Here is a 54,517-nt window from a genome sequence, read left to right on the forward strand (position 1 = left end):
GCTTTTTATTGGGGCTGACCAGAATCAAAAGCTCGCAGCCTTCGGCAGCGACTACGGGCAGTGTCGGGTTTAGCGCCTCGTTGCCTGCAGCCCTGCCAGCAGCAAGCGCTGATAAAGCTCCTCGCGCAGTCCGTCCGGTTCGGCCAGGTGCATACGCTCCAGGTGTTCGGGATATGCCTGCGGCGAGGGCGCGTCCAGTGTGGCTTTGCCCAGATGGTACATCTGCGTGAGCTTGAATTTGCTCTTGAGCCAGTTCAGCGCTCGCAGCAGGTCTTGCTCCTGCGCGCTGAAATCACTGCCCAGCGGGTACTCGGGGAACAAGTGCGAGTGCCTGGCGGCAATGGCCTGCAAGCGTTCCGGGCTGTTATCGGCAAACCGTGGGTCCAGGCAAAAGTCCTTGGGCAGTTTGCCGATTTGCTGCGCCTGCGCTATCAGCTCGGTCTGGAAGCGCGAGTCGGTGATGTTGAGCAGGGCTTCGATGACGTTGCGATCGGTTTTGCCGCGTAAATCGGCGATCCCGTATTCGGTGACCACGATGTCGCGCAAGTGTCGCGGGATGGTGCAGTGGCCGTACTCCCAGACGATATTGGAACTCACCTCGCCTCCCGATTCGCGCCAGCTGCGCAGCATGATGACCGAGCGTGCGTCATGCAGCGCATGGCCCTGGGCGACGAAGTTGTATTGCCCGCCGACCCCGCTGAGCACCCGGCCGTCTTCCAGTTGATCGGCCACGGCGGCACCGAGCAAGGTGGCGGTAAAGGCACTGTTTACGAACCTCGCATCGCGCCGTTGCAGGCGCTTCAAGTCTTCCTGGCCATACAGCTCGTTGATGTAGCTGATGGCAGTCATGTTGAATTCGCTGAGCTTGCTGTGGGGCAGGTCTCGCAGTCGCTGGTAAAACTCTCGCGGGCCAAGGATGAAGCCCCCGTGGATGCTCACGCCGTCGCTTTGCAGGCTTTCGTCCAGGGTCCCTGCGTTGGCCTGTGCTTGCCGTTCGGCATCGGGGTAGACCTTACGCCGCACAATCCCGGCATCGGCCAGCACCATCAGTCCGTGGACAAACATTTCGCTGCAACCATACAAGCCCCGGGCGAACGGCTCGATACCGCCCTGCTGTTCAATCAGCGTGTGCCAGGGCGTGATGTCGATCTCGTTGAGCAGGGCGCGATAGTCGTCATTGTTGCCCTGGCGCGCCAGCAAGGCGGCACTCAGGGCGTCGCCCATCGAGCCAATGCCAATCTGCAGGGTGCCGCCATCCCGTATCAGGGTACTGGCGTGTAAACCGATAAGGTGATCTTGCAGGCTGACCGGCATATTGGGGGTAGAAAACAGCGTAGTGCGCTCATCTTCGTCGATCAGGAGGTCAAAATCATCAACGTCAAGTTCCGAGTCGCCGGGCATGTAGGGCAGGTCGCTGTGGACCTGGCCGAGCATCAAAATGGTTTCGCCCTTGGCTCGCCGCTTGGCAATCATGGGCAATAAATCGAGGGTGATGTCGGGGTTGCAGCTCAAGCTCAGGCGCCGTGCGTCCTGAGGGTTGCGGGCAACCAGCTGCGCCACCAGGTTCAGGCCGCCAGCATTGATATCTCGTGCCGCGTGGCTGTAGTTGCTGCTGACATAATCCTGCTGGGCTGGGGGGCTGTTGAGCAGACTCCCCGGCTGCATGAAGAATTGCTCGACGACTATATTGCCGGGCAGGCTGTTTCGATGCAGATCGGCCAGGTAGTCCAGCTCGATGTAGTTGCCAAATACCCGCTCGACAAAAGGCTCCAGAAACAGCCGCTGCAAACCATCCCCAAGCGGCGGGCGACCAAGGCTCAGGGCGGTGTAGATCGTGAGCCGGCGCTCGGGTAACAGTTTGATCCGCTGATACAGCGCGTTGACGAACCGGTTGGCCTTGCCCAGCCCCAGCGGCAGGCCCAGGTGAATATGCATGGGTAGTCGCGCCAGGACATCATCGACTGCGCGCTCGATCGAACAGGACTGCACCATCTGACCTCCTCCTTATCAATCCTTGAATATAGACGCGATAGACATCAGGGGAGGCGGACTGACTCAAATCCCGGGCACAAAAAAGCCGCCCATCAGCGGCTTTTTCAGAGAGGTGCGGTTTACTTCAAACCGGACATCTTCTCGATGGCGCCTTTAAGGTCTTCATCGGAGCACGTCATGCAGGTGCCTTTAGGCGGCATGGCGTTGATACCGGTGATGGCCTTGGCCAGGATGCCATCAAGGCCGCCCTGGTGATCAGCGCGCTCTTTCCAGGCTGCGGTGTCACCGATTTTCGGTGCGCCCAACAGGCCGGTGCCGTGGCATGCGCTGCAATGCTTGGCAATGATGTCGTCGGGGGTCATGCCGCCGCCACCGCCCACAGAGGCAGTCACTTCCATGCCTTTGCATTCTTGCCCTTGAAAACAGACTTTACCGACTGGCTCAAGACGTTTTGCGATGTCATCGTTCGTTGTTGCCTGAGCGCTGACTGCCCAAAGGGCCATTACTGTTGCTGGTACGGCCAGCATTTTCATAATTAGGTTCACGCGTACACCCTCAATGGTGGCTAGTCACGCCCACAACCACGGTTTCGCGGGCGGGCGAAAGTATAACGGTTAGCCCGCCACTCTGAAACAACCCTAAAGACAAAGGGGGAATAGAGCTGGCGAAATGCATCTTCGGGTGCCTCTGCAAGCAGGCAGGGCGCCTCTGTTCTTAGAAGTTCGCCGGGGTGGCTGCGCTGATTAGTCGCGCCGCAACGTCGAACGGATTACGGAAACGGTGTGGCTTTGAGCTTTCGAAATAGTAGCTGTCACCGGCTTCGAGCACGAAGGTTTCAAGCCCCACGATTAACTCTAGGCGACCTTCCACTAAAATCCCGGTTTCTTCGCCTTCATGGGTCAGCATTTCGTCCCCGGTATCGGCACCCGGTGGATAAATCTCGTTGAGAAAGGCGATGGCACGGCTTGGATGTGCCTTGCCGACCAGTTTCATGGTCACGGCGCCATCGGAAATGTCGATCAGCTCGTTGGCTTTGTACACAATCTGAGTCGGGTTTTCTTGAAGGATCTCTTCGGAAAAAAACTCGACCATGGACATGGGGATGCCACTCAGCACTTTTCTCAGGGAGCTTATGGACGGGCTCACGCTGTTCTTTTCGATCATCGAAATGGTGCTGTTGGTGACGCCCGCGCGCTTGGCGAGTTCACGTTGTGACAGGCCTTTCAGTTTGCGGATGGATTGCAGTCGTTCACCGACGTCCAATGCGGGAGCCTCCTAGGGGTCAGATTCAGGTCGAGAAGTCGCCATCATGGCGATAGCGTTCAGTATTTACAACACTTCGACTTCAAACCTGGGTGCCCATCAGCCCCCGCACTTTGGATACAACCGATCAGCTCCCGGAATAGAGGCGTGGCGCTCGTTTCAGGTTGCAGAAAATCTGGTAAGGAATGGTGTCTGCCTTGGCTGCCACTTCACTGGCGAGGATGTTTTTGCCCCACAGCTCCACTGTCGAACCCAGGCCTGCCGGCGGCACATCGGTGAGATCGATGCACAGCATGTCCATCGACACCCGGCCCAGCAATTGACTGCGTACACCGGCCACCAACACGGGCGTACCGGTGGGGGCCTGACGCGGATAGCCGTCGGCATACCCCATGGCGACCACGCCAATGCGCATCGGCTTCGGGGTAATGAATTTGGCGCCGTAGCCCACGGGCTCACCGGCGGGCAGTTCGCGGACGTTAATCACCTTGGATTCCAGTGTCATCACCGGCTGCAGGCGTGATGCAGTGGCCTGGGGTTCGTCAAACGGCGAGGTGCCATACAGCATCAGGCCCGGGCGTACCCAGTCGCTTGGCACGCGTGGCCAGCCGAGTACAGCCGGCGAGTTACGCAAGCTGATTTCTGCCGTCAAGTCGGCGCGAGCGCCCAGGAACACCGCGACTTGCTCCACGCTTCGGGTGCAATCGAGTTCATCGGCGCGGGCAAAGTGGCTCATCAGCACGATTTTCGCCACATTGGCACTGGCCTGCAGACGCTGGTATGCAGCCTTGTAATCATTGGGGTGCAGACCGACGCGGTGCATGCCGCTGTCCAGTTTCAGCCACACGTGGATCGGTTTGGCGAGTCTGGCCTGCTCGATGGCATCGAGCTGCCACAGCGAATGCACCACGCACCAAAAGTCGTGTTCGACGATCAGTGGCAGTTCATCGGCTTCAAAAAAACCTTCGAGCAGCAGGATGGGCGCGCCAATACCGGCGGCGCGCAGTTCCAGTGCTTCTTCAATACAAGCGACGGCAAAACCGTCGGCTTCAGCCTCAAGGGCCTGGGCGCAGCGCACGGCTCCGTGGCCGTAGGCGTCGGCCTTGATCACAGCGAGGGCTTTGGCCCCCGTGACTTCACGGGCCAGTTGGTAATTGTGACGCAGGGCTTGGAGGTCGATCAGGGCACGGGCTGGGCGCATGGCGGCGGGCTTCTAACGGCTGTTGAATAAAAAAACCGGCGCTGACCCGCGGCGTTAACCGCGTGCCGCGCCGGAAGAGGGACTGTTACTTGATCGAAAAACCTAGGGCAGTGCTGCCACAACAGACAATTCGACCAGGATTTCTGGTTCGCACAACTTGGCTTCGACGGTAGCGCGGGCCGGTGCAACGCCTTTAGGCAGCCACTGATCCCAGACGCTGTTCATGCCGGTAAAGTCGGCATCAATGTCTTTGAGGTAGATAGTTACCGACAGGATGCGGCTTTTGTCGGTTCCCGCCAGGTCCAGCAAGTGCTCGATGTTGGCCAGTGTTTCACGGGTTTGCTGCTCAATCCCGGCGTTCATGTCGTCACCGACTTGACCAGACAGGTAAACAGTACCGTTATGGGCAACGATCTGGCTCATGCGTTCATTGGTGAGCTGGCGCTGGATTGCCATGTTTTGCAGTCTCCTGGTGGTTGCCGTAGCGGGAAATATCAAGGCCTTCGGCGCTGATTTGTGGTGTCTTTCTGGCCATCACATCCGCAAGGAAGCGACCGGAGCCGCAGGCCATGGTCCAACCGAGCGTGCCATGACCGGTGTTCAGGAACAGGTTTTTGAACGGGGTCGCACCCACAATCGGCGTGCCGTCCGGCGTAGTAGGACGCAAGCCGGTCCAGAAGCTGGCCTGGCTCAAGTCACCGCCCTGAGGATAAAGGTCGTTGACGATCATCTCCAGGGTTTCGCGTCGGCGCGGGTTCAGCGACAGATCGAAGCCGGCGATTTCAGCCATGCCGCCAACGCGGATACGGTTGTCGAAACGGGTGATCGCGACCTTGTAGGTCTCGTCGAGAATAGTCGACGTCGGGGCCATGTCCGGATTGGTGATCGGGATGGTCAGCGAGTAACCCTTGAGCGGGTAAACCGGGGCCTTGATGCCCAGCGGCTTGAGCATCTGCGGCGAGTAGCTGCCCAGTGCCAGCACGTAGCGATCAGCGGTTTCGAGCTTGCCGTCGATCATTACGCCATTGATGCGGTCGCCTGCGTAGTCCAGACGCTGGATGTCTTGACCGAAGCGGAATTCAACACCCAGGTTCTTGGCCATTTCGGCCAGGCGGGTGGTAAACATCTGACAGTCGCCGGTCTGGTCATTAGGCAGACGCAGGGCGCCGGCCAGAATGTCGGTCACGTTGGCCAGTGCGGGTTCAACCCGGGCGATGCCTGCGCGGTCGAGCAGTTCGAACGGCACACCGGATTCCTTGAGAACCGCGATGTCCTTGGCCGCACCATCCAGTTGGGCCTGGGTGCGGAACAACTGAGTGGTGCCCAGGTTGCGAGCCTCGTAGGCGATACCAGTTTCGGCGCGCAGCTCGTCGAGGCAGTCACGGCTGTACTCGGACAGGCGAACCATGCGCTCCTTGTTCACGGCATAGCGGCTGGCGGTGCAGTTGCGCAGCATTTGCGCCATCCACAGGTATTGGTCGATGTTGGCAGTGGCCTTGATTGCCAGGGGCGCGTGGCGCTCCAGCAGCCATTTGATTGCCTTCAGCGGCACACCCGGCGCTGCCCACGGGGAAGCGTAGCCTGGTGAAACCTGGCCGGCGTTGGCAAAGCTGGTTTCCATTGCAACGGCTGGCTGACGGTCAACGACGACCACATCGAAACCGGCTCGGGCCAGATAATAGGCGCTGGCAGTACCAATAACGCCGCCACCCAATACCATAACTCGCATATTCATATCCCTCATCGCGGCCAGCCGCAGACGTTTATTGTTCAGAGCGAAGATGAGCGCAGTATATGAAGCATTGAGTAGTGGAATTCACTGTATAAGCAGCTATATTTGGCGACAATTCTCGGGCACAACCCTTTTCACGGAGGAGAATCTCCTATGCGTACAAATCACCAAACAAAACGTGAATTGGACAAGATTGACCGCAATATTTTGCGCATCCTTCAGGTCGATGGCCGCATCTCGTTTACCGAGCTGGGAGAGAAGGTCGGGCTGTCCACTACGCCCTGCACAGAACGGGTACGAAGGCTGGAGCGTGAAGGCATCATCATGGGCTATAACGCCCGGCTCAACCCGCAGCACTTGCAGGGCAGCCTGCTGGTTTTTGTTGAGATCAGCCTGGACTACAAGTCTGGCGACACCTTTGATGAGTTTCGCCGCGCGGTGCTGAAGTTACCTCACGTGCTGGAGTGCCATCTGGTGTCGGGGGATTTCGACTATCTGGTCAAGGCGCGGATCAGCGAGATGGCTTCATACCGCAAGTTGCTGGGCGACATCCTGCTCAAATTGCCCCACGTGCGTGAGTCCAAGAGCTATATCGTGATGGAAGAAGTGAAAGAGAGCCTGAACCTGCCGATTGCCGATTGAACCCTGCGGGCTTAAACCAGCACCTGGCGCGTACTGGCGATGTATTCATGCACCAGCTTCTCAGCGCTGGGATGAATCATTTCCACCGGGCGTCTGCCATTTGGGCACGGCAGTGTGGGCGTGGTGCCGAACAGGCGACAGATCAATGGTCGCTCTTCATACACCGTGCAGCCATTGGGCCCCAGGTGCACGCAGTCAAGCTCATCCATCGCGGCTTCCTGCTCGGCGGCAGTCTTGCGCGGCAAGCGGGCCATTTCTTCGGAGGAGGTGGTCACCGGTCCGCAGCAGTCATGGCAACCCGGCACGCAGTCAAACGAGGGGATTTGCTGCCTGAGAAAGCGGATCTTGTGACTGTTGCAGCTCATCCAGAACGTACCGATTTTGAAAAGGCCGCAAAGTCTGCCTGAAAACCCCGGCTCTAGACAGGGCCGTCCAGCTGTTCTTGCCCCGTGGGAATGGCCCGGCTTATGCTCCGTCAAATTTTCCAAACATCAATAATCAGGATTCGCCCATGAGCGCCCCGGTTCAGCGCAGCCAGCACACCGCCTCTTATTACGCCGCCAGCAGCCTGCCGCAGCCCGATCATCCGGTGCTGCAGGGTGATGTGGTGGCGGATGTGTGCGTGGTGGGTGGCGGCTTTTCCGGGCTCAACACCGCGTTGGAGCTTGCCGAGCGCGGCATGAGCGTCGTTTTGCTCGAGGCTCACAAGATCGGTTGGGGCGCCAGCGGGCGCAATGGCGGCCAATTGATTCGCGGTGTCGGCCATGGCCTTGAGCAGTTTGAAGGGGTTATCGGCAAAGACGGCGTACGGCAGATGAAGTTGATGGGGCTGGAGGCGGTGGAAATCGTTCGCCGTCGCGTAGAGCGCTTCAATATCGCCTGCGACCTGACATGGGGCTACTGCGATCTGGCCAACAAGCCGCGTGACCTTGAAGGTTTTGCCGAAGAAGCCCAGGAACTGCGGGGTTTGGGCTATCGCCATGAAACCCGTCTGCTGCAAGCCAGCGAGGTGCATAGCGTGGTGGGCTCGGATCGTTATGTCGGCGGCCTGATCGATATGGGCTCGGGGCATTTGCATCCACTCAACCTGGCGCTGGGCGAAGCGGCGGCAGCTGCGCAGCTGGGCGTGAAGCTATTTGAAAACTCCGCCGTGACCCGTATCGATTATGGCCCTGAAGTAAGGGTACACACGGCGCAGGGCTCGGTACGGGCCAAAAGCCTGGTGCTGGGCTGCAACGCCTATTTAAAAGACCTGAATCCGCAACTCAGTGGCAAGGTACTGCCTGCGGGCAGCTATATCATCGCCACCGAGCCGCTGAGCGAAGCCCAGGCCCACGCCTTGCTGCCGCAGAACATGGCGGTGTGTGATCAGCGGGTGGCGCTGGATTACTACAGGTTATCGGCGGACCGACGTTTGCTGTTTGGGGGGGCTTGTCACTATTCGGGTCGCGATCCTCAAGACATTGCGGCGTATATGCGGCCCAAAATGCTTGAGGTGTTCCCGCACCTCAACAACGTGAAAATCGATTACCAGTGGGGCGGCATGATCGGCATTGGCGCCAACCGCTTGCCACAGATCGGCCGCCTGCAAGAGCAGCCCAATGTGTATTACGCCCAGGCGTATTCAGGGCATGGGGTCAACGCGACTCACCTGGCGGGCAGGTTGCTGGCCGAAGCCATCAGTGGTCAGCACAGCGACGGTTTTGACCTGTTCGCCAAAGTCCCGCACATCACCTTCCCTGGCGGCAAATACCTGCGCTCGCCGTTGCTGGCACTGGGGATGCTGTGGCATCGGCTCAAAGAGCTGCGTTAAAAAACGGTGGGAGCGGGCTTGCTCGCGATTCAGGCGCCGCAGTGCGCCTGATACAACGCGGCGCTTGAATCGCGAGCAAGCTCCCTTGCATACAGCGCAGTATTCACGAACGCCAAAAAGGTTTGCAGCCTTCGCGTCGGGCCATTTCGCGGCTCAGGCCCACGTCACGCAGTTGATTCTCGTCCAGGTTGAGCAGCACGCGGCGGCTGCGTGCGCGGTGCCAGAACAGGCTCCAGCGCCCCAGCGCTGCAGGGGCGTTAATGATTTCCCTGGCCTCGTGTTCGGCCAGTAATTGTTGGCTGTGCAGCGTCAGGCGGACATCGCTCAAACCATTCATCAGACAGCTCCTTTTGACTCGATTACCATGAGTCAGCATGATGGCCTTACGCTCAAAACCATGACAGATTCAGCAAAGTCATTTTATATCCATACAGATACGGCCTTTTAGACGCTGAATCCTCGGTTTTCAGCTCATCTGTACTGGTCAGCACTCCTGGAGTCCGGCAATGTCCCTTTACGTCAATCTCGCTGACCTGCTCGGTACGCGCATCGAACAGGGCTTTTATCGTCCTGGCGACCGCTTGCCATCAGTGCGGGCGCTAAGCGCCGAGCATGGCGTGAGCCTGAGCACGGTGCAGCAGGCGTATCGGTTGCTGGAAGACAATGGGCTGGCTTCACCACGCCCCAAGTCCGGGTACTTCGTGCCAATGGAGCGTGAGCTGCCTGCCTTGCCGGGCATGGGTAAACCGGCTCAGCGGCCGGTGGAAATTTCCCAGTGGGAACAAGTGCTGGAACTGGTGCGTTCCGTGCCGCAGAAGGACGTGATCCAGTTGGGACGGGGCATGCCTGACGTTACTACGCCAACCATCAAGCCGCTGTTGCGCAGCCTGGCGCAAATCAGTCGTCGTCTGGATTTGCCCGGCCTGTATTACGACAACGTGTACGGGGTGCTGGGCCTGCGTGAGCAGTTGGCGCGTCTGTTACTCGATTCGGGCTGCCAACTGGGTGCTGAAGACCTGGTGATCACTACCGGCTGCCATGAGGCGCTGTCGTGCAGTATTCGCGCGGTGTGTGAGCCGGGTGACATCGTGGCGGTCGATTCGCCGAGTTTTCATGGCGCCATGCAAACCCTCAAGGGGTTGGGCATGAAGGCGCTCGAGATCCCTACCGATCCGCTGACCGGCATCAGTCTCGAGGCGCTGGAGCTGGCGCTGGAGCAGTGGCCGATCAAGGCGATCCAGATTACGCCCAGCTGTAACAACCCGCTGGGCTACATCATGCCCGAGGCTCGCAAGCGGGCGCTGGTGACACTGGCTCAGCGTTTCGATGTGGCGATTATCGAAGACGATGTGTACGGCGAACTGGCTTATACCTATCCGCGTCCGCGTACGATCAAATCCTTCGACGATGATGGGCGGGTCTTGCTGTGCAGCTCATTTTCCAAAACTCTGGCCCCCGGCTTGCGCGTTGGCTGGGTTGCGCCGGGTCGTTATCTGGAGCGGGTGCTGCACATGAAATACATCAGCACCGGTTCCACAGCGCCACAGCCGCAACTGGCCATTGCCGACTTTTTAAAGAACGGCCATTTCGAGCCGCACCTGCGCAAAATGCGCAGCCAATATCAGCGCAATCGAGACCTGATGCTGGGCTGGATCAGTCGCTACTTTCCACCCGGCACTCGCGCCAGTCGGCCCCAAGGCAGTTTTATGCTCTGGCTGGAGCTGCCGGAAGGGTTTGACAGCTTGCGCCTCAACCGCGCGCTGCTGGATCAAGGGGTGCAGATTGCGGTGGGCAGTATTTTCTCTGCCTCGGGCAAATACCGTAACTGCTTGCGCATGAACTACGCTGCAAAGCCTACGCCTCAGGTTGAAGAGGCGGTGCGCAAGGTCGGGATGGCGGCCAGTAAACTGTTGGCAGAAGCTGTTTAATCACCCTGTGACGTCCGGCCCGAGGCTCTACACGTTGAAATCACTCTGTGCATTGTTTTTGGCTGTATTGCTGGGAGGTTGTGTCACTTTGGACGTGCCCCGTGAGCCAACCCAGGCGTTGCCAGCGGCAGACTCGGCCTTTGGCCGCTCCATCCAGGCCCAGGCCGAGCCCTATCAGGGCCGCTCCGGATTTCGCCTGCTGCCCAACAGCGGCGAAGCGTTCAGGGCCCGTGCAGAGCTGATCCGCAATGCGCAAAGCAGCCTCGACTTGCAGTACTACATCGTCCACGACGGGTTGAGTACGCGCATGCTGATTGATGAACTGCTCAAGGCGGCAGATCGCGGCGTGCGCGTGCGGATCCTGCTCGATGACACCGCCAGTGATGGCCTGGACGATATCCTGGCGACACTTGCGGCCCATCCCAATATCCAGATCCGGCTGTTCAATCCTCTGCAGTTGGGACGCAGCACGGGCGTGACCCGAGCCATGGGGCGGCTGTTCAACCTCTCGCGCCAGCACCGGCGCATGCACAACAAACTCTGGCTGGCCGATAACAGCGTGGCGATTGTGGGTGGGCGCAATCTGGGCGATGAGTATTTCGATGCCAAGCCCGAGCTGAACTTCACCGATATCGACTTGCTCAGCGTTGGCCCGGTGGCAGAACAATTGGGGCACGGTTTCGATCAATACTGGAACAGCGCCCTCAGCCAGCCGATTGGTGATTTTGTCTCGTCGAAACTGTCTGTGCATGAGTTGGGCAAGGCGCGTAAAAAACTCGAGGCCTCGCTCACGCGGGCGCAGCAACGCAACCCGGCGCTTTATCAAGAGCTGGCATCCTATGAGACCAACCCGCAGCTGGATGTTTGGCGCAAAGAGCTGATCTGGGCCTGGAATCAGGCGCTGTGGGATGCGCCGAGCAAGGTGCTGGCCAGGGGGGAGCCAGATTCCCACTTGTTGCTGACCACGCAGTTGGCGCCGGAGCTGGCGGGAGTGAACCAGGAGCTGATCCTGATCTCGGCCTATTTTGTGCCGGGTGAAACCGGGTTGGTGTACCTGACGGGTCGAGCGGATGCGGGGGTCGATGTACGTTTATTGACCAACTCACTGGAAGCGACGGACGTACCCGCTGTTCACGGCGGCTACGCGCCTTACCGCAAAGCGTTGCTGGAGCACGGGGTCAAACTGTTTGAACTGCGTCGCCAGCCGGGTAGCAAGGGAGGCAGTGGACTGCACCTGTTCAAGCACGGGATGAGTTCGGATTCGAGCCTGCACAGCAAGGCGATGATTTTTGACCAGCAGAAATCATTTATAGGTTCTTTCAATTTCGACCCGCGTTCGGGGTTGTGGAACACCGAGGTCGGTGTGTTGGTGGACAGCCCGGAACTGGCCGCCGAAGCCCGCAAACTGGCCCTGCAAGGCATGGATCCGGCCTTGAGCTATGAGCCAAGGCTTGAGCAGGGCAAGCTTGTCTGGGTGACTGAAGACAACGGCCAGTTGCACACCTTGCATCGCGAGCCGGGCAACTGGTGGCGCCGGCTCAATGCCTGGTTCAGCAAGCGTGTGGGGCTGGAAAAGATGCTATGAAGCCGTTGCTTGCTCCGCGCCGAATGCTCCCTGGCGCAACACCAGAATCACCAGTACCAGCGCGCCTGCGGCCATGAACAGCGGCAAGGCGTGCCCGCTGATCCACTGGCTGCCCGCACCGGCGGCCAATGGCCCGATCAGGCAGCCGATACCCCACAGTTGCGCGACGTGGGCGTTGGCGCGCACCAGGGCATCATCACGATAGCGCTCGCCGATCAGGATCAGTGACAAGGTAAACAAGCCGCCGGCACTGGCACCGAAGATCACCCACAGCGGCCAGATCAGCAGGGTATTGAGCAAGAACGGCACCGCCAGGCTCGACAGCATCAGCAGGACTGCGCAGCCGGTAAACAGCGAACGGCGGGACAGACGGTCGGCCAGCGCCCCTATCGGCAATTGCAGCAGGGCATCGCCCACCACAACGGTGCTGACCATCGCCAGCGCAATGTCAGCGGTAAAGCCCTGGCGCAGGCAGTAGATGGGCAGAAGCGTAAGAATCATCGCCTCGAAAGCAGCAAACAGCGCTACGGCCCACGCAATAGCCGGTAAGCCTCGACAGAATCCCAGTAAATCCTTGAAGGTCACGCTGCAGGATTCGGTGGTGGGTGCCCCATCGCGACCCATGAGCAGTAAAGGCGCAAGGGTCAGCAATGCAACGCCGATCCAGAATCCGTAGTCATCTTCAGAGCCGACCAGGCCCAGCAGCAGTGGCCCGGACAATTGGCTCAAGGCATAGGCCGAGCCATACAGCGCGACCAGGCGGCCGCGCCATTGCTCGACCACTAGCTGGTTGATCCAGCTTTCGCCGAGAATAAAAATAATCGTGAGTACCACGCCGATCAGCAGACGCAGCACCAGCCACACCGGATAGCTGGGCAGTAACGCCAGCAGCCCGATGGACAGCGCCCCACACCACAGACACAGGCGCATCAGGCCGGGTGTGCCAAAGCGTGCAGCCAGCTTGCTTGCCAGGCTGGCGCCGACCAGTACACCTATCGCCGGCATGGCGGCCATGACGCCAATTGCGAACCCGCCATAACCCCAGCTTTCAAGCCGAAACGATACCAGCGGCATGCTCACGCCCAGTGCCAGGCCGACACTGAGAACCGAGGCCAGAACGGCGAAATACGTCGCCCAACGCATGTCTGTGCTCCAAATGTGTGGTGTAAAAACCAGTGTGGGAGCGGGCTTGGCCGCGATGAAGGCACCGGGGTCTGTCAGTCAGACCTCGATGCTGCCATCGCGGGCAAGCCCGCTCCCACAGGGTGTTGCGTTAAGGCTGTTACAGCTTGATCCAGGTGGATTTCAGCTCTGTGTATTTGTCGAACGCGTGCAACGACTTGTCACGCCCGTTGCCCGACTGTTTGAAGCCGCCAAACGGTGCGGTCATGTCGCCGCCATCGTACTGGTTGACCCACACGCTACCGGCGCGCAGGGCTTTGGCGGTCAGGTGAGCCTTGGAGATGTCAGCTGTCCACACTGCTGCGGCCAGGCCGTAGGGCGTGTCGTTGGCGATCTGAATGGCTTCTTCGGCACTGTCGAAGGTGATCACCGACAGCACGGGACCGAAGATTTCTTCCTGGGCGATTTTCATCGCATTGCTCACACCATCGAAAATCGTCGGTTCAACGTAGGTGCCGCCGGTTTCCTGCAGGATTTGTTTGCCGCCTGCTACCAGTTTTGCGCCTTCGCTGTGGCCGGACTCGATGTACGACAGCACGGTGTTCATTTGCTGGGTATCAACCAGAGCGCCCACGGTGGTTTCCGGGTCCAGCGGGTTGCCGGGCTTCCAGCCTTTGAGGGCCTGGATCACCAGCGGCAGGAATTTGTCCTTGATCGAGCGCTCCACCAGCAGGCGCGAACCGGCTGTGCACACTTCACCCTGGTTGAAGGCAATGGCGCTGGCAGCGGATTCGGCCGCAGCCTGCAGGTCCGGTGCATCGGCGAAGACGATGTTCGGGCTCTTGCCACCCGCTTCAAGCCAGACGCGCTTCATGTTGGATTCGCCGGAATAGATCATCAGTTGCTTGGCGATCTTGGTCGAGCCGGTGAATACCAGGGTGTCGACATCCATGTGCAGGGCCAGGGCCTTGCCGACGGTATGGCCATAGCCTGGCAGCACGTTGAGTACGCCCGCAGGAATACCGGCTTCAACGGCCAGAGCTGCGATACGGATGGCAGTCAGTGGGGATTTTTCAGACGGCTTGAGGATCACCGAGTTACCGGTCGACAGAGCCGGACCGAGTTTCCAGCAGGCCATCATCAACGGGAAGTTCCACGGCACGATCGCGGCGACAACACCAACGGCTTCGCGGGTCACCAGGCCCAGTTGGTTGTGGGGGGTGGCAGCGACTTCGTCGTAGATTTTGTCGATGGCTTCACCGCTCCAGCTCAGCGCGCCGGCGGCACCTGGCACGTCGATGCCCAAGGAGTCACTGATCGGCTTGCCCATATCCAGGGTTTCAAGCAGGGCCAGTTCTTCGGCGTTTTGTTTCAGCAGGCCGGCAAAGCGGATCATCGTGGCCTTGCGCTTGGCCGGGGCCAGGCGGGACCAGACACCGGACTCAAACGTCTGGCGTGCATTGTCTACGGCTCTCTGGGCGTCAGCGCTATCGCAGCTGGCAATTTTGCCCAGCAAACGGCCATCGACCGGGCTCAGACACTCGAACGTTTCATTGGAGACCGCATCGGTGTACTCACCATTGATGTAGGCGCGACCTTCGATTTTCAGCTCTTGGGCCCGTTGTTCCCAATCAGCACGCGTCAGGGTGGTCATTCGAGTGTCCTCCTCTTATTGAAATGGAAGCGTCACCCTAAACCAGTGGCCCAGGAACTTTCAATATATTTGACACATGAGTCGCAAACGGCATGGCTTGTTCGTTTTAATAAACATAGACTTTGGTTTTTCTGGCCACATACACCGCAATTTCGGGGGGACAAGAACCATGAGCATCGCAACCATCGTCGATTTCAGCACTGCCAACACCCAGGCTGACCGCTTCAGCCCGGCACCGGAAAAGGTGCTCAAGGGCGCTCCCGAACAAGTTATCCACAACCATTACAACAGTCCGTGCGGACAAATGAATGCGGGCGTGTGGGAAGGTGCTGTGGGTCAGTGGACGGTCAATTACACCGAGCATGAATACTGCGAGATTGTGCAGGGCGTTTCTGTCTTGCGTGACCATGAGGGTAACGCCAAGACCCTCCGGGCCGGTGATCGTTTTGTCATCCCGGCAGGGTTTCGCGGGACATGGGAAGTGCTTGAGCCATGTCGGAAGATTTACGTGGTGTTTGAACAGAAGGTTTGAAACCACTGATCCAGAGCGCTTTAAGAGCCCTGCCTGATATTGAAGGCGGGGCTTTTTTATGGGCATTTACCGCACCTTGAAAGACAAACCAGTAAACACGTCGCCGCGGATGCGGGCGTCAAAGTGAGCCAGTCTTTGGAGGGCAGGGAATTGCGGTGCCAAACACTCATGGACGAGCAGGCACTGTCAGTTTCGTTGTTAACTTTCGATTATTGACAAGGACGACTTATGAAAATTACGACTGGTTTTAAAAGTGTAACGTTGGCGGCATGTGTTGTACTCGGAGCATTTTCACTGCCCGCGATGGCTGATGCGGATGGCCAATGTGACCGCAATTTGGCGATCAACTACCTTGTGGCGCCAGAGGCAACGCCAAAGCTTGTAGAGTTTCTGCGCAATGCTTACGGCGCTAAAGTAGTGCGCGTTGAATTGCCGGGCAAAGGGTACAGCAAGGAACTGGATAGCTACCGCCTGAAAATCCAGGTCAATGAAAACAACATGCTTGTTCGCCAGTACTGCGGCTAAGCGTGTGCCTGAGCAGCAGATGACGGTTTAAAAACCGCAGGCAACAAAAAAGGCCCGTATCGTGAGATATGGGCCTTTTTTGTAAGAAGAAAAACCAATTACTTGATTTTGGCTTCTTTGTAGATCACGTGCTTGCGAACCCGCGGATCGAATTTTTTGATTTCGATTTTGTCCGGAGTGGTGCGCTTGTTCTTATCAGTGGTGTAGAAATGGCCTGTACCAGCGCTCGACACCAAACGGATCAATTCACGCATGATTAGCTCCCTTAGATCTTACCAGCACGGCGGATTTCGGCCAGCACGACAGTAATGCCACGCTTGTCGATGATACGCATGCCTTTAGCAGATACGCGCAGACGAACAAAACGTTTCTCTTCTTCAACCCAGAAGCGGTGATGCTGCAGGTTCGGCAGGAAACGACGACGGGTTTTGTTATTTGCGTGGGAAATGTTATTCCCAGTCACCGGACCCTTACCGGTAACTTGACAGACTCTCGACATGCCTCAGCCCTCTAAAACCACATGCCCAACCCGGCATGGGTTGGCCGCTTAATCTCTCAGTCATGGCGCCAGGCGCCGCGTTTCTTTAAGGGTCTTACCGGCTACACCTACAAACGCAGGAACCGGGCCCCTAGAAAAGAGCGCTGCTTTATACCAGAAAGACTAAAGAGCAACAACAGGCAGTGTGATTTGCTGTAATTAATGAAGCCGCCATTTTAACGCCAATCCACGCGGCGTCTATGCCTTAAAGCGTTTTACCGCTCGTCGCGGGGAGAAGATTTTCAGGCGAAGTGTGTACCTGTAATCGCTGCCGAAGGCTGCGCAAAGGTCCGTACAGACCCGGGAAAACGGGTTGCTTCGCAACCCTTCGCAGCCTTCGGCAGCGACTACGGGGCTTCAAACGCTATTAAAAAGTAGTCATTTGAGTAGCGGAACACTAGGGTAGGACTTTTCCAGACTGCACTTGCAGATGGGCCTCATCGACTTGTAAAGGAAACAGATCATGCGCCTCGCTGCCGTCCCCTTTTTGCTCACCTTTTGCCTGACCCCCTTGGTACAGGCGGCCACTTTGAGCGTTTGCACCGAGGCCAGCCCCGAAGGGTTCGATGTGGTGCAGTACAACTCGCTCAGTACCACCAATGCCTCGGCAGACGTGCTGATGAACCGCCTGGTGGACTTTGACGCCCAAGCCGCCAAGCTGGTGCCGGGTTTGGCGCAAAGCTGGTCAGTGTCCCCTGATGGCCTTGTGTACGACTTTAAGCTGCGTCCTGGCGTCAAGTTTCACAGCACGCCCTATTTCACCCCGAGCCGGGCGCTGAATGCCGATGACGTGCGTTTCAGCTTCGAGCGCATGCTCGACCCTGCGAATCCGTGGCACAAGGTGGCTCAAAGCGGTTTCCCCCATGCCCAGTCCTTGCAGTTGCCTGAGCTGATAAAAAAGATCGAGACGCCGGACCCGCTGACAGTTCGTTTCACTCTTAGCCGTCCTGACTCCACCTTTCTGCCAGCACTGAGCATGGGTTTTGCGTCGATCTATTCGGCCGAATACGCCGACAAACTGATGAAAGCCGGCACTCCGGAGCTGATGAACAGTCAGCCGATCGGCACCGGGCCTTTTATATTCAGCCGTTTTCAGAAAGATGCGGTAGTGCGTTACAAGGCCAATCCTGACTACTTCGCAGGCAAGCCCGCTGTGGATGGGCTGATTTTTGCCATCACGCCGGACGCCAACGTGCGGCTACAAAAATTGCGCCGCAATGAGTGCCAGATTGCGCTATCGCCCAAGCCACTGGACGTGGCGGCAGCGATCAAAGACCCCGCGTTGTCGGTCACGCAAACCCCTGCCTTCATGACCGCGTTTGTGGCCATCAACAGCCAGCATCCGCCTCTGGACAAGCCTGAGGTGCGCCAGGCCATAAACCTGGCTTTCGACAAGGACACTTATCTCAAGGCTGTGTTTGAAAACAGCGCTCAGGCGGCCAACGGTATTTACCCGGCCACAACCTGGAGCTTCGCCAAGGATTTGCCGGGGTATGCCCACGACCCTCAAAAAGCCCGCGAACTCCTGGCCAAGGCTGGCTTCAAGGACGGTTTTAAAACTACCATCTGGACGCGTCCGACGGGCAGCGTGCTCAATCCGAACCCAAGTCTGGGGGCGCAGTTGTTGCAGGCCGATCTGGCCAAGATCGGTATCCAGGCCGACATTCGAGTGATCGAGTGGGGTGAGCTGATTCGCCGCGCCAAGGCGGGAGAGCACGACCTGCTGTTTATGGGCTGGGCCGGTGATAACGGCGACCCTGACAATTTCCTGACGCCACAGTTTTCATGTGCGGCGGTGAAGTCCGGGACCAACTTTGCCCGTTATTGCGACAAGGCTCTGGACAGTTTGATCAGCGAAGGCAAAACCCTGACCGATCAGGACAAACGCAGTGCCTTGTATCAAAAGGCCCAGGCGCAGATCCAGCAGCAGGCGCTGTGGCTGCCGCTGGCGCATCCGACAGCCTACGCACTCACCCGTAAAGACGTTCAGGGCTATCAGGTGAGTCCTTTTGGGCGTCAGGACTTTTCGACGGTCAGCGTTAAGCCTTGAACGCTACATCCAGCCGTGTTCAACCATTGAAAGGGGTTGGCCGTCGCCGATAATGAAATGATCCAGCACCCGCACTTCGATCAGATCCAGCGCCTGGATCAAGCGTTTGGTCAACGTGCGGTCGGCCTGGCTGGGCTCGCTGATGCCTGAAGGGTGGTTGTGGCAAAAAATTACCGCTGCCGCGTTGTGTGTGAGGGCCCGCTTGACCACTTGGCGCGGGTAAACACTGGCGCTGTCGATTGAGCCTCTGAAGAGCACTTCGAAGGCGAGCATGCGGTGTTTGGAGTCCAGAAACAGGCAGCCAAAGACCTCATGAGGCTCATGGCGCAGCAGCGATTTCAGATAATCCCGTACCGCTTGCGGGCTCTCCAGGGCGCTGTCTCGGCGCAGGCGTTCTGCCAGGTGGCGACGGCTCATTTCGAGTACCGCCTGCAACTGGCTGAACTTGGCGGGCCCCAGTCCGAGATGGCGGCAGAATCCGCGAAGGTCGGCTTCCAGCAAGGCCCGCAAACTGCCGAATTCAGTGAGTAAATGACGGGCCAGGTCGACTGCGCTTTTGCCTGAAACCCCCGTGCGCAAGAAAATGGCCAGCAACTCGGCGTCGGAAAGACTGGATGAGCCGTGCTCCAAAAGTTTCTCTCGCGGGCGCTCCGCCGCAGGCCAATTACGAATGCTCATAACACCTCCTTGTGAGTGGGCGCCGCTGTTCCCTGGCAGGCGCTGTGTTATCTTAGCCCATCATTTTTGCGTGGCATTTGGCCATTTTCCACGCAGTCATCATCGAACTAAAAGGCAGGCCTATGCAGCGGCTGTATCGAAAACGCATTGTTTTGGGCGTCGGCGGCGGCATCGCGGCTTACAAGAGTGCAGAGCTGGTTCGTCGTCTGCTGGACCAAGGCGCAGAAGTACGGGTTGTCATGACCCGCGGCGGCAGCGAATTCATTACGCCTCTGACCATGCAGGCGTTATCCGGGCACCCCGTTCATCTGGATTTGCTCGACCCTGCGGCTGAAGCAGCCATGGGCCACATCGAGCTGGCCAAGTGGGCCGATCTGGTGCTGATTGCACCTGCGACCGCTGACCTGATCGCCCGCCTTGCCCAAGGCCTGGCGAATGACCTGTTGACCACGCTGGTGCTCGCCACTGATGCAACGGTGGCCATTGCGCCTGCGATGAACCAGGCCATGTGGCGTGATCCGGCCACCCAGGCCAATACACGGCTGCTTGAAAGCCGTGGTCTGCGTGTGTTTGGCCCGGCCTCCGGGAGCCAGGCCTGTGGCGATGTGGGCTTTGGCCGCATGCTCGAAGCCGATGATCTGGTGCACTGCGCCGCCGAGTGTTTCCAGCGTCAGCTGCTGACCGGCAGGCACGTACTGATTACCGCAGGCCCGACCCAGGAAAACATCGACCCGGTGCGTTACATCACCAACCACAGCTCCGGGAAAATGGGCTTTGCCCTGGCCGAAGCGGCGGTTGAAGCGGGTGCCCGCGTGACCCTGATTACCGGCCCGGTTCATTTGCCGACCCCTGATCGGGTCAGCCGCATCGACGTGGTCAGTGCCCGTGACATGCTCGCTGCCTGTGAGGCGGCGATTCCTTGTGACGTGTTTATCGCTTCTGCTGCTGTTGCGGACTACCGACCGGAAGTAGTCGCCCCGCAAAAACTCAAGAAAGACCCTACCAAGGGCGACGGCCTGTTGCTGCAGATGGTGCGCAATCCAGACATTCTGGCCACCATCGCTTCGCGTCCTGATCGCCCTTTTAGTGTTGGCTTCGCCGCAGAAACCGAGCATCTGCTCGATTACGCTGCCCGCAAGCTCAAAGACAAAAACCTCGACCTGATTGTTGCCAACGATGTGGCTAACCCCAGCATTGGCTTCAATAGTGAGGAGAACGCGTGCAGCGTGATTGACCGCGAACTGCACGCCACTGTGTTTGCCCAGACCAGCAAGGGCAAGATTGCCCGCCAGCTGATCACTTTTATCGCCGAACGTCTGAACCAGGTTTAACTCGTATGCACGCTTTGCAAGCCAAGATCCTCGATCCACGCATTGGTAACGAATTCCCGCTGCCGCAGTACGCCACTCCCGGCTCCGCAGGCCTGGACCTGCGCGCCATGCTTAAACAAGACACCGTTCTGGAACCAGGCCAGACCCTGCTGATCCCGACGGGCCTGTCGGTCTATATCGGCGATCCCGGCCTTGCCGCCCTGATCCTGCCGCGCTCGGGCCTGGGCCACAAGCATGGCATCGTGCTGGGCAACCTGGTCGGCCTGATCGACTCCGATTACCAGGGCGAACTGATGGTGTCGTGCTGGAACCGTGGCCAGACCGCCTTCAACATCACTATCGGCGAGCGCATTGCTCAATTGGTACTGGTGCCGGTGGTGCAGGCGCACTTTAAGCTGGTCGAAGAGTTCGACGAAAGCCAGCGCGGTGCTGGCGGCTTTGGTCACTCAGGCAAGCTCTGACCGTGCAATATCAGGTCAGGCGCTCTGCCTGGCCTGATCCGTTCGGCGTGGTAATTCAGGATGAAATTCACGCAGATGTATTTACCCTCTTTGTTGTCCACATTGATGTCGCTCCCTCCCGAATCCTCAGAACATGGAGTCCCCACTGCAATGATTAGCCAAGCTTCGGTCGCCCCCCAATTTCCTGACAGCATTTTTCGCGCGTACGACATTCGTGGCGTGGTCCCCCAAACCTTGACCGCCGAAACTGCGTATTGGATTGGCCGAGCCATTGGAGCCGAGAGTCTGGCCAAGGACGAGCCCAATGTGTCAGTGGGTCGGGACGGTCGTTTGTCCGGCCCTGAGCTGGTCGAGCGTTTGATCCAGGGTGTGGCGGACAGTGGCTGCAAGGTCAGCGATGTGGGGTTGGTACCAACGCCTGCGCTGTATTACGCGGCTAACGTGTTGGCTGGTAAGTCGGGGGTGATGCTCACGGGCAGCCACAACCCGTCGAACTACAACGGATTTAAAATCGTGATCGCGGGCGATACTCTGGCCAACGAACAAATTCAGGCACTGCACACGCGTTTGAAAACCAACGATCTGAGCTGGGGCGAGGGTAGTATAGAGCGTGTAGATATTCTTTCGCCCTACGCTGATGTAATTACACAGGACATCAAGCTGGCCAAGCGTTTGAAAGTGGTGGTGGATTGCGGCAACGGTGCTGCGGGAGTGATTGCCCCGCAACTGATCGAGGCTCTGGGCTGTGAAATGATTCCTTTGTTCTGTGAGGTGGATGGGAACTTTCCTAATCACCATCCGGACCCGGGAAAACCGGAAAATCTGGTGGACTTGATCGCCAAGGTCAAAGAAACCAACGCTGATGTAGGGCTTGCCTTTGATGGTGATGGCGACCGCGTGGGTGTGGTGACTAACACAGGCACCATGGTGTTCCCGGATCGTTTGCTGATGCTGTTTGCCCAAGATGTACTTGAACGCAATCCTGCGGCCGAGATCATTTTCGATGTGAAATGCACACGCCGCTTGGCGCCTTGGATCGAAGAAAATGGTGGCCGTCCACTGATGTGGAAAACCGGCCACTCGTTGATCAAAAAGAAGATGAAGGAAACCGGTGCCCTGCTGGCTGGCGAGATGAGCGGGCATATCTTTTTCAAGGAGCGCTGGTTCGGTTTCGACGACGGCATTTACAGCGCTGCGCGCCTGCTGGAGATCCTCAGCAAGCGCCAGGAGACGGCTGAAGAGCTGTTTGAGGCCTTCCCGAACGATATTTCTACGCCAGAGATCAATATCGATGTGACGGATGAGAGCAAATTCAGCATCATTGACGCTCTGCACGACGCCCAATGGGGTGACGCCGCCGAGCTGACATCCATTGATGGTGTGCGGGTTGATTACCCTCATGGCTGGGGCCTGGTTCGCGCATCCAACACCACTCCGGTGCTGGTGCTGCGATTCGAGGCCCAAACCGAGGCCGAACTGCAACGCATCAAGGACGTCTTTCACGCTCAACTGAAGCGTGTGGCCCCTGATCTTCCACTACCGTTTTGATCGACTTGTTCTACCGGAGCCCTGAATGACCCTCGAACGTGATGCCGCCTCCAACGTCGCCAAGGTTTTGTCCGAAGCGCTGCCCTACATTCGCCGTTACGTCGGCAAGACGCTGGTGATCAAGTACGGCGGCAACGCTATGGAAAACGACGAACTGAAAACCGGTTTTGCCCGTGACATCGTGTTGATGAAGGCCGTGGGTATCAACCCGGTCGTGGTACACGGTGGCGGCCCGCAAATCGGTGATTTGCTCAAGCGTTTGTCCATCGAAAGTCATTTCATCGACGGGATGCGCGTGACTGACTCGCAAACCATGGATGTGGTGGAGATGGTGCTTGGCGGTCATGTGAACAAGGAAATCGTTAACCTGATCAACCGTCATGGCGGCAGCGCCATCGGTCTGACCGGCAAAGACGCGACCCTGATTCGCGCCAAGAAGATGGTCGTGACCCGTCAAACGCCAGAAATGACCAAGCCTGAAATCATCGACTTCGGTCATGTGGGCGAGGTCATCGACATCAATACCGACCTGTTGCACATGCTGACCAAGGGCGATTTCATCCCGGTCATCGCGCCAATCGGCGTGGGCGCCAATGGCGAGTCCTACAACATCAACGCTGATCTGGTGGCGGGCAAGGTTGCCGAAGCCCTCAAGGCCGAGAAGCTGATGCTGCTGACCAACATTGCTGGCTTGATGGACAAGGAAGGCAAGGTGCTGACCGGTCTGACGACTGCTCAGGTGGATGACCTGATTGCCGACGGCACCATTTACGGCGGCATGCTGCCAAAAATCCGCTGCGCGCTGGAAGCCGTGCAAGGTGGCGTGACGACTGCGCATATTGTTGACGGTCGTGTACCGAATGCCGTGTTGCTGGAAATCTTCACCGACACCGGTGTGGGCACGCTGATCACCAACAGCAAACCGCTGTAGGCAGAACTGAAAAAGCCCCGTCCGGCGATTGCCGGGCGGGGCTTTTTTATGGCCGGGGGGTTAAATCCCGTACTGCGCCCGGTACGATTCAACCGCTGGCAGGTACTGCTTGAGCGTTTCGTCTTCGGCCAGGAACTGCAGAACCTGGTTCAACGAAACGATGCTGATCACCGGAATGCCGAAGTCGCGCTCGACTTCCTGGATGGCCGACAGCTCGCCATTGCCGCGCTCCTGGCGGTTCAAGGCAATCATCACGCCTGCTGCCTTGGCGCCTTGGGCCTGAATGATCTGCATGACTTCACGGATGGCGGTGCCGGCCGTGATCACGTCGTCGATGATCAGGATATCGCCTTCGAGCGGCGAGCCAACCAGGCTGCCACCTTCGCCGTGGGCCTTGGCTTCCTTGCGGTTGAAGCACCACGGCATGTCGCGGTCGTGGTGCTCGGCCAGTGCTACGGCCGTGGTCGCGGCCAAGGGAATACCCTTGTAGGCCGGGCCAAAGAGCACATCGAAGGAAATGCCGCTGTCAACGATGGCAGCCGCATAGAAGCGCCCCAGTTGAGCCAGCGCAGAACCTGTATTGAACAGGCCGGCATTGAAGAAGTAAGGACTGGTGCGCCCCGACTTCAGAGTGAACTCACCGAAGCGCAGGACGCCGCGATCGATGGCAAAACGGATGAAGTCGCGCTGATACGCTTGCATGAAAAAAGCCCCAGATACCACGGATTTAGCTAATTAGTAAGACCGCGTGTATCATACACGCACGTGATTTTTGGGGCCATTTATGCGGATCATCAGTGTGAACGTCAATGGTATTCAGACGGCAGTCGAGCGCGGTTTGCTCAGTTGGCTGCAAGCTCAGAATGCCGACGTTATCTGCCTGCAGGACACCCGCGCCTCCGCCTTTGAACTGGACGATCCAGCTTACCAGCTCGATGGCTACTTTCTTTATGCCTGCGAAGCTGAAGTCCCTGCCCAAGGCGGTGTGGCTTTGTATTCGCGGTTGCAACCGAAAGCAGTCATCACTGGGCTTGGCTTCGAGACGGCCGATCGCTACGGGCGCTACCTGCAAGCCGATTTCGATAAGGTCAGCATCGCGACCTTGTTGCTCCCTTCGGGGCAGAATGGCGATGAAGACTTGAACCAGAAGTTCAAGCTAATGGACGACTTTGCGCGCTACCTTGATAAGCAGCGTCGCAAGCGTCGTGAGTACATCTACTGCGGCTCGTTGTATGTGGCGCAGCAGAAACTCGACATTAAAAACTGGCGTGACAGCCAGCAATCGCCTGGTTTCCTGGCGCCTGAACGGGCCTGGATGGATGAGATTGTCGGCAACATGGGCTATGTCGATGCCCTGCGCGAAGTCAGTCGTGAGGGCGATCAGTACAGCTGGTGGCCGGACAACGAACAAGCCGAGATGCTTAATCTGGGCTGGCGTTTCGACTACCAGTTGCTGACACCAGGCTTGCGTCGCTTTGTACGAAGCGCTCGCTTGCCGCGTCAGCCACGGTTTTCGCAACATGCGCCATTGATCGTGGACTACGACTGGACACTGACTATCTAAGTGTTTGTCGCCGTCATAAAAAATGCCCGTATCGAAAGATACGGGCATTTTTTTGTGCGCAACCCACAAGGTCAGTGTGTTACTTCAATGGGCGCCAGGTGAAGGGGTAGCGGTACACCACCCCGTCATTGGCCTTGACGCCTGCGATCACCACCAGCACCACGGCACCGATCAGCACCAGGCCGAGCAAGGCGAAGCCGACCAGTATGAACATCAGCACGTAGCAAATGGCAGACGCAATCGCCACGGTGATCTGAAAGTTCAGTGCTTCCTTGCCCTGGTCGTCGATAAAGGGATCGCTTTCACGCTTGAGCTGCCACAGGATCAGTGGGCCGATCAGGCTGCCAAACGGAAACCACATCCCGAGAAACGCCGAAAGGTGACAAAACATGGCCCATTTACGAGCGTCGCGGCTCGGTTGGGGTTTTGAAAGGTCCAGCTCACTCATAGCGTTCTCCGGTGGGTCGTTTGAAGGCTTTGACAATCAATCCGGCTGTTTAGTCCGCCAATGCCGCTTGCTGCAGGGCGAAAATTTCATTCATGCCTTTTTGAGCCAGTGCGAGCATGGCGTTCAGCTCTTCAGGCTGGAACGGCGCGCCTTCTGCGGTGCCCTGAACTTCGATGAAACCACCGCTGCTGGTCATCACAACGTTGAGATCGGTTTCGGCTGCCGAGTCTTCAGGGTAGTCCAGGTCAAGGACCGGTACGCCCTGGTACATGCCGACCGATACCGCTGCGATCATTTGCTTGATAGGGTCGCCGCCTTTGAGGCCGCCACGCTTTTTGATGATTTTCAGTGCGTCTACCAGTGCAACCATGGCGCCGGTGATGGACGCAGTGCGGGTGCCGCCATCTGCCTGGATCACGTCGCAGTCGACGTACAGCGTGATATCGCCCAGCTTGGACATATCCAGCGCTGCGCGCAGGGAGCGGCCGATCAGGCGCTGGATTTCCAGGGTGCGCCCGCCTTGCTTGCCGCGGCTGGCTTCGCGTTGGTTACGGTCGCCGGTGGCGCGTGGCAGCATGCCGTATTCGGCAGTCAACCAGCCCTGGCCCTGGCCTTTAAGGAAGCGCGGTACGCCGTTCTCGACGCTGACGGTGCAGATGACTTTGGTGTCACCGAACTCGACCAGTACAGAACCCTCTGCGTGTTTGGTGTAGTTGCGGGTGATGCGGATCGGACGGAGCTGATCGGCAACGCGACCACTTGGACGTTTCATGTGGGATACCTGTACGGGACGGAAAACTGCCGAACATTATAAAGGAAAGGCTATGGCGGTGCAGGACGCGTCGGTTTGTCATCAGGTTGAACGTATTTACGACCGACGTCATTTGGGGCCACCCGCTGCACTGCGTTACAATCGGCGGTCTTAATTGCCGTCAGGCTTAATTCATTGAATCGCGAGGTACCGTCCATGGTGCATAGCATGACCGCCTTTGCCCGCGTCGAAAGCGCCGGCACTCAGGGCACCCTGAGTTGGGAGCTGCGCTCGGTCAACAGCCGCTACCTGGAGCCGCACCTGCGACTGCCTGAATCTTTCCGTGACCTCGAAGGTGCGGTGCGTGAAGCGCTGCGTCAGGGGATTTCCCGGGGAAAGCTGGAATGCACATTGCGTTTCACCGAAGAAACCACTGGCAAGCCGCTGCAGGTCGACCGTGAGCGTGCCGCGCAACTGGTGGCCGCAGCCGAGACCATTGCCAGCCTGATCAAGCAGCCAGCACCGCTCAATCCACTGGAAGTGCTGGCCTGGCCCGGCGTTCTGGTGGCGGATGCAAGCGACCCGCAAGCCTTGAATACCCAGGCCCTCGCATTGTTCAAGCAAGGTCTGCAAAAGCTCAAGAACGGCCGCGAGCGCGAAGGCGCGGAGCTGGCCCGCTTGATCAGCGAGCGTTTGACGGCGATTGAAGGCGACGTCGAAACCTTGCGTGAGCTGGTGCCACAGATGCTCGCCACCCAGCGCCAAAAGGTGCTCGATCGTTTTGCCGATATGAAGGCCGAGCTTGATCCGCAGCGTCTTGAGCAAGAAATGGTCATGCTGGCGCAAAAAAGCGACGTGGCCGAAGAGCTGGACCGCCTGAGCACTCACATTCTTGAAGTGCGGCGTGTGCTCAAGTCGGGTGGTGCTGCGGGTCGCCGTCTGGACTTCCTGATGCAAGAACTGAATCGTGAGGCCAATACCCTGGGCTCCAAGGCATTCGATCCACGCAGCACTCAAGCGGCGGTCAACCTCAAGGTGTTGATCGAGCAGATGCGTGAACAAGTACAGAATATTGAGTAAGGCATCCCCTGACATGAACCACAGCACTGGCACCCTTTATATCGTTTCTGCCCCTTCTGGCGCAGGCAAGACCAGCTTGGTCAAAGCGTTGATCGACGTTGAGCCGCAGATCCGGGTTTCGGTTTCGCACACGACCCGCGCCATGCGCCCAGGTGAAGTGAATGGCGTGAACTATCATTTCGTCGAGCGCGAAGAGTTCGTGAAAATGATCGAACACGGTGACTTCCTGGAGCGCGCCGAAGTTTTCGGCAACCTTTACGGCACCTCGCAAAGCCATTTGCAGCAGACGCTGGATGAAGGTCACGACCTGATTCTGGAAATCGACTGGCAGGGTGCGGAGCAGGTCCGCAAGTTGATGCCGCAGGCACGTTCGATCTTTATCCTGCCGCCAAGCCAGGAAGCCCTGCGTCAGCGTCTGGACAACCGCGGTCAGGACAGCGACGAAATCATTGATGGCCGGATGCGCGAAGCCGTAAGTGAAATGAGCCACTATGTCGACTATGACTATCTGATCATCAATGACGATTTTGCTCTGGCACTCGAGGACCTGAAGGCCATTTTCCGCGCCAATCGGCTCCAGCAAAAACGTCAACAGCAGCGTTTTGGCAAATTACTGGCCGAACTGCTCGGTTAAACAGCACTTCCCAAAACCCCTGTAAGGGCTTTACATTGGCGCTTACAGAGGTTTTTGGGACAGTGGCCGAAAAATCAGCGCTTCCCTAATGGCTGGTGATTTTTTAAACTGTTCAGTCCGCTCGCCCATCCGGGCAGCGCGCATATTGCATTTGCTACGAGGAAGACCATGGCCCGCGTAACCGTTGAAGACTGTCTAGAACACGTGGATAACCGCTTTGAGCTGGTCATGCTCTCTACCAAGCGTGCCCGTCAACTGGCCACCGGCGGTAAAGAGCCACTGGTGCAGTGGGAAAACGACAAGCCTACCGTTGTTGCCCTGCGTGAAATCGCAGAAGGCCTGATGAGCTACGAGTTTATCGCCAACGCTGAAATCGTCGAAGACGAACCGCTGTTCGCAGCGTTCGAGGACGAGTCCAACGAGGCGAACTAAGCCTATGCCCGGTCGACGTAGCACGGCGAAGGGTAAAAAGTTTTGGCAGGAGGTTTCCTCATGCCGAGCATAGACGCCCTCGCCGATCGCTTGTCGGCGTACCTCGGCCCGGACCAGGTCAATCTGGTCCGCCGGGCGTACTTCTACGCAGAACAAGCCCACGACGGCCAACGCCGACGTAGCGGCGAGCCTTATGTCACGCACCCGCTGGCAGTGGCAAACATCCTTGCCGACATGCATATGGACCATCAAAGCCTGATGGCGGCCATGCTGCATGACGTAATTGAAGACACCGGTATTGCCAAGGAAGCGCTTGTCGCGCAGTTCGGCGAAACCGTGGCCGATCTGGTCGATGGAGTCAGCAAGCTGACTCAGATGAACTTCGAAACCAAGGCCGAAGCCCAGGCTGAAAACTTCCAGAAGATGGCCATGGCCATGGCGCGCGATATCCGCGTGATCCTGGTTAAGCTGGCTGATCGTCTGCACAACATGCGTACCCTCGAAGTGCTGTCCGGCGAAAAACGCCGACGGATTGCCAAGGAAACCCTGGAAATCTACGCGCCCATTGCCAATCGGCTGGGTATGCACAGCATTCGTATCGAATTCGAAGACCTCGGTTTCAAGGCGATGTACCCGATGCGCTCCGCGCGCATTTATCAGGCGGTAAAGCGCGCCCGGGGCAATCGCAAGGAAATCGTCAACAAAATTGAAGAGTCGCTCAGCCACTGCCTGGCCATCGATGGCATTCAGGGCGAAGTCAGCGGCCGTCAAAAACACATCTACGGCATCTACAAGAAGATGCGCGGCAAGCGCCGGGCCTTCAACGAGATCATGGATGTTTACGCGTTCCGGATCATCGTAGACAAGGTCGATACCTGCTACCGCGTGCTGGGTGCTGTACATAATTTGTACAAACCCCTGCCGGGGCGTTTCAAGGACTACATCGCCATTCCCAAGGCCAACGGCTATCAGTCGTTGCATACCACGCTGTTTGGCATGCATGGCGTACCGATCGAAATTCAGATCCGTACCCGTGAAATGGAAGAAATGGCCAACAACGGTATCGCTGCCCACTGGTTGTACAAATCCAGTGGCGACGAGCAGCACACGGGCACTCACGCCCGGGCGCGGCAGTGGGTCAAGGGCGTGCTGGAAATGCAGCAGCGCGCAGGCAACTCCCTCGAATTTATCGAAAGCGTGAAGATCGACCTGTTCCCGGACGAGGTCTACGTGTTCACGCCCAAAGGCCGGATCATGGAGCTGCCCAAAGGCTCCACTGCGGTCGATTTTGCTTACGCGGTGCACACCGATGTCGGCAACAGCTGCATTGCGTGCCGGATCAACCGTCGTCTCGCGCCGCTGTCCGAGCCGCTGCAAAGTGGCTCCACGGTCGAAATCGTCAGTGCTCCCGGTGCCCGTCCAAACCCGGCCTGGCTCAATTTTGTGGTGACTGGCAAGGCGCGTACGCATATTCGTCATGCCCTCAAGCTGCAACGCCGCTCCGAGTCGGTCAATCTGGGCGAGCGCTTGCTGAACAAGGTGCTTAACGGCTTCAACAGCTCGCTGGACAAAATTGCGGCCGAGCGCGTTCAGGCGATGCTCCAGGAATACCGCCTGGAACAAATCGAAGACCTGCTCGAAGACATCGGGCTGGGCAATCGCATGGCCTACGTGGTTGCCCGGCGTCTGCTGGGCGAAGGCGAGGCGCTGCCGAGCCCTGAAGGTCCGCTTGCGATTCGCGGTACAGAAGGTTTGGTGCTCAGCTACGCCAAATGCTGTACGCCGATCCCGGGGGATCCGATTGTTGGCCATCTGTCAGCAGGCAAAGGCATGGTTGTGCACCTGGACAACTGTCGCAATATCAGTGAAATCCGCCACAACCCCGAAAAGTGCATCCAGCTGTCGTGGGCCAAGGACGTTACCGGCGAATTCAACGTCGAATTGCGCGTCGAGCTGGAACACCAGCGCGGCCTGATTGCGCTGCTGGCCAGTAGCGTCAACGCCGCCGACGGCAACATCGAAAAGATCAGCATGGACGAACGCGATGGTCGCATCAGCGTGGTCCAACTGGTGGTCAGCGTGCACGACCGTGTGCACCTGGCTCGCGTGATCAAAAAACTGCGCGCCCTTACCGGGGTTATCCGCATCACTCGTATGCGTGCGTAGCCATCTAATTACAAGGAGTCACCCATGTCCAAGACTGTTATCACCAGCGACAAGGCACCTGCTGCAATCGGTACTTACTCTCAGGCGATCAAAGCTGGCAATACTGTCTACATGTCCGGTCAAATCCCGCTGGACCCAAAAACCATGGAACTGGTTGAAGGTTTTGAAGCCCAGACCATTCAGGTATTCGAAAACCTGAAGTCGGTAGCTGAAGCCGCTGGTGGTTCGTTCAAGGACATCGTCAAGCTGAACATCTTCCTGACTGACCTGAGCCACTTCGCCAAGGTTAACGAGATCATGGGCACCTACTTCGAACAGCCTTACCCGGCCCGCGCCGCCATCGGTGTTGCCGCCCTGCCAAAGGGTTCGCAGGTAGAGATGGACGCTATTCTGGTAATCGAGTAACACCCTCGGCGCAGCGTTTTCATGCTGCGCCACCCCCCGCTCTTCCTTGTTTCAAAAGGACCCCGCCATGCGCAAAGCGCTCGTGTTGTCACTGCTCACTTTTGTTTTGGGTGGTTGTGCCAGCGTACCCGCCCACCGCGACATCAGTGGTGTCTGGATCAATCAGGCCGCGATCGACGCAGCCGCCAATGGTGGCAACTTGCGCGAGGCCCTGCTGGCCTATGGGCCGAACCTGGAATGGGACATCGACGTCAAAAACGCCACCGCTCACTACACCAACGGCTTTGAGTCAGTGGAAGGCAAACTGCTGCCTGCCGATGATGGCATGTGGCAAGTCAGCTTGTATGGCAGTGAATCCACCGGCTTGAGCCTGGAAGGTGAAACGCTGATCCAGGCCGAGACGGATGCAGAGCCGCGCCAGCCTTTTGTGCGTTCGCAGGTCAACGTTGCAAGCGACGCGCCACTGGGTACGAGTTTTGAGGCGGCGCTCAACTCCGCTTATATGGGCGGGCAGTGGCGTGTCGTCAGTGGTGCGGGCCAGGGCAACCCTGTGACGTTTTCAGCGGACGGTCAGGTCAAGGGCCTGCCCAATATCCAGCGTTACGTGTTGTGTCTGGCGGGCGATTGCGCCTCGATGAGCGGCGAGTACGACAGCCTCTGGTTGCAGCAGGGTGAGTTGGGTGCGGCGCACATTTTTGTCCGCGATGGCCGCAAACTGGAAATCTTCCAGGCGCTGGATGCTTCTGCTCCGGATGACATGCCCCAGTTTTACCCGGGCAAGCGCGAGTGGTTGTTAGAGAAACTGTTGCCCAATTAAATGCTGTGTGGGAGCGGGCTTGCTCGCGATGATATCGCCGCCATTTGTCTGGCAGACCGCGCCGACTGCATCGCGAGCAAGCCCGCTCCCACAAAGAACCCAGCCAACATCAAGACTCAGCCCTTCTCCCCCAGAATCTCGGCATACCCCTCGCGAAAGCTTGAGTAGCGCGGCTCCCAGCCCAGCGCCTTGGCGCGTGCGTTGCTGCAACGCTTGCTGCCTGCCCGGCGGGCGCTTGTCTCGGCAGCCCATTCAGTCACGCCCAGGCGCTCTCGCAGCCAGCTCACTACCTCGGCCAGTGGCACCGGCGCGTTATCGACACCGATGTAGCAGTCATCCAGGGCTTTACCCTGGCGGTCTGCCTCAAGCAAAAAGGCCAGAAGCCCGCCTGCGTCATCGGCATGGATACGGTTGCCATACATCGGCGGGTCGGTGGGCACGCGATAACCTTTGCGCACCTGCCCCAGCATCCATTCACGGCCAGGCCCGTAGATCCCGGTCAGGCGCACGACGCTGGCCGCGATACCGCTGCTGATTGCCACCTGCTCAGCCTCGAGCATGATCCGCCCCGAGTAGGCTGTCGCCTGGGCTGGGGACGTTTCGTCCACCCACTCCCCATCCTTTTGGGCAAAAACGCTGCTGCTGGACACAAACAACAGGCGCTTTGGCCGCTGGCCGTTCAGTTCAAGCCAGCCCAGGGTGTTTTTCAATCCGTCGACATAGGCCGCCTGATAACCCGCCTCGTCATGATCGGTCGCAGCCGCGCTGTACACCAGATAGTCGATCTGGCCGGTTGGCCATTGCGCCGGGCATTGCTCGCTGAACAAGTCACCCGCCACCCCGATGACACCCGCAGGCAAACGGTCGATGGAGCGTCGCAGGCCATACACCTGCCAGTCATCACCGAGCAATTGAGTGGCCAGGCGGCTGCCGATATCACCGCATCCGGCGATCAATACAGAAGCTTTTGGCATCGCAAAATTCCTAATGAAAAGTTACAAAACGACGTGATTTGACACGACCTAAGTCGTGACTTTCGAAAAAAACAGATGCTATTGCTTTTGTTAACAAGAATTACTTGCAATAATAACGCATCATTTTGCCCTTGGTCTTACACCGCGTTGTAGGGCATTACCTCATTACTTTCCTCAGGTCCGGCTAGCATGACACGCAATCATCCCACCGCTTCGCCAACCCAGCCTTTGAGCCCAACACGCGTCTGGCGTGGGGTTGCGGCGCTGATGTTCAGCTTGATGTTGGCACCTGTCGCGGCCTTTGCCGACGAGCCTGCTGCCCCTGCCGTTCAGGCTGCTACTGAAGCCGCTGCTCCTGCACCTGTTGCTACACCGGGTGCGACTGATCCTACACTGGTTGAGGGCGCTGTTGCCCCGGCCGATGACGCGCCGCAAATTGTTGCCGAAGAAGAAAACAGCCTGGGCATGGCCCATGACCTGTCGCCTTGGGGCATGTACAAGAACGCGGACATCGTCGTCAAAATCGTGATGATCGGTCTGGCCATCGCTTCGATCATCACCTGGACCATCTGGATTGCCAAAGGCTTTGAAGTGCTGGGCGCCAAGCGTCGTCTGCGCGTTGAAATCGCCAACCTGAAAAAAGCCCGCACCCTTAAAGAAGCCAGCGACACTGCTGCCAAGGAAGGCACGCTGGCCCACCTGCTGGTCCAGGACGCCCTTGAAGAAATGCGCCTGTCGGCCAATAGCCGCGAAAAAGAAGGCATCAAGGAGCGTGTGAGCTTCCGTCTTGAGCGTCTGGTAGCCGCGTGCGGTCGTAACATGAGCAGCGGCACGGGCGTACTCGCCACCATTGGTTCCACTGCACCGTTCGTAGGTCTGTTCGGTACGGTATGGGGCATCATGAACAGCTTCATCGGTATCGCCAAAACCCAGACCACCAACCTGGCCGTTGTTGCGCCGGGTATTGCCGAAGCCCTGCTGGCCACGGCACTGGGTCTGGTTGCTGCGATCCCTGCCGTAGTGATTTACAACGTTTTCGCCCGCTCCATCACCGGCTACAAAGCCCAGGTGGCTGATGCGTCTGCTGAAGTGTTGCTGTTGGTTAGCCGTGACCTCGATCACCTGCCGCCTGAGCGTAGCTCGCAACCGCACATGGTGAAAGTGGGGTAATCGGCCATGGGCCTGCATTTAAAAGAAGGCGATGACGATCTCGCCGAGAACCATGAAATTAACGTCACCCCTTTTATCGACGTGATGCTGGTACTGCTGATCATCTTCATGGTGGCAGCACCGCTGGCCACTGTGGATATCAAGGTTGACCTGCCCGCTTCGACCGCCAAACCGGCGCCTCGTCCCGAGAAACCCGTGTTCCTCAGCGTCAAGGCTGACCAGCGGCTGTATCTGGGCGAAGAACCGGTCACGGTTGAAGCGCTGGGCCCGACCCTGGATGCCAGGACCCACAACAACAAAGACACGACGATCTTCTTCCAGGCCGACAAGGGCGTGGACTACGGTGACTTGATGAGCGTGATGGATGCTTTGCGCGCAGCCGGTTACTTGAAGGTGGGTCTGGTCGGACTTGAGACGGCAGCCAAGAAATGACCATAGCGCGCCAAAAGATGACGCGTTACGCAACCAGCCTGGCCGTGGTATTGGGTGTCCATGCAGTGGCAGTGATTCTTGCCCTGCAATGGTCCAGCCCGCGCGCGATCGAACTTCCGCCGCAAGCGATGATGGTTGATCTGGCACCACTGCCGGCACCGCCTCCTCCTGCGCCGCCAAAAGTGGTGACACCGCCACAACCGCCGGCGCCAGTGGAAGAGTTGCCGATACCCAAGCTGGCCGAAGCGCCCAAGCCGAAGATTTCTGTACCCAAGCCGGTCAAGCCCAAGCAAAAGCCTCAGCCGCCCAAGCCTGTGGAAAAACCGGACCCGGTCAAAGAGAAGCCTTCAGAAGAGAAACCCAGCGACGCGACGCCGACCAAGAACACCAGCGAGAAATCCGCTGCACCGGCCCCGGGGCCGTCTGCGCAACAACTGGCGGCCAAAGCCAGTTGGGAAGGCACCTTGCTCAGTCACTTGGGCAAGTACAAGAAGTACCCGCCTGCTGCGCAATCCCGTGGCAAGGAAGGCCTGAACCGTCTGCGCTTCGTGGTGGATGCTGAAGGCAAGGTACTGTCCTACGAGTTGGTAGGGCGTTCCGGCAATGCTGATCTGGACAGGGCGACCCTGGAAATGATTCGCCGGGCACAGCCATTGCCCAAGCCGCCGCCCGAGATGCTGACCAATGGCAGCATCGAGATCGTGGCACCCTTCGTTTATTCCATCGATAAACGTCGGCGATAACACCGCAAAGGGCACCTCAGGGTGCCCTTTGTGCATCTGCGAGCAAGATAAATCAGCCCTGCCTTTGATTAGCGACTGTAGCTCTTGGGGCAATGTCTGATAACGTGCGTCTATCGATTGCAGCCGCTATGCTTGGCCCGCAACCACAGGGACGCACGCTATGACGCTTACAGAATTACGCTACATCGTTACCCTCGCCCAAGAGCAACATTTCGGCCACGCTGCCGAACGTTGCCACGTCAGCCAGCCGACCCTGTCGGTGGGTGTGAAAAAACTGGAAGACGAACTCGGTGTGCTGATTTTCGAGCGCAGCAAAAGTGCGGTACGCGTAACCCCGGTGGGTGAAAGTATCGTGGCCCAGGCACAAAAAGTGCTGGAGCAGGCGCAAGGTATTCGCGAGTTGGCACAGGCGGGCAAAAACCAGCTGACGGCCCCGCTCAAGGTCGGCGCGATCTACACCGTGGGCCCGTACCTGTTCCCGCACCTGATTCCACAACTGCACCGGGTTGCCCCGCAGATGCCGTTGTATATCGAAGAAAACTTCACCCACGTCCTGCGCGACAAGCTGCGTAACGGTGAGCTGGACGCGATTATCATCGCGCTGCCGTTCCAGGAAGCCGACGTGCTGACCTTGCCGCTGTACGACGAGCCGTTTTACGTGCTGATGCCCAGTGAGCACCCGTGGACCAAAAAAGAGACCATCGACGCCAGCCTGCTGAACGACAAGAGCCTGCTGTTGCTGGGCGAAGGTCACTGTTTCCGCGATCAGGTCCTGGAAGCGTGCCCGACCGTGGCAAAAGGCAATGATGGCGCCATGCACACGACGGTTGAGTCCAGCTCGCTGGAAACCATCCGCCACATGGTCGCGTCCGGCCTGGGTATCTCGATTCTGCCGTTGTCGGCCGTCGACAGTCACCACTACGCACCCGGTATCCTGGCTGTGCGCCCGTTGACCCCGCCGGTGCCGTTTCGAACCGTCGCCATTGCCTGGCGTGCCAGCTTCCCGCGGCCCAAGGCAATTGAAATCCTCGCCGACTCGATCCGCCTGTGCTCGGTGGCCAAGCCGCCTGCTGAGAAGTAATTACGCCGATGACCGAGTTGTCGAAAGTGTCGGTCACTGCGCTCAAGGGCGTGGGCGAGGCCATGGCCGAGAAACTGGCCAAGGTCGGACTGGAAAACGTCCAGGACGTGCTGTTCCATTTGCCGCTGCGCTATCAGGACCGGACCCGCGTGGTGCCGATTGGCGCCTTGCGCCCCGGTCAGGACGCGGTGGTTGAAGGACGGGTTATCGGTGCCGATGTGGTCATGGGCAAGCGCCGCAGCTTGCTGGTGCGCATCAACGATGGCACTGGCGGCCTGAGCCTGCGCTTCTATCACTTCAGCAATGCGCAAAAGGAAAGCCTCAAGCGCGGCACTGAAGTGCGCTGCTATGGCGAGGCCCGGCCAGGAGCCTCGGGGCTGGAAATCTACCACCCCGAATACCGCGCCATTACCGGTGACGAACCGCCGCCCGTCGATACCACCCTGACGCCGATTTATCCCACCACCGAAGGCCTGACCCAGCAGCGCCTGCGCCAGTTAAGCCAGCAAAGCCTGGCCATGCTTGGCCCGAGCAGCCTGCCCGACTGGTTGCCGCCGGAACTGGCCAAGGACTATCAACTGGCCCCACTCGACCAGGCCATTCGTTATCTGCATCAGCCGCCCGCCGATGCCGATGTTGAAGAACTTGCCTTGGGCCATCACTGGGCGCAGCACCGTCTGGCCTTTGAAGAGCTGTTGACTCATCAACTGTCCCAGCAGCGTTTGCGCGAGAGCCTGCGCTCCCAGCAGGCGCCCGCACTGCCCAAGGCCACAAAACTGCCGGTGCAGTTTCTTGCCAATCTGGGCTTCCCGCCGACGGGAGCCCAGGCTCGGGTCGGCAACGAAATTGCCTATGACCTCAGTCAGCCCGAACCCATGCTGCGCCTGATTCAGGGCGACGTAGGCTCCGGCAAGACGGTGGTTGCTGCGATGGCCGCATTGCAGGCGCTTGAGGCGGGATATCAGGTGGCATTGATGGCACCGACTGAAATCCTTGCCGAGCAGCACTTCATCAACTTCAAACGCTGGCTGGAGCCTCTGGGGCTGGAGGTCGCCTGGCTGGCCGGCAAGCTCAAAGGCAAGGCTCGCGTGACGGCGATGGAGCAAATCGCCAGTGGCGTGCCCATGGTCGTGGGTACCCATGCGTTGTTTCAGGAGCATGTGCAGTTCCACAATCTGGCGCTGGTCATCATTGACGAACAGCACCGCTTTGGCGTGCAGCAACGTCTGGCCCTGCGCAACAAGGGGGTGGGCGGTGTGATGTGTCCGCACCAGTTGATCATGACCGCTACCCCTATTCCGCGCACCCTGGCCATGAGCGCTTACGCCGACCTCGACACCTCTATTCTCGACGAACTGCCCCCTGGTCGAACCCCGGTCAACACCGTACTGGTGGTCGACACGCGACGCATCGAAGTGATTGAGCGAGTGCGTGCCGCCTGCGCGCAGGGACGACAGGCCTACTGGGTCTGCACCTTGATCGAAGAATCCGAAGAGATGACCTGTCAGGCCGCCGAAACCACCTTTGAAGACCTTTCCAGTGCCTTGGGAGAGTTGCGCGTGGGTCTGATCCACGGGCGCATGAAAGCGGCTGAAAAAGCGGCTGTCATGGCCCAGTTCAAGGCCGGTGAGCTGCAGTTGCTGGTGGCGACCACGGTCATTGAAGTGGGCGTCGACGTGCCCAATGCCAGCCTGATGATCATCGAAAACCCTGAGCGGCTGGGCCTGTCACAACTTCACCAACTGCGTGGGCGTGTAGGCCGTGGCAGCGCCGCGAGCCATTGCGTGCTGCTGTATCACCCGCCGCTGTCGCAAATTGGCCGCCAGCGTCTGGGCATCATGCGCGAGACCAACGACGGCTTTGTGATCGCCGAAAAAGACCTGGAACTGCGCGGCCCTGGAGAAATGCTGGGCACCCGCCAGACTGGCCTTCTGCAATTCAAGGTTGCCGACCTGATGCGCGATGCCGACCTGCTGCCCGCCGTGCGGGAGGCCGCCCAGGCGTTGATTGAGCGCTGGCCTGGTCATGTCAGCCCCTTGCTGGATCGGTGGCTGCGTCACGGCCAGCAATACGGACAGGTTTAAAACACTATTCAGTAAATGGTCCGGCTGCCGATCTAGTAACGGCTTATCAAATTTGAGTTGTACAGAACGGAAGCAGACCATGACTGAAGTTGCCAGCGCCCCTGCCGTTGCGAGTACGCCGTCTGTTATCGGGCGCTTGCTCGGTGACTTGGCTATCGCTTATCGCGAAGTCCCTGACCACCCGGCGCTCGATCCCGCGCGCAAGGTCCAGGCTGTACTGCTCGATGACGCGGTCGGCATCCTCATGGTGCTGTTCACGCAGAGCCATTTGCTGGATCTGAACCGTCTGGCTGACTTGATCGGGCGCCGCATGACCGCCGTTGCTCCCGATCGCCTGCAGGCCATGCTCGACAAACATGGCCTGAGCCTGTTGCCAGGGCTGCCAGCGCTGATCAACTCGCCCTGCCTGTACGAAGAGCAATTGCTGCAACAACCCACACTGCTGATTAGCGCAGGTGAGCCGGGGCGGTTGCTGGAAATCACTCGGGAAGATTTCAAATACCTGCTCAAAAATGCCAGCGTCGGTCGCTTTGGCGAGCCCCTGAGTGCGATCAAACTTGATTACACAGGGGACGATGGCGAGGCCATCACCCGAGCCGTTCAGGCATTCACGGCACGCCGGATTCAGCAGCGGCTCGAAGCGACCATCGAGTTGCCACCGTTGGCTGAGAGCGTGCGCAGAATGATGCGGCTGCGTTCCGATCCCGATGTCACCATCGATGAGATCACCAGTGTTGTTGAAACCGACCCGGCACTCGCGGCACAAGTCATGAGCTGGGCGTCGTCGTCGTACTACGCATCACAAAGCAAGATTCGCTCGGTCGAAGACGCCATTGTGCGAGTGCTGGGGGTCGATCTGGTGATCAACCTGGCGCTCAGCCTGTCGTTGGGCAAAAGTCTGAGCCTGCCCAAGGACAATCCGCAATCGAGCACACCCTACTGGCAACAATCGATCTATACCGCAGCGGTGATCGAAGGGCTGACCCGCGCCATGCCTCGGGAACTGCGTCCTGAAGTCGGCATGACTTACCTGGGCGGGCTGTTGCACAACTTTGGTTACTTGCTCTTGGCCTATGTGTTTCCGCCGCATTTTTCGCTGATCTGCCGTCATCTCGAGGTTAACCCGCATGTCAGCCATAGCCTGATTGAACAGCATTTGCTGGGCATCAGCCGTGAGCAAATGGGGGCCTGGTTGATGCGGTTTTGGGGCATGCCTGAGGAGCTGGCGATTGCGGTGCGCTTTCAACATGATCCGGCCTACATCGGTACCGATGCCCACTATCCGAATCTGGTGTGCGTAGCGCTGGGGTTACTGCAAAACCGCGGAATTGGGCATGGTGCGTGTGCGCCGCTGCCAGATGCGTTGTTTGAGCGTTTGGGGGTGTCGCGGGACAAGGCCGAAGCGGTCGTCAGCAAAGTACTGGAGGCTGAAGTGTTGCTGCGTGAAATGGCAGCGCAGTTCGGTCAGGCCTGAAGCCCGGTCTGCTCCATTTCAGTAGCCGCTGAGGAGCGAAGCGAGGCTGCGATCGGCTGCGAAGCAGTCGTAAAGCCAACCTCCACTATTTGTCAGGAAAATCGCGTACTCAGGTTTTGCGATCGCTGCGCAATCGATCGCAGCCTCGCGGAGCTCGTCAGCGGCTACAAATATCCGAGGTCTACGCCTTTGTCTTCTTACGCGGCTTGAGGTATTTGGTCAGGCCCTGGAACCAGATCACCAGCGCCGGGTTGCCCTTGATCTGAATCGACTTGTCCTGAATCCCGGTCATGAACGCCAGTTGCTTGTTCTTCGCTTGCAGCGTGGCGAAGCCGTAGGCGGCATCCTTAAAGGCGATGGCAAACGCAGGCTCGGGGTACAGGCCGCCGTGGCTGGTGATGCGCTGGTTTTTGACCTTGAAATGACGGGCCACTTTGCCATCGAGGGTTTGCAGCTGGAACACCAGATCCTTGTCAGCCAGCTGTTGCTGGAAAGCAGGATTCTTACGGCTGGCTTTGCCCATTAGAAAGCCAAGCATCCAGAGCAGAAAACGAAATTTCATGTACGCGGCCTCGGGGGAATAAAAAATGGCCGGCGCAGTGTAACGATTTGAGCGAAGAACGCCACATGTCTGCATGGATGGGCGTAGATGGGGTAGGTTTTGCCACTTATGGCCGCATAATCGACCCGGTTACAGTCAAGAATGGGCCGCCAGGATCGCCAGCTTGCCCATTCTTCATGTCGCCAAGGGCTTAAGGATTAACGCTGTCCTTGAGGAACTTGCCCGGCTTGAACGCTACCGTGTTGCTGGCCTTGATGGTGACCGGCTGACCGGTTTGCGGGTTTTGTCCGGTACGGGCACCGCGATGACGCTGAATAAAGGTACCAAAGCCGACCAGCGTGACGCTGTCTTTGCGATGCAGGGCCTGGGTGATTTCTTCTAGCACTGCATTGAGTACGCGGTTGGCTTGTTCTTTGGTGAGGTCGGCCTTTTCAGCAATAGCGGCGGCGAGATCTGGTTTACGCATGATGAAGCCTCATTGACGGTTTTTTGTTGTTATGTCCGTGCTGCTCTCTATGGAGCAGCGCCCAAGGCGCCGCAGGCTCTAAACTGCGGCAGACCGGTGTGAGAATGGCATGCGGTCAAGGCCGGCGCCAGCCTCTGCACAGGCTTTGTTGAGTCAAGGCAGTGCCATATCCGACAGAGTGCGCCGTGTTTACGCCAAAAGTGCAGGCAGCTCTTTGTTCAGTGCGAGTTTTTCGCGAACGGCTTCGCCGGTCAGGGCATAGCCGAGCAATTTGCCATCGGCATCGCGGCACAGCGCCTTGATATCGGCGCCCTGACCTTCCACGGTCCACACGCCGTCTCGGCCGCGCGGCACAGGTGATACCACCAGCGGGCAAACCGGGGTCTTAACGGTAATGGGCATAGCGCCATAACTGACCGTAGTCGGGTTGCCTGCCAGCGTTTGCGCCAGTGCACGGGCGCAGCTCATGAGCGGCATCACGTACAACAGACTCAAGCCATCGACCTCGGCACAGTCACCCAGTGCGTAGATGTTGGGGTGGGATGTTTGAAGCTGGCGATCGACTTCGACCCCGCGATTGACCTTGATCCCGGCTGCGGCCGCCATATCGATGCGTGGGCGCAAACCGATGGCTGACACAACAACATCACACTGGACTACGCTGCCATCCGACAAATGCGCGTCGAGCCCGGCATCGGTGCGTTGCAGTCGAGTCAACACCGGTCCCAGATGAAAGCGTGCCCCCAGGCTCTCAAGGCCTGACTGGACCGCAGCCGCGGCTGCGGGATGCAGCAGGGTTGGCATCACTTGCTCGCAGGGCGCGACCAGATCGACCTCATAGCCCCCTGCGATCAGGTCATTGGCAAACTCACAGCCGATCAAGCCCGCCCCCAGGATCAGTACCCGGCGCTTGCCTGCCGCTGCGGCACGAAAGCGCGCGTAATCTTCAAGATCATTGATCGGGAAAATGGCGTCCTGGGCATCGCCCTCTACCGGCACCTGCACCGTTTGTGCGCCCCACGCCAGGATCAGGTCGCGATAGGGCACGGCTTCTTCGCCAATCCACAATTGCTTGTGGCCCGGGTCGATACCGCTGATGCGAGTGTGGGTGCGCACCTGGGCCTTGAGTTGTTCGGCCATCGCCTGGGGCGTTGCCATGCTCAGGCCATCGGCTTCCTTGTTCTTGCCAAAGCCGGTGGACAGCATGGGCTTGGAGTAGGAGCGCCCGTCATCGGCCGTGATCAGCAGCAGCGGGGTTTCGCTGTCCAGCTTGCGAAACTCGCGGGCCAGGTTATAGCCAGCCAGCCCGGTGCCAACGATCACGACAGGTGCGTTCATTCCAATCTCCAAAGGTGAATCAGGTTTTAAAAGGGTCGATCAGTTGATTTCAATCATCTCGAAATCCATTTTGCCGACGCCGCAGTCCGGGCACAGCCAGTCTTCAGGCACGTCTTGCCACAGGGTGCCCGGGGCGATGCCATCGTCCGGCCAGCCGTCGGCTTCGTTATAAATCAGTCCACATACAATGCATTGCCACTTTTTCATCGGGGTACTTCCTAAAGGTTCAGGCTTGGACGAGACCACAGACTTATCAACACCCGCCGAGTTGCTCGTCAAATTCAGGGCGTTTTGTACTGATGACCACAGGCAGATGCAAGCACCAATACTGCCAAAAGGCCCAAGGCCGCTCAATCAAGGACCGGCGTGATAAGCTCGCCGACCTCAATGGCTGCCAATTATGACCCACTGTGCCGCACATAACTTCTGCGCTTGTCTCCCCCGTCTGGCTTGAGCAAGGCCAACTTCCTGCCCTGCCTGACGCACAAACGTTCGACTGGCTGTTTGATGAGGGTTCTCTGACCCGGCGTCTCACTGCGATTTCAGACGATTCCTTCAGCGTGCTTCCGCTTTTTGAGGGCTGGCAGGTGTTGCGCCCGGACGAATGTGCTGCACTTGAACTGCCCCAGGGCATTCAGGGCTGGGTGCGTGAAGTGTATTTGCGCGGGCACGGCCAGCCGTGGGTGTTTGCTCGCAGCGTGGCGGCCAAAAGCTCGCTGCAAGAGGGCGGCCTGAACATGGACGAGCTGGGCACCCGCTCATTGGGCGAGTTGCTGTTTAGCGATCAGGCCTTTGAGCGTGGGGCGCTGCAGGTGTGTCACTACCCGCGCCACTGGTTGCCACGGGTCGACCAGGTCGATCACCTGTGGGCCCGCCGCTCGCGCTTTGTTCGCGGGGCACTGAGCGTGCTGGTGGCCGAAGTGTTTTTACCCAAACTGTGGACCGCCCTCAGTGCCCGGTCGGAGAACAACTGATGTACATGCGCCTGCTCAAATCACTCAACCGGTTGAACCCTCGCGCCTGGGACTTCATCCAGCTGACCCGCATGGACAAGCCCATCGGCATCTACCTGCTGCTGTGGCCGACCCTGTGGGCACTGTGGGTTGCCGCCAAAGGTGTGCCCTCGCTAAGCAATCTGCTGATCTTTGTATTCGGCGTGATCCTGACGCGAGCGGGGGGCTGCGTGATCAACGACTTCGCCGATCGCAAGGTGGATGGTCACGTAAAACGGACGGAACAACGGCCGATGGCCAGCGGAAAAATCAGCAGCAAAGAGGCGTTGGTGTTTTTTGCCCTGCTGATGGGGCTCAGCTTCCTGCTGGTGCTGTGCACCAATGCACCGACCATCTGGTTGTCATTCGGCGCGCTGGCACTGGCCGCGACCTACCCGTTCATGAAGCGCTATACCTACTACCCGCAAGTGGTACTGGGTGCTGCGTTCTCGTGGGGCATCCCGATGGCCTTCACCGCCGAAACCGGCAGTTTGCCTGCTGCGGCATGGTTGCTGTACATCGCCAACCTGCTGTGGACGGTGGGCTACGACACCTACTACGCCATGACCGACCGCGAAGACGACCTGAAAATCGGTGTCAAATCCACAGCGATCCTGTTTGGCGATGCTGATCGCGTGATTATCCTGAGCCTGCAGGGTCTGGCCCTGGGCTGTCTGCTGCTGGCAGGTTCGCACTTTGAACTGGGCGGCTGGTTCCACCTTGGGCTGCTGGGCGCGGCGGCGTGTTTTGTGTGGGAGTTCTGGTACACCCGCGACCGTGATCCGCAGCGCTGCTTTAAAGCTTTCCTGCACAACCACTGGGCAGGCTTGTCGATTTTTGTGGGGATCGTGCTGGATTATGCGCTGGGCTAAACCCACAGGAATTGCATCCCATGCCTACAAATGCGAGATTGCTCGCAAATTGAATCGACACTTATAGTTTGTTTCGCTCACTGACTACTGTCAGTGGCGGGGTTTCGCAGCCCATACGCTATAGGTGTCATTCGTCAAAGAGCCTGATGAAGGTACTTTTCAGTATCTGAAATTCGTTTTATGGCGGTTGTACGCGGGAGACCTTCGGGTCTGCCGGGGCACCTATAGCTCGGTCTGCGAACCTGCGTGCAACTGCCACCCAAACCGTTTCGCAGCGAACGGTGGCAGTACCTCTTTTAATTCTCTATAGGTGCTGCATTCATGAATACTCAAATCCAATTCCAACGTTTTCTCCCTCTCGACACCCTGACCTCCCAAACCCCTGTGTTGTTTATCGACAGCCATGCACCGTTGGCGAATTTGCACGCCTGTGTGGCCGAGCGCCTGTCTGCGCTGCATAAATTGCTGACTATTTTTGCCTGTTGCCCGCTGTGTGACAGCAACCCCGGCGACCTCACCACAGTCACCAATATCGCCCGCTTGATGCTGCAAGATGCCAACGATGTATTTGACGTGATCCAACAGCGCGGCATGAGCGCCTGAGCCTGCTCGCGAAGGGTTCACGGCAATGACGTCGTGCCCCTTCGTCGCTAAAGCAGCGGGCAGGACTGAATTAAGACTAAAATTGGTCTTGATATCGCCTGGAGGGCGCCATGAAATATTCATCCCAAGTTCGGCCCATCAGTTATCTGAAGAGTCATACCGCCGAAATCGTGAAATCCATCACTGAGAATCGGCAGCCTTTGCTTATTACCCAAAATGGTGAGGCAAAGATGGTCGTCATGGACGTTAAAAGCTACGAAGAACAAGCCGAGACCATGGCTTTGCTGAAGTTGTTGGCACTGGGCAACCGAGAAATAGATAACGGCCAGTTCAGTGACATCGAGGATGTATTTGCCGAGCTGGAACAGGCTGATGTGCAATGACGTTCAAAGTCGTCATGCTGAAGTCAGCACAGATCGACCTTAAAACGCTCAAGCACTACATCATCAAGAATTTCTCTGCCAGTACCTGGCAAGCCACTTACGAGCAGTTGAAAAACTCAATTCGCACGCTCGCAGAGTTGCCTCACTCCGGTTCAATTCCCGATGAACTGCAGGCCCTGAGCCTGAATCACTTTCGGCAAGTGGTCAGTGGCATGAACCGGATCATTTACGAAATACGCTCGCAGACGGTGTACGTACACATCATTGTTGATTCGCGTAAAAGTTTGCAATTGCTTCTGACTCAACGACTGCTAAGGGCTGAGCTGTAACGCTAATGACGTGCCCCCACACCTCACCGCACCGGCATCAGCCGCAAGGTGCTGCGGGTGTTGAGCTGGATTTCGGCTTCGTCCATATGTGGCTTGTCGTAGTCGCCTTCGATGTAGGACTCGGCCTGATCACGGTAGTGTTTGTCGAAGGGCACGCCGCTTTGACCCACCGGGTTGATGGTCAGCCCGTGGGCCGGGTCGGCAAAGTCGATCAAGCGCCGCGTTGATGGGCCGTAGGTCACCGGCCACGGTGCGTTGCCGAGTTTGGCGCTGAGGTTGTTCGGCACTTCGTGGCTGCCGGGAGCGGCGAAGGGACCGACGTTGAACAGCCAGTCCAGAGGCTTTTGTCGACCCAGCGGGTGCTCGTGGGTCAGGGTGTGGGCCCGGCCCCAGCGCCATTGTCCGGGGTCGTCGCCCAGGACAGCCTTCAAGTGGGCAATGCTGGCCTGCCAGGCCACTTTGACCGTGTCAGCGCGGGTCTCTTTTTGCGCTGTTGTGCGGTTGTCCCACCACGGCGAGTCCGGGCTTGCGGCCAGGCGTGGCAAGGCAGCATCAACCACTCGCGTCGTCAGCAGGGTGTCAAAAAAGGCGTCACCCAATTTGTCACGCATGGTGGCTTCAGTGAGGCTGTACAAGAACTGGTTGAACACAGTGGCGGCAATCGAATCGAGCGGGTAATCACCTGTCCATTGCGCCAGTTGTTCTACCAGTTTGCGCTCGGCTGGAACCGTGACGACTTCGCGCAGTACGGGCAACAGGGGTTTGAGCACTCGCTGGCCGTAGTCTGTGGCGGTTCCCAGTTGCAGGGCCTGGCTGTTTTTCAGGTTCCATTTCACGCTGTTATCGCTGAGCTGGCGATTTAGCTGCTGGCCACGGTCCGCCAGGTTGTAGTAACCGGGAATCTCGATGCCAGCAGGGGATAACGGCTGGAAGTTGGCTGACACGATATAGCCTCGTGCCGGGTTTTCTTCCTGGGGGTTGGCGCTGAACGGGTAGAAACCGTCCTTGTCGGCCTGGTTGGTGCTGCCGTCCAGAATGAACGCCGGGTTGACCCCGGCCGGGCGCTTGGGTAATTGCGCCGCTGCCCACCAACCGATATCGCCCTTGGCGTTGGCCCATAGCAGATTGAGCCCCGGCGCCTGAATAAAGGTTGCGGCCGTGCGCGCCTTGCTCAGGCTGTCGGCACGGTTGAGCTGATAGAAGCCTTCCAGAATCGGATTTTTCGTTTCCAGAAAACCCCACCACATCGCGATCGGCGTGTTGCCCGCCGTTGCGCCCAGCACGTCATTGATGATCGGCCCGTGGGGTGATTGGCGCAGTGTAAGCGTGACCGGTGCCTCGCCCTTGACGGCAATCTGCTGCTCGGTGCGGGTCATGTCGACCCACTGACCGTGGTACCAGACCTGATTGGGATTGTCGGGGTTGGTCTTCTCGGCGATCAGGTCCAGATCGTCGTTCTGGAACATGGTCAGGCTCCAGCCGAAATCCCGGTTGTTGCCCAAAAAGGCGAACGGAACCAGGGCCTGATGGTAGCCATACAGCTCAAAATCCGGTGCCGAAAGCTGGGCCTCGTACCACACCGAGGGTGCCGAAAAGCGGATGTGCGGGTCGCCTGCCAGCAGCGGTTTGCCACTTTGGGTGCGTTTGCCCGCCACCACCCATGCATTGCTGCCCTCGAACTGTGGCAAGCCGGCCTGGCTCAGGGCCTGATCGCTCAGTCGGGCCAGCGCTCCCAGGGTTTTCCAGTCGTTGGCCGCCAGTGCCGGGGCCAATACGCCCTGGGGTTGCCAGTCGAGGTCGAAGATTTTCAGGTAGTTGCTGCCCAGTTCATCGCGCACATACGTCAGTAGCGGTTCAGTACGAAAGGCGGCGGCAAAACTGTAGGCCATGTAACCGGCAACGCTGATGGTGTCTTCGGCGGTAAAGGGCCGTGGCGTGATGCCCAGCAGGTCGAACTCCACGGGTTTGGGATTGTTGGCCTGGAACTGATTGATCCCGTCCAGATACGCCTGCAAGGCCAGGAAAGCCGGGGATTGAGGATCCAGCTCCGTCAGGTAACTGGCAGCCCGCTCGCGGATGCGCAGGCTGCGAAACAGTTTGTCGGTATCGACCAGCTTGGGCCCCAGCACCTCGGCCAGCTCACCCCGCGCCAGGCGACGCATGATTTCCATCTGAAACAGCCGGTCCTGGGCCTGCACATAGCCCAGGGCGCGATACAGGTCAGCCTGGTTGCCAGCCCGAATATGCGGCACCCCGCGCTCGTCATAACGCACCGTGACCGGCCCCTGCAGTGCAGCAAGCCCGACCTGGCCATGGCGTGTCGGCAGTTTGCTTTGCACGTACCAGAACCCGCCGCCTGCGATGGACGCGACGACAAGAGCGATAAGGGTCAGGCTGCGTTTCATGGAACTACTCCTTGTTCTGCTCAAGTGCACCGGGACGCTATCAACGTGCGGCGTTATCAGCCTGCCACGGGCAATAGCAGCCTACGGCCATGGTGTGGGTGGCCTTGACCGGACGGCCTTCGCTCAGGGCTTGCAGGATGGGTTCGATAAAGCTGTTGCTGGCGTTGCAGGTGGCACCTTCGCTGTAGGGACCGAAGTAGGCCAGTTGGCCGCTGCGGTCCCAGATGGCCACGGCCGGGCTGGCGCTCAGGCGTTCGGCGCCGGGCAGGCTGGCCAAGGGCTTGATGGCGCCCAGGGTGGAGGGCAACTGGCCTTGAGTGCCGGGCTTTTTCACTGAGTAGAACTCGACACCTTGCGGGACGTAATGGGCCAGCAGTTCACCGAGATGCTGCTGGTTGCCAACGTTACACGGGCAGGCCGGGTCCCAGAAATGCACCACGCGAATCGCACCCGGGCCGGACAGTTCGCCGGGCAGGCTCAGTACGTCGCCTGCAAATAGCGCGGTTTGATCGCTGAAGGCGCGAATGTAGCGGCCCTGGAACCAGTCGTAAGCGAGCCACAACCCCACTGCGCAGATCAGCGTCAGCAGGCAGGCCAACAGGGTTTTCAGCGTGGGCACCGGCATGCAAAAGCTCCTTGAAGGTCGCGTAGCTTGCCATGCCTGACCTGACAGATGAATATCGATGGTCTATAAAGCCTGTTTTGCGCTTGTGCGCCCTGTCTGGAAGCCCTTATGCCTGCCCCGTTTGCCCCCGATTCCTTGCGCGCCAGCTTGCAGCCGTTGGCCGCGGCTCAACCGTTATCGAGAGAGGGCCTGGCGTATCAGCACTTTTATGGGCTGGATTTTCCTCTGCGTCCGGCTGTGGTCAAACGCCAGTTGGGCCGCTTTAGCGCAGGCGGCTTCGAACTGGTCAGTCAGGTGTGGTGGCCCGACACCCCGCCTGTGGCGACCCTGTTTGTGATTCACGGTTTTTATGACCACATGGGGCTGTATCGGCATGTGATCGAGTGGGGATTGAACCGGGGGTTTGTCGTGATTGCCTGTGACCTGCCGGGGCATGGGCTGTCGAGTGGAGAGCGGGCCAGCATCGATGATTTCACGCAGTACCAGGCAGTCCTGCAAGGGTTGTTTATCGAGGCGCAATCGTTGCAATTACCCCAGCCTTGGCACCTGTGCGGGCAAAGCACGGGCGGGGCGATTGTCCTCGATCACTTGCTGCACCACGGGGAGCACAGCCCGGCTCAAGGGCAGGCCATTTTGCTCTCGCCACTGGTTCGCCCCAAAGGCTGGAGCTGGTCAAAGTTCAGTTATTACTTGCTGCGCCCTTTCGTCAAAGGGATTGCCCGACGCTTTAGCGAGAACTCCAACGACCCGAATTTCCTGGCATTTCTGCAAGCCGATCCGCTGCAGCCGGTACGTTTGCCAACGGCGTGGGTGGGGGCACTGGCGCGCTGGATTCCGCGTATTGAAGGCGCATCACCGAGTGCCCGCCAGCCGTTGGTGATTCAGGGCGAAGCCGACAAGACGGTGGACTGGCAACATAACCTTGAGGTATTGAGCGCGAGGTTCAAGCAGCCGCAGATACTGCTATTACCTGAAGCGCGCCACCATCTGGCGAATGAAACGGCAGAAATCCGCGCGAGGTATTTTGCGTTTCTGGATAAGTTCTTTTGAACTTGATAGTGAGCCTGTAGGGCTTAAGCCTACTGGCTCAGGTTTGAGGTACTTTGCCCGACTGCCAACCCGGCGCGGATCGCGGCCAGAGCGGCCTGGTAATAGGTCTTGCCTTCAGGTGACTCAGCAAAGGTGACGAATTCTTCCAGCTCCGGGTCAGACAGGTCGCGATACACGTAGAGCAACGTGTTATCCAGCTCACCGGCGATCTGGTCCATCAACCGCTGGCGCTGGCCATTCAACATGCTTTGGGCCTGCCCGCCACCCAGCAGCCCCGGGATCATCGAGCTCAAGCTGTCGGCGGCAACGCCAGCAATGGCCAGGCTGACTTCAGCTCCGGCTTCACGGGCAGGCAGTGCGCGGGACAAATGATTGATCAGCAACTGACGGGTGGCGCTGGCTTCCATGCGCGGCAAGCCTTGTGCGTGCTTGGCCAGTTGATCGCGGCGGGTGGCCAGCAGTTCGGCGGCCACGATCTTGCGACCCAGCGGCGACTGAAAAAAGGCCAGGGCAGGATCAGGATCAGGCAGGTGTTTGCGCATCTGGTCCCTGGCCCGTTGGTCCATTGCATCAGGCGCAAAACGCTGGTTGCTGTTGTTGACCAGTGCCTGATAGACCGCAGGCGGCAAATTGTTGCTGTAGCGCTGCTGAGCGGCGCTCAGGGCATCATTGAAATGCGCGCGTTGCTGCGGCCAGCCGGCGACCGTAAACAGATCATCAAGGTTATCTGCCCATGCGGGTAACGTACAAAACATCATTAACAGTAAAAACAAGCGGCGCATGAGGGGCTCCTGTCTGCAGGGCGCTATTGTCCGGGTGTGGCGTAGGACTTGTCGAGAATTCGTCTCGCTCTAATGGGCTTTAAATGCACAGGTGAAATTTTTCGACGTTGCCAGCCAGACGGAGCTGTCAGATTTTGAGGCGGCTCGATACTATGCGCGCCATGCCAATACCCTCTGATCACCCGCTGTTTCTACGCATCGTCGACGACCTGTACGCGCAGGGATGGTCACAGCAAACTATTTTCCTGCCCGAGGCTTTGACCCTCGAGCTGGCGGCCGAGTGCCATAAACGTTCTGCTGAAGGTGAACTCACTCCCGCAGCTGTTGGACGCGGCCTGACCCAGGAGGTTCGCGAGGGTATACGGGGTGACCATATCCAATGGTTGGAGCCGGGAGAGGCTTTGGCCTGTGACAGTTATCTGGAGTTAATGGAAAGCCTGCGAATCGCCATGAATCGCAGGCTTTTTTTGGGCCTGGAGGACTTTGAAAGTCACTTTGCGCTGTACCCGCCCGGTGCGTTCTACCTCAAGCACCTGGACCGCTTTCGCGACGATGACAGGCGCATTGTGTCGGCCGTGGTGTACCTCAATCAGAGCTGGCTGCCCGAACATGGTGGGCATTTGCGCATGTACCTCGAAGGAAATGTCGACTATGACGTGTTGCCGACCGGTGGTTGTCTGGTGGTGTTCCTCTCGGGTGAGATCCCCCACGAAGTGATGCCAGCGACCCGTGACCGTTTGTCGTTGACCGGTTGGTTTCGTCGTCGTGCCACCGAGATATTTCTATGAGCCACAAACTGTTGATCAGCCGCTGCCTGCTGGGCCATCCCGTGCGCTACGACGGCGGCGCCAGCGGCCCGTATGCGCAATTGGCCCGGTGGCAGGCTGAAGGTCGGGTCATTGCCTTGTGCCCGGAAGTGGCGGGTGGTTTGCCGACACCCCGTGCGCCGGCGGAAATCCCCGGCGGCCAAGGAGTTGAAGTGCTTGCGGGCAGAGCGCCGGTGATGACTGTCGAAGGCGAGGATGTGACCGCAGCCTTTTTATCCGGGGCCCGGCAGGCGCTGGCGCTGGTGACGCAGCACGGCATCCGTATCGCTATCCTCAAGGCCAACAGCCCGTCTTGCGGCAATGTGCAGACGTATGACGGCAGTTTTGGCGGCGTGAAGGTCGACGGTCAGGGCGTGACCGCGGCGTTATTGATTGGTGCCGGGGTTCAGGTGTTCAGTGAACTGGAGCTGGAAGACGCGGCAAAAGCGCTGGCAGCCCTGGATTTGTAGTCCGTTGCTGAAAGTTGCTACGGGTTGTGTATTTTCAGCAGGATTTGAGTTCAGGTAACATTCGTCTCCACTTTGCCCAGGGATATACCGATGACTGACAAGCCTAAACCACAGCCCTCGGCCGCGGCTGAAAGTGCTGATACAGCACTGCACCATATCGTTGATGGCTTTCTGCACTTTCATCACGAAATCTTCCCTGAACAAGAAGCCTTTTTCAAAAAACTCGCCACTGCACAAAGCCCGCGTGCGATGTTTATCGCCTGCGCCGATTCGCGAATCGTGCCGGAGCTGATTACCCAGAGCGCGCCGGGTGATTTGTTCGTGACCCGTAACGTTGGCAACGTCGTACCGCCATACGGTCAGATGAACGGCGGTGTTTCGACGGCCATCGAGTACGCGGTGCTGGCACTGGGCGTGCAGCACATCATCATTTGCGGGCATTCCGATTGTGGCGCGATGCGTGCAGTGCTCAACCCCGCCAGCCTGAAAAAAATGCCGACGGTAAAAGCCTGGTTGCACCACGTTGAAGTGGCCAAGACCATGGTTCAGGACAATTGCAATTGCGCCAACGAAGCCGAAAGCATGCACGTACTGACCGAAGAGAACGTGATTGCCCAGTTGCAGCACTTGCGCACGCATCCGTCGGTGGCGTCACGCATGGCCAACGGGCATCTGTTTATTCATGGCTGGGTTTACGATATCGAAACCAGTCAGATCAAGGCCTACGACGCCGACAAGGGCGCCTTCCTGCCGCTGGATGGCACCACTGCGATCCCGAGCGCGACGCCTAAAGCACGTTTTTAAACGGCGCGACACTTGTAGCCGCTGACGAGGCACGAAGGCTGCGATCGGCGGCGTAGCCGTCGTAAAGACGAATTGCACAGTGTGTCAGGCAGAACTTGCACTCAGGATCTGCGGCGGCTGCGCCGCCGAACGCAGCCTCGCTACGCTCCTCAGCGGCTACAAGCTTGTGGTTACAACGCCAAGCCGACACCCAATTGCTTGGACAGGCAAGGCCAGCGCTTCCAGGCCGCGCCGGTCTCGGGGCTGGTCAGGCGCTCGCGGTAGGCCTCGACCGATTCCAGAGCGAAGCTCTCGTCATTGAGCATCAGGTCAACAGCGTGATGCACGGCGGCGTCCAGCTGGTTGGCAAAGTCTTCGCCAATCAATTGGTGGGCAATCAGGTTGGCCACCGTCATGTCCAGCGGGATCAGTGGCTGCTGGAAGTGCTTGATGTAGAGGTCGTTGACCTCTTCGACCAGACGGTGCGCCAGGTAAGCCTCATCCAGCAAACCCTCAAGGCCTTCGTGACCCGCGAGCAGCGGCAGTGGCTGGGCAAAAAACTGTTCGGCGATTTTCAGTATCGGCTTGATTTGCGATTCGATACCGGCCTCGCGAGCAACCTCATTGGCCGCATCGAGCAAGTCGGGCACCTGGTCGATGTAGGCGCTGACGAAACGTGTCATCACCAGATTGCGGTCGACTTCAGGCAGTTGAATGGCGGTGTGAAGGTGTGGCAATTGAGCGGCCAGATGCTTGGCGAGCAGGCCCGTTTCGGCCTCATGTTCTTGGGCACGCGAGATCTGCACGCGGATGGCGGCGGTGTTCATTGGAACTCCAGGGGGGGTGCTAGGCAGGGAAGTACTTTAAAAGTAGCCCTCCTCAAGTCAAGGAGAGGCTTTTTTTCAGGGGGAGTATTGTTATTCATTTTATGACCGGGCAGTGAGTGCCATTTGTCGATGGGGGGTTATTTCATTGTTTTTGCCCCTCTCATTGCGGGGTTGGGCTCGGTGTCTATACTCGTTTTTGTAACCGTTTTTTGATGACGCCCGACTGCTTGAGCAGACGAGGCTCGGCGGTAAGAGTTCGCAGGTTTTGAAACCGCCCCCTTGTAGCGCTGCCCGTAACACAGATGCAGACCGGCGCAATAACAAGAAAAATAAAGGGGAGCACCGCGATGCGACATCCACATCTATGGATGGGTTTGCTGTTGTGGTCAGTGTTCGGCCAGGCTCACGCGGCCTGGACAGTGAACATGTCGCCTGGGGCGACCGAAGTCAGTCATGCGGTCTTCGACCTGCACATGATCATCTTCTGGATCTGCGTGGTGATCGGCATCATCGTCTTCGGTGCCATGTTCTGGTCAATGATCGTTCACCGTCGCTCCACCGGCCAGGTGGCGGCCAAGTTCCATGAGAGCACCACGGTCGAAATTCTCTGGACCGTAATCCCTCTGGTCATCCTGATCGCGATGGCCGTGCCTGCGACCAGGACCCTGATCAATATCTATGACAGCAGTGATTCGGATGTGGATATCCAGGTCACCGGCTATCAGTGGAAGTGGCATTACAAATACCTGGGCCAGGACGTCGAGTTCTTCAGCAACCTGGCCACACCCGCCGATCAAATCCATAACCAGGCCCCCAAGGGCGAGCACTACTTGCTCGAAGTCGATGAGCCACTGGTGTTGCCCATTGGCGCCAAAGTGCGGTTTTTGGTGACCTCGGCCGACGTTATCCACTCCTGGTGGGTGCCTGCCTTTGCGGTCAAGCGTGATGCCATTCCGGGCTTTATCAACGAAGCCTGGACCCGCGTCGAGAAGCCCGGCATCTATCGCGGCCAATGCGCCGAGCTGTGCGGCAAGGACCACGGGTTTATGCCGATTGTGGTCGATGTCAAAACCCGTGCGGACTACGACGCCTGGCTGGCCGAGCGCAAGGCCCAGGCCGCGCAGCTCAAGGAGCTGACCAGCAAGGACTGGACCCTCGACGAGCTGGTGGCTCGTGGCGACAAGGTCTATCACACCGCCTGCGTAGCCTGTCACCAGGCCGAAGGCCAGGGTCTGCCGCCCATGTTCCCGGCGCTCAAGGGTTCGCCGATTGCCACCGGCCCGGCCGCCGATCACCTGCACCGCGTGTTCTTCGGCAAGCCGGGCACGGCAATGGCTGCTTTCGGCAAGCAGTTGTCCGAAGTGGATATCGCCGCCGTCGTGACCTATGAACGCAACGCCTGGGGCAACAACAAGGGCGACATGGTGACGCCAAAAGACGTGC

Annotated in this window: 58 protein-coding genes and 1 pseudogene (1 of these 59 cut by a window edge); 34 read left to right on the top strand and 25 right to left on the bottom strand. The window is 58.6% G+C overall.

Annotation, left to right across the window (positions count from 1 at the left end; all coding sequences use genetic code 11):
* Positions 1-69 precede the first annotated feature (69 nt).
* From AC19YQ_RS00575 to dadA, 6 genes are all read right to left on the bottom strand, one after another.
* The gene (locus AC19YQ_RS00575; RefSeq protein WP_500594363.1) at positions 70-1,992 is read right to left on the bottom strand and encodes an acetyl-CoA hydrolase/transferase C-terminal domain-containing protein; all 1,923 of its coding nucleotides are present in this window, start codon (positions 1,990-1,992) and stop codon (positions 70-72) included.
* A gap of 119 nt (positions 1,993-2,111) precedes the next feature.
* Positions 2,112-2,525 (bottom strand): c-type cytochrome, encoded by a 414-nt coding sequence (locus tag AC19YQ_RS00580; RefSeq protein WP_500594495.1) that lies wholly within the window; start codon positions 2,523-2,525, stop codon positions 2,112-2,114.
* Positions 2,526-2,706: 181 nt separating this feature from the next.
* On the bottom strand, positions 2,707-3,255 hold the full coding sequence (locus AC19YQ_RS00585) for a cupin domain-containing protein (protein WP_019828220.1): 549 nt from the start codon (positions 3,253-3,255) through the stop codon (positions 2,707-2,709).
* 127 nt (positions 3,256-3,382) lie between these two features.
* Positions 3,383-4,456: an alanine racemase gene (alr, locus tag AC19YQ_RS00590; protein WP_500594364.1), complete on the bottom strand. Its 1,074-nt coding sequence runs from the start codon at positions 4,454-4,456 to the stop codon at positions 3,383-3,385.
* A 102-nt stretch (positions 4,457-4,558) separates the two neighbouring features.
* Complete coding sequence (locus AC19YQ_RS00595) at positions 4,559-4,912, bottom strand: RidA family protein (RefSeq protein WP_326398749.1); 354 nt, start codon at positions 4,910-4,912, stop codon at positions 4,559-4,561.
* Positions 4,884-6,185, bottom strand: a complete 1,302-nt coding sequence (gene dadA / locus AC19YQ_RS00600; RefSeq protein WP_133075049.1) for a D-amino acid dehydrogenase — start codon at positions 6,183-6,185, stop codon at positions 4,884-4,886. The genes AC19YQ_RS00595 and dadA overlap by 29 nt, the downstream gene beginning before the upstream one ends.
* 156 nt (positions 6,186-6,341) lie before the next feature.
* On the opposite strand from dadA, the gene AC19YQ_RS00605 reads away from it, so the two are divergent.
* Positions 6,342-6,830: an Lrp/AsnC ligand binding domain-containing protein gene (locus tag AC19YQ_RS00605; protein ID WP_016782681.1), complete on the top strand. Its 489-nt coding sequence runs from the start codon at positions 6,342-6,344 to the stop codon at positions 6,828-6,830.
* Between the two features lie 11 nt (positions 6,831-6,841).
* Here the strand turns inward: AC19YQ_RS00605 and AC19YQ_RS00610 are convergent, their stop codons facing one another.
* The gene (locus AC19YQ_RS00610; protein WP_133075050.1) at positions 6,842-7,195 is read right to left on the bottom strand and encodes a YkgJ family cysteine cluster protein; all 354 of its coding nucleotides are present in this window, start codon (positions 7,193-7,195) and stop codon (positions 6,842-6,844) included.
* Between the two features lie 146 nt (positions 7,196-7,341).
* Here AC19YQ_RS00610 and AC19YQ_RS00615 point away from each other — a divergent pair, with 146 nt between their 5' ends.
* Entirely contained in the window at positions 7,342-8,643 is a 1,302-nt protein-coding gene (locus tag AC19YQ_RS00615; protein ID WP_500594365.1) for an NAD(P)/FAD-dependent oxidoreductase, read from the top strand.
* Positions 8,644-8,746: 103 nt separating this feature from the next.
* Here the strand turns inward: AC19YQ_RS00615 and AC19YQ_RS00620 are convergent, their stop codons facing one another.
* The gene (locus AC19YQ_RS00620) at positions 8,747-8,980 is read right to left on the bottom strand and encodes a DUF1127 domain-containing protein (RefSeq protein ID WP_133075052.1); all 234 of its coding nucleotides are present in this window, start codon (positions 8,978-8,980) and stop codon (positions 8,747-8,749) included.
* 169 nt (positions 8,981-9,149) lie between these two features.
* Between AC19YQ_RS00620 and AC19YQ_RS00625 the strand changes: the two genes are divergently transcribed.
* Positions 9,150-10,571: an aminotransferase-like domain-containing protein gene (locus AC19YQ_RS00625; protein ID WP_339475084.1), complete on the top strand. Its 1,422-nt coding sequence runs from the start codon at positions 9,150-9,152 to the stop codon at positions 10,569-10,571.
* Between the two features lie 34 nt (positions 10,572-10,605).
* Positions 10,606-12,156 carry a phospholipase D family protein gene (locus AC19YQ_RS00630; RefSeq protein ID WP_500594366.1) on the top strand — a complete coding sequence of 517 codons (1,551 nt, stop codon included), beginning with the start codon at positions 10,606-10,608 and terminating at the stop codon, positions 12,154-12,156.
* Here AC19YQ_RS00630 and AC19YQ_RS00635 read toward each other — a convergent pair.
* Both AC19YQ_RS00635 and AC19YQ_RS00640 read right to left on the bottom strand, forming a co-directional pair.
* On the bottom strand, positions 12,151-13,299 hold the full coding sequence (locus tag AC19YQ_RS00635) for an MFS transporter (RefSeq protein ID WP_133075055.1): 1,149 nt from the start codon (positions 13,297-13,299) through the stop codon (positions 12,151-12,153). The two genes, AC19YQ_RS00630 and AC19YQ_RS00635, sit on opposite strands and share 6 nt — an antisense overlap.
* A gap of 139 nt (positions 13,300-13,438) precedes the next feature.
* Positions 13,439-14,932: an aldehyde dehydrogenase gene (locus AC19YQ_RS00640; protein WP_133075056.1), complete on the bottom strand. Its 1,494-nt coding sequence runs from the start codon at positions 14,930-14,932 to the stop codon at positions 13,439-13,441.
* A 169-nt stretch (positions 14,933-15,101) separates the two neighbouring features.
* Between AC19YQ_RS00640 and AC19YQ_RS00645 the strand changes: the two genes are divergently transcribed.
* Positions 15,102-15,464: a cupin domain-containing protein gene (locus tag AC19YQ_RS00645; protein ID WP_339475092.1), complete on the top strand. Its 363-nt coding sequence runs from the start codon at positions 15,102-15,104 to the stop codon at positions 15,462-15,464.
* Between the two features lie 228 nt (positions 15,465-15,692).
* Positions 15,693-15,989 carry an I78 family peptidase inhibitor gene (locus tag AC19YQ_RS00650; RefSeq protein ID WP_500594367.1) on the top strand — a complete coding sequence of 99 codons (297 nt, stop codon included), beginning with the start codon at positions 15,693-15,695 and terminating at the stop codon, positions 15,987-15,989.
* A gap of 98 nt (positions 15,990-16,087) precedes the next feature.
* On the opposite strand, the gene rpmG is transcribed toward AC19YQ_RS00650, so the two are convergent.
* Together rpmG and rpmB are read right to left on the bottom strand one after the other, a co-directional pair.
* Complete coding sequence (gene rpmG / locus AC19YQ_RS00655) at positions 16,088-16,243, bottom strand: 50S ribosomal protein L33 (RefSeq protein WP_003437824.1); 156 nt, start codon at positions 16,241-16,243, stop codon at positions 16,088-16,090.
* Positions 16,244-16,254: 11 nt separating this feature from the next.
* Positions 16,255-16,488: a 50S ribosomal protein L28 gene (rpmB, locus tag AC19YQ_RS00660; protein WP_019410280.1), complete on the bottom strand. Its 234-nt coding sequence runs from the start codon at positions 16,486-16,488 to the stop codon at positions 16,255-16,257.
* A gap of 502 nt (positions 16,489-16,990) precedes the next feature.
* On the opposite strand from rpmB, the gene AC19YQ_RS00665 reads away from it, so the two are divergent.
* Positions 16,991-18,577 (top strand): ABC transporter substrate-binding protein, encoded by a 1,587-nt coding sequence (locus AC19YQ_RS00665; RefSeq protein WP_133075059.1) that lies wholly within the window; start codon positions 16,991-16,993, stop codon positions 18,575-18,577.
* Positions 18,578-18,580: 3 nt separating this feature from the next.
* Here the strand turns inward: AC19YQ_RS00665 and radC are convergent, their stop codons facing one another.
* Complete coding sequence (radC, locus tag AC19YQ_RS00670; RefSeq protein WP_219262017.1) at positions 18,581-19,255, bottom strand: RadC family protein; 675 nt, start codon at positions 19,253-19,255, stop codon at positions 18,581-18,583.
* 122 nt (positions 19,256-19,377) lie between these two features.
* On the opposite strand from radC, the gene coaBC reads away from it, so the two are divergent.
* The 4 genes and pseudogenes from coaBC (at position 19,378) to argB (ending at position 23,526) form a co-directional block, all read left to right on the top strand.
* Positions 19,378-20,586 (top strand): bifunctional phosphopantothenoylcysteine decarboxylase/phosphopantothenate--cysteine ligase CoaBC, encoded by a 1,209-nt coding sequence (gene coaBC, locus AC19YQ_RS00675; protein WP_133075061.1) that lies wholly within the window; start codon positions 19,378-19,380, stop codon positions 20,584-20,586.
* A 5-nt stretch (positions 20,587-20,591) separates the two neighbouring features.
* The gene (gene dut, locus AC19YQ_RS00680; protein WP_500594368.1) at positions 20,592-21,047 is read left to right on the top strand and encodes a dUTP diphosphatase; all 456 of its coding nucleotides are present in this window, start codon (positions 20,592-20,594) and stop codon (positions 21,045-21,047) included.
* Positions 21,048-21,218: 171 nt separating this feature from the next.
* Positions 21,219-22,595 (top strand): annotated as a pseudogene (locus AC19YQ_RS00685) (phosphomannomutase/phosphoglucomutase); the annotation flags it as partial.
* Between the two features lie 25 nt (positions 22,596-22,620).
* Entirely contained in the window at positions 22,621-23,526 is a 906-nt protein-coding gene (gene argB / locus AC19YQ_RS00690; protein WP_019828199.1) for an acetylglutamate kinase, read from the top strand.
* Between the two features lie 60 nt (positions 23,527-23,586).
* On the opposite strand, the gene pyrE is transcribed toward argB, so the two are convergent.
* The gene (gene pyrE / locus AC19YQ_RS00695) at positions 23,587-24,228 is read right to left on the bottom strand and encodes an orotate phosphoribosyltransferase (protein ID WP_500594369.1); all 642 of its coding nucleotides are present in this window, start codon (positions 24,226-24,228) and stop codon (positions 23,587-23,589) included.
* 82 nt (positions 24,229-24,310) lie between these two features.
* On the opposite strand from pyrE, the gene crc reads away from it, so the two are divergent.
* On the top strand, positions 24,311-25,090 hold the full coding sequence (gene crc / locus AC19YQ_RS00700) for a catabolite repression control protein Crc (RefSeq protein ID WP_003437806.1): 780 nt from the start codon (positions 24,311-24,313) through the stop codon (positions 25,088-25,090).
* A gap of 79 nt (positions 25,091-25,169) precedes the next feature.
* On the opposite strand, the gene AC19YQ_RS00705 is transcribed toward crc, so the two are convergent.
* Entirely contained in the window at positions 25,170-25,538 is a 369-nt protein-coding gene (locus AC19YQ_RS00705; protein ID WP_500594370.1) for a DUF4870 domain-containing protein, read from the bottom strand.
* A 49-nt stretch (positions 25,539-25,587) separates the two neighbouring features.
* Positions 25,588-26,310 carry a ribonuclease PH gene (gene rph, locus AC19YQ_RS00710; RefSeq protein WP_016782701.1) on the bottom strand — a complete coding sequence of 241 codons (723 nt, stop codon included), beginning with the start codon at positions 26,308-26,310 and terminating at the stop codon, positions 25,588-25,590.
* Positions 26,311-26,505: 195 nt separating this feature from the next.
* Between rph and AC19YQ_RS00715 the strand changes: the two genes are divergently transcribed.
* From AC19YQ_RS00715 to AC19YQ_RS00740, 6 genes are all read left to right on the top strand, one after another.
* The gene (locus AC19YQ_RS00715; RefSeq protein ID WP_500594371.1) at positions 26,506-27,369 is read left to right on the top strand and encodes a YicC/YloC family endoribonuclease; all 864 of its coding nucleotides are present in this window, start codon (positions 26,506-26,508) and stop codon (positions 27,367-27,369) included.
* Positions 27,370-27,382: 13 nt separating this feature from the next.
* Positions 27,383-28,003: a guanylate kinase gene (gene gmk, locus AC19YQ_RS00720; protein WP_019828193.1), complete on the top strand. Its 621-nt coding sequence runs from the start codon at positions 27,383-27,385 to the stop codon at positions 28,001-28,003.
* Between the two features lie 168 nt (positions 28,004-28,171).
* On the top strand, positions 28,172-28,435 hold the full coding sequence (rpoZ, locus tag AC19YQ_RS00725) for a DNA-directed RNA polymerase subunit omega (RefSeq protein WP_016782707.1): 264 nt from the start codon (positions 28,172-28,174) through the stop codon (positions 28,433-28,435).
* Between the two features lie 60 nt (positions 28,436-28,495).
* On the top strand, positions 28,496-30,601 hold the full coding sequence (gene spoT, locus AC19YQ_RS00730) for a bifunctional GTP diphosphokinase/guanosine-3',5'-bis pyrophosphate 3'-pyrophosphohydrolase (RefSeq protein ID WP_133075066.1): 2,106 nt from the start codon (positions 28,496-28,498) through the stop codon (positions 30,599-30,601).
* A 24-nt stretch (positions 30,602-30,625) separates the two neighbouring features.
* Positions 30,626-31,006, top strand: coding sequence for a RidA family protein (locus AC19YQ_RS00735; protein WP_016782709.1), 381 nt, complete (start codon positions 30,626-30,628; stop codon positions 31,004-31,006).
* 67 nt (positions 31,007-31,073) lie between these two features.
* Entirely contained in the window at positions 31,074-31,823 is a 750-nt protein-coding gene (locus AC19YQ_RS00740; protein WP_339475103.1) for a hypothetical protein, read from the top strand.
* A 116-nt stretch (positions 31,824-31,939) separates the two neighbouring features.
* Here the strand turns inward: AC19YQ_RS00740 and AC19YQ_RS00745 are convergent, their stop codons facing one another.
* Positions 31,940-32,797, bottom strand: a complete 858-nt coding sequence (locus AC19YQ_RS00745) for an SDR family oxidoreductase (RefSeq protein WP_500594372.1) — start codon at positions 32,795-32,797, stop codon at positions 31,940-31,942.
* 189 nt (positions 32,798-32,986) lie between these two features.
* On the opposite strand from AC19YQ_RS00745, the gene exbB reads away from it, so the two are divergent.
* The 6 genes from exbB to AC19YQ_RS00775 all read left to right on the top strand — a co-directional run bounded on the left by exbB (position 32,987) and on the right by AC19YQ_RS00775 (position 39,781).
* Positions 32,987-33,967, top strand: a complete 981-nt coding sequence (gene exbB / locus AC19YQ_RS00750; protein ID WP_339475108.1) for a tonB-system energizer ExbB — start codon at positions 32,987-32,989, stop codon at positions 33,965-33,967.
* Between the two features lie 6 nt (positions 33,968-33,973).
* The gene (gene exbD, locus AC19YQ_RS00755; protein WP_019828186.1) at positions 33,974-34,399 is read left to right on the top strand and encodes a TonB system transport protein ExbD; all 426 of its coding nucleotides are present in this window, start codon (positions 33,974-33,976) and stop codon (positions 34,397-34,399) included.
* Positions 34,396-35,142, top strand: coding sequence for a TonB family protein (locus AC19YQ_RS00760; RefSeq protein WP_048361365.1), 747 nt, complete (start codon positions 34,396-34,398; stop codon positions 35,140-35,142). The genes exbD and AC19YQ_RS00760 overlap by 4 nt, the downstream gene beginning before the upstream one ends.
* 160 nt (positions 35,143-35,302) lie before the next feature.
* The gene (locus tag AC19YQ_RS00765; RefSeq protein ID WP_133075070.1) at positions 35,303-36,223 is read left to right on the top strand and encodes a hydrogen peroxide-inducible genes activator; all 921 of its coding nucleotides are present in this window, start codon (positions 35,303-35,305) and stop codon (positions 36,221-36,223) included.
* A gap of 8 nt (positions 36,224-36,231) precedes the next feature.
* The gene (gene recG, locus AC19YQ_RS00770) at positions 36,232-38,307 is read left to right on the top strand and encodes an ATP-dependent DNA helicase RecG (protein ID WP_339475114.1); all 2,076 of its coding nucleotides are present in this window, start codon (positions 36,232-36,234) and stop codon (positions 38,305-38,307) included.
* Between the two features lie 79 nt (positions 38,308-38,386).
* Positions 38,387-39,781, top strand: a complete 1,395-nt coding sequence (locus tag AC19YQ_RS00775; RefSeq protein WP_133075072.1) for an aminoacyl-tRNA deacylase and HDOD domain-containing protein — start codon at positions 38,387-38,389, stop codon at positions 39,779-39,781.
* Positions 39,782-39,962: 181 nt separating this feature from the next.
* On the opposite strand, the gene AC19YQ_RS00780 is transcribed toward AC19YQ_RS00775, so the two are convergent.
* The 4 genes from AC19YQ_RS00780 to AC19YQ_RS00795 all read right to left on the bottom strand — a co-directional run bounded on the left by AC19YQ_RS00780 (position 39,963) and on the right by AC19YQ_RS00795 (position 42,354).
* On the bottom strand, positions 39,963-40,343 hold the full coding sequence (locus tag AC19YQ_RS00780; protein ID WP_339475117.1) for a helicase: 381 nt from the start codon (positions 40,341-40,343) through the stop codon (positions 39,963-39,965).
* 190 nt (positions 40,344-40,533) lie between these two features.
* The gene (locus AC19YQ_RS00785) at positions 40,534-40,809 is read right to left on the bottom strand and encodes an HU family DNA-binding protein (RefSeq protein ID WP_016782719.1); all 276 of its coding nucleotides are present in this window, start codon (positions 40,807-40,809) and stop codon (positions 40,534-40,536) included.
* 189 nt (positions 40,810-40,998) lie between these two features.
* Positions 40,999-42,147, bottom strand: coding sequence for an NAD(P)/FAD-dependent oxidoreductase (locus tag AC19YQ_RS00790; protein ID WP_500594373.1), 1,149 nt, complete (start codon positions 42,145-42,147; stop codon positions 40,999-41,001).
* 39 nt (positions 42,148-42,186) lie between these two features.
* Complete coding sequence (locus AC19YQ_RS00795) at positions 42,187-42,354, bottom strand: rubredoxin (protein ID WP_003437744.1); 168 nt, start codon at positions 42,352-42,354, stop codon at positions 42,187-42,189.
* Positions 42,355-42,557: 203 nt separating this feature from the next.
* Here AC19YQ_RS00795 and AC19YQ_RS00800 point away from each other — a divergent pair, with 203 nt between their 5' ends.
* The 5 genes from AC19YQ_RS00800 to AC19YQ_RS00820 all read left to right on the top strand — a co-directional run bounded on the left by AC19YQ_RS00800 (position 42,558) and on the right by AC19YQ_RS00820 (position 45,326).
* Entirely contained in the window at positions 42,558-43,121 is a 564-nt protein-coding gene (locus AC19YQ_RS00800; RefSeq protein WP_500594374.1) for a chorismate--pyruvate lyase family protein, read from the top strand.
* On the top strand, positions 43,121-44,011 hold the full coding sequence (ubiA, locus tag AC19YQ_RS00805) for a 4-hydroxybenzoate octaprenyltransferase (RefSeq protein WP_500594375.1): 891 nt from the start codon (positions 43,121-43,123) through the stop codon (positions 44,009-44,011). Before AC19YQ_RS00800 ends, ubiA begins: the two co-directional genes overlap by 1 nt.
* A 321-nt stretch (positions 44,012-44,332) precedes the next feature.
* Positions 44,333-44,614, top strand: coding sequence for a fructose-bisphosphate aldolase (locus AC19YQ_RS00810; protein ID WP_500594376.1), 282 nt, complete (start codon positions 44,333-44,335; stop codon positions 44,612-44,614).
* 110 nt (positions 44,615-44,724) lie between these two features.
* Positions 44,725-44,997 carry a type II toxin-antitoxin system Phd/YefM family antitoxin gene (locus AC19YQ_RS00815; RefSeq protein ID WP_500594377.1) on the top strand — a complete coding sequence of 91 codons (273 nt, stop codon included), beginning with the start codon at positions 44,725-44,727 and terminating at the stop codon, positions 44,995-44,997.
* Positions 44,994-45,326: a type II toxin-antitoxin system RelE/ParE family toxin gene (locus AC19YQ_RS00820; RefSeq protein ID WP_500594378.1), complete on the top strand. Its 333-nt coding sequence runs from the start codon at positions 44,994-44,996 to the stop codon at positions 45,324-45,326. The genes AC19YQ_RS00815 and AC19YQ_RS00820 overlap by 4 nt, the downstream gene beginning before the upstream one ends.
* A 23-nt stretch (positions 45,327-45,349) precedes the next feature.
* On the opposite strand, the gene AC19YQ_RS00825 is transcribed toward AC19YQ_RS00820, so the two are convergent.
* Both AC19YQ_RS00825 and AC19YQ_RS00830 read right to left on the bottom strand, forming a co-directional pair.
* Positions 45,350-47,731, bottom strand: coding sequence for a penicillin acylase family protein (locus AC19YQ_RS00825; RefSeq protein WP_500594379.1), 2,382 nt, complete (start codon positions 47,729-47,731; stop codon positions 45,350-45,352).
* A 40-nt stretch (positions 47,732-47,771) separates the two neighbouring features.
* Entirely contained in the window at positions 47,772-48,356 is a 585-nt protein-coding gene (locus AC19YQ_RS00830; RefSeq protein WP_500594380.1) for a DUF6436 domain-containing protein, read from the bottom strand.
* Between the two features lie 108 nt (positions 48,357-48,464).
* Between AC19YQ_RS00830 and bipL the strand changes: the two genes are divergently transcribed.
* A complete protein-coding gene (bipL, locus tag AC19YQ_RS00835) occupies positions 48,465-49,406 on the top strand; it encodes a phospholipase BipL (RefSeq protein ID WP_500594381.1) in 942 nt (313 codons plus the stop codon).
* 29 nt (positions 49,407-49,435) lie between these two features.
* On the opposite strand, the gene AC19YQ_RS00840 is transcribed toward bipL, so the two are convergent.
* A complete protein-coding gene (locus AC19YQ_RS00840; RefSeq protein ID WP_133075080.1) occupies positions 49,436-50,188 on the bottom strand; it encodes a DUF2059 domain-containing protein in 753 nt (250 codons plus the stop codon).
* 152 nt (positions 50,189-50,340) lie between these two features.
* Here AC19YQ_RS00840 and AC19YQ_RS00845 point away from each other — a divergent pair, with 152 nt between their 5' ends.
* From AC19YQ_RS00845 to AC19YQ_RS00855, 3 genes are all read left to right on the top strand, one after another.
* A complete protein-coding gene (locus tag AC19YQ_RS00845) occupies positions 50,341-50,976 on the top strand; it encodes a 2OG-Fe(II) oxygenase (protein ID WP_500594382.1) in 636 nt (211 codons plus the stop codon).
* Positions 50,973-51,464 carry a 2-thiouracil desulfurase family protein gene (locus AC19YQ_RS00850; protein ID WP_339475128.1) on the top strand — a complete coding sequence of 164 codons (492 nt, stop codon included), beginning with the start codon at positions 50,973-50,975 and terminating at the stop codon, positions 51,462-51,464. The genes AC19YQ_RS00845 and AC19YQ_RS00850 overlap by 4 nt, the downstream gene beginning before the upstream one ends.
* 90 nt (positions 51,465-51,554) lie before the next feature.
* Complete coding sequence (locus AC19YQ_RS00855; protein WP_133075083.1) at positions 51,555-52,268, top strand: carbonic anhydrase; 714 nt, start codon at positions 51,555-51,557, stop codon at positions 52,266-52,268.
* Between the two features lie 170 nt (positions 52,269-52,438).
* Here the strand turns inward: AC19YQ_RS00855 and AC19YQ_RS00860 are convergent, their stop codons facing one another.
* A complete protein-coding gene (locus tag AC19YQ_RS00860; protein ID WP_133075084.1) occupies positions 52,439-53,074 on the bottom strand; it encodes a hypothetical protein in 636 nt (211 codons plus the stop codon).
* 347 nt (positions 53,075-53,421) lie between these two features.
* On the opposite strand from AC19YQ_RS00860, the gene coxB reads away from it, so the two are divergent.
* Positions 53,422-54,517, top strand: the 5' portion of a protein-coding gene (gene coxB, locus AC19YQ_RS00865) for a cytochrome c oxidase subunit II (RefSeq protein WP_133075085.1). 29 nt of this gene lie beyond the right edge of the window; only the first 1,096 of its 1,125 coding nucleotides appear in the window; it begins with the start codon at positions 53,422-53,424; the stop codon falls past the right edge of the window.

The organism is Pseudomonas sp. MF06569 (genome assembly GCF_059862735.1).

What these genes read in the sequence shown, in the direction of transcription:
- AC19YQ_RS00795 (WP_003437744.1), bottom strand. Translation starts at nt 42,354, where the DNA reads ATGAAAAAGTGGCAATGCATTGTATGTGGACTGATTTATAACGAAGCC.
- AC19YQ_RS00645 (WP_339475092.1), top strand. Translation starts at nt 15,102, where the DNA reads ATGAGCATCGCAACCATCGTCGATTTCAGCACTGCCAACACCCAGGCT.
- AC19YQ_RS00615 (WP_500594365.1), top strand. Translation starts at nt 7,342, where the DNA reads ATGAGCGCCCCGGTTCAGCGCAGCCAGCACACCGCCTCTTATTACGCC.
- spoT (WP_133075066.1), top strand. Translation starts at nt 28,496, where the DNA reads ATGCCGAGCATAGACGCCCTCGCCGATCGCTTGTCGGCGTACCTCGGC.
- gmk (WP_019828193.1), top strand. Translation starts at nt 27,383, where the DNA reads ATGAACCACAGCACTGGCACCCTTTATATCGTTTCTGCCCCTTCTGGC.
- AC19YQ_RS00820 (WP_500594378.1), top strand. Translation starts at nt 44,994, where the DNA reads ATGACGTTCAAAGTCGTCATGCTGAAGTCAGCACAGATCGACCTTAAA.
- AC19YQ_RS00735 (WP_016782709.1), top strand. Translation starts at nt 30,626, where the DNA reads ATGTCCAAGACTGTTATCACCAGCGACAAGGCACCTGCTGCAATCGGT.
- AC19YQ_RS00845 (WP_500594382.1), top strand. Translation starts at nt 50,341, where the DNA reads ATGCGCGCCATGCCAATACCCTCTGATCACCCGCTGTTTCTACGCATC.
- AC19YQ_RS00650 (WP_500594367.1), top strand. Translation starts at nt 15,693, where the DNA reads ATGAAAATTACGACTGGTTTTAAAAGTGTAACGTTGGCGGCATGTGTT.
- AC19YQ_RS00610 (WP_133075050.1), bottom strand. Translation starts at nt 7,195, where the DNA reads ATGAGCTGCAACAGTCACAAGATCCGCTTTCTCAGGCAGCAAATCCCC.
- AC19YQ_RS00575 (WP_500594363.1), bottom strand. Translation starts at nt 1,992, where the DNA reads ATGGTGCAGTCCTGTTCGATCGAGCGCGCAGTCGATGATGTCCTGGCG.
- exbD (WP_019828186.1), top strand. Translation starts at nt 33,974, where the DNA reads ATGGGCCTGCATTTAAAAGAAGGCGATGACGATCTCGCCGAGAACCAT.
- AC19YQ_RS00715 (WP_500594371.1), top strand. Translation starts at nt 26,506, where the DNA reads ATGGTGCATAGCATGACCGCCTTTGCCCGCGTCGAAAGCGCCGGCACT.
- pyrE (WP_500594369.1), bottom strand. Translation starts at nt 24,228, where the DNA reads ATGCAAGCGTATCAGCGCGACTTCATCCGTTTTGCCATCGATCGCGGC.
- radC (WP_219262017.1), bottom strand. Translation starts at nt 19,255, where the DNA reads ATGAGCATTCGTAATTGGCCTGCGGCGGAGCGCCCGCGAGAGAAACTT.
- coaBC (WP_133075061.1), top strand. Translation starts at nt 19,378, where the DNA reads ATGCAGCGGCTGTATCGAAAACGCATTGTTTTGGGCGTCGGCGGCGGC.
- AC19YQ_RS00705 (WP_500594370.1), bottom strand. Translation starts at nt 25,538, where the DNA reads ATGAGTGAGCTGGACCTTTCAAAACCCCAACCGAGCCGCGACGCTCGT.
- crc (WP_003437806.1), top strand. Translation starts at nt 24,311, where the DNA reads ATGCGGATCATCAGTGTGAACGTCAATGGTATTCAGACGGCAGTCGAG.
- AC19YQ_RS00790 (WP_500594373.1), bottom strand. Translation starts at nt 42,147, where the DNA reads ATGAACGCACCTGTCGTGATCGTTGGCACCGGGCTGGCTGGCTATAAC.
- rpoZ (WP_016782707.1), top strand. Translation starts at nt 28,172, where the DNA reads ATGGCCCGCGTAACCGTTGAAGACTGTCTAGAACACGTGGATAACCGC.
- AC19YQ_RS00785 (WP_016782719.1), bottom strand. Translation starts at nt 40,809, where the DNA reads ATGCGTAAACCAGATCTCGCCGCCGCTATTGCTGAAAAGGCCGACCTC.
- AC19YQ_RS00760 (WP_048361365.1), top strand. Translation starts at nt 34,396, where the DNA reads ATGACCATAGCGCGCCAAAAGATGACGCGTTACGCAACCAGCCTGGCC.
- ubiA (WP_500594375.1), top strand. Translation starts at nt 43,121, where the DNA reads ATGTACATGCGCCTGCTCAAATCACTCAACCGGTTGAACCCTCGCGCC.
- AC19YQ_RS00740 (WP_339475103.1), top strand. Translation starts at nt 31,074, where the DNA reads ATGCGCAAAGCGCTCGTGTTGTCACTGCTCACTTTTGTTTTGGGTGGT.
- AC19YQ_RS00830 (WP_500594380.1), bottom strand. Translation starts at nt 48,356, where the DNA reads ATGCCGGTGCCCACGCTGAAAACCCTGTTGGCCTGCCTGCTGACGCTG.
- AC19YQ_RS00855 (WP_133075083.1), top strand. Translation starts at nt 51,555, where the DNA reads ATGACTGACAAGCCTAAACCACAGCCCTCGGCCGCGGCTGAAAGTGCT.
- AC19YQ_RS00840 (WP_133075080.1), bottom strand. Translation starts at nt 50,188, where the DNA reads ATGCGCCGCTTGTTTTTACTGTTAATGATGTTTTGTACGTTACCCGCA.
- AC19YQ_RS00765 (WP_133075070.1), top strand. Translation starts at nt 35,303, where the DNA reads ATGACGCTTACAGAATTACGCTACATCGTTACCCTCGCCCAAGAGCAA.
- AC19YQ_RS00815 (WP_500594377.1), top strand. Translation starts at nt 44,725, where the DNA reads ATGAAATATTCATCCCAAGTTCGGCCCATCAGTTATCTGAAGAGTCAT.
- AC19YQ_RS00850 (WP_339475128.1), top strand. Translation starts at nt 50,973, where the DNA reads ATGAGCCACAAACTGTTGATCAGCCGCTGCCTGCTGGGCCATCCCGTG.
- AC19YQ_RS00605 (WP_016782681.1), top strand. Translation starts at nt 6,342, where the DNA reads ATGCGTACAAATCACCAAACAAAACGTGAATTGGACAAGATTGACCGC.
- AC19YQ_RS00775 (WP_133075072.1), top strand. Translation starts at nt 38,387, where the DNA reads ATGACTGAAGTTGCCAGCGCCCCTGCCGTTGCGAGTACGCCGTCTGTT.
- AC19YQ_RS00625 (WP_339475084.1), top strand. Translation starts at nt 9,150, where the DNA reads ATGTCCCTTTACGTCAATCTCGCTGACCTGCTCGGTACGCGCATCGAA.
- rpmG (WP_003437824.1), bottom strand. Translation starts at nt 16,243, where the DNA reads ATGCGTGAATTGATCCGTTTGGTGTCGAGCGCTGGTACAGGCCATTTC.
- AC19YQ_RS00635 (WP_133075055.1), bottom strand. Translation starts at nt 13,299, where the DNA reads ATGCGTTGGGCGACGTATTTCGCCGTTCTGGCCTCGGTTCTCAGTGTC.
- rph (WP_016782701.1), bottom strand. Translation starts at nt 26,310, where the DNA reads ATGAAACGTCCAAGTGGTCGCGTTGCCGATCAGCTCCGTCCGATCCGC.
- AC19YQ_RS00595 (WP_326398749.1), bottom strand. Translation starts at nt 4,912, where the DNA reads ATGGCAATCCAGCGCCAGCTCACCAATGAACGCATGAGCCAGATCGTT.
- recG (WP_339475114.1), top strand. Translation starts at nt 36,232, where the DNA reads ATGACCGAGTTGTCGAAAGTGTCGGTCACTGCGCTCAAGGGCGTGGGC.
- AC19YQ_RS00745 (WP_500594372.1), bottom strand. Translation starts at nt 32,797, where the DNA reads ATGCCAAAAGCTTCTGTATTGATCGCCGGATGCGGTGATATCGGCAGC.
- AC19YQ_RS00810 (WP_500594376.1), top strand. Translation starts at nt 44,333, where the DNA reads ATGAATACTCAAATCCAATTCCAACGTTTTCTCCCTCTCGACACCCTG.
- AC19YQ_RS00580 (WP_500594495.1), bottom strand. Translation starts at nt 2,525, where the DNA reads ATGAAAATGCTGGCCGTACCAGCAACAGTAATGGCCCTTTGGGCAGTC.
- AC19YQ_RS00860 (WP_133075084.1), bottom strand. Translation starts at nt 53,074, where the DNA reads ATGAACACCGCCGCCATCCGCGTGCAGATCTCGCGTGCCCAAGAACAT.
- exbB (WP_339475108.1), top strand. Translation starts at nt 32,987, where the DNA reads ATGACACGCAATCATCCCACCGCTTCGCCAACCCAGCCTTTGAGCCCA.
- AC19YQ_RS00780 (WP_339475117.1), bottom strand. Translation starts at nt 40,343, where the DNA reads ATGAAATTTCGTTTTCTGCTCTGGATGCTTGGCTTTCTAATGGGCAAA.
- alr (WP_500594364.1), bottom strand. Translation starts at nt 4,456, where the DNA reads ATGCGCCCAGCCCGTGCCCTGATCGACCTCCAAGCCCTGCGTCACAAT.
- argB (WP_019828199.1), top strand. Translation starts at nt 22,621, where the DNA reads ATGACCCTCGAACGTGATGCCGCCTCCAACGTCGCCAAGGTTTTGTCC.
- dut (WP_500594368.1), top strand. Translation starts at nt 20,592, where the DNA reads ATGCACGCTTTGCAAGCCAAGATCCTCGATCCACGCATTGGTAACGAA.
- rpmB (WP_019410280.1), bottom strand. Translation starts at nt 16,488, where the DNA reads ATGTCGAGAGTCTGTCAAGTTACCGGTAAGGGTCCGGTGACTGGGAAT.
- AC19YQ_RS00665 (WP_133075059.1), top strand. Translation starts at nt 16,991, where the DNA reads ATGCGCCTCGCTGCCGTCCCCTTTTTGCTCACCTTTTGCCTGACCCCC.
- bipL (WP_500594381.1), top strand. Translation starts at nt 48,465, where the DNA reads ATGCCTGCCCCGTTTGCCCCCGATTCCTTGCGCGCCAGCTTGCAGCCG.
- AC19YQ_RS00640 (WP_133075056.1), bottom strand. Translation starts at nt 14,932, where the DNA reads ATGACCACCCTGACGCGTGCTGATTGGGAACAACGGGCCCAAGAGCTG.
- dadA (WP_133075049.1), bottom strand. Translation starts at nt 6,185, where the DNA reads ATGCGAGTTATGGTATTGGGTGGCGGCGTTATTGGTACTGCCAGCGCC.
- AC19YQ_RS00825 (WP_500594379.1), bottom strand. Translation starts at nt 47,731, where the DNA reads ATGAAACGCAGCCTGACCCTTATCGCTCTTGTCGTCGCGTCCATCGCA.
- AC19YQ_RS00620 (WP_133075052.1), bottom strand. Translation starts at nt 8,980, where the DNA reads ATGAATGGTTTGAGCGATGTCCGCCTGACGCTGCACAGCCAACAATTA.